Here is a 56,237-nt window from a genome sequence, read left to right as displayed (position 1 = left end):
CGGCGGATTGGCGGGAGCCATGCCACCGCTCTTGGGCTGGACCAGCATCACGGGGCAGCTTTCGGCCGAGCCCTGGCTGCTGGTGATGATCATCTTTACCTGGACGCCGCCCCATTTCTGGTCTTTGGCCATCCACCGGCGCGATGACTATGCCGGTGCCGATATTCCCATGCTGCCCGTCACCCACGGCACCGATTTCACCAAGACCGCCATCCTGCTCTATCTGCTGATCCTGACGCTCGTCTGTCTGCTGCCCTATCTGATCGGTATGTCGGGGCTTGTCTACCTGGTCGGCAGCCTTGGGTTGAACCTCGGATTCTGCTGGCATGGTTGGCTGTTGAAGTACGGGGATCGGCCCGGCCAGGCGATGCGCACCTTCCGTTTCTCCATCTATCACCTGATGTTGCTGTTTGGTCTGCTGATTCTGGATCACCACTGGCTGTGGCGGTTGTCATGACGTTGATGCGGGTCGAGGTCGGGTGAATGGTGACGCTGCGTCGGTGCACAGCAGGGATGCACAGACCTGATGCAAAACAAGATGGCCCCTTGGGGCCATCTTGTTTTCAGGGGGACGGAGTGGAGCCTAGAGCTTGACCATGATATGGCGCGGTACCGTGTAGTCCTCCAGCGCACAGAGGGAGAGATCCTTGCCGTAGCCGGACATCTTCATGCCGCCGTGGGGCATCTCGGAGGTGAGCATGAAGTGGGTGTTGATCCAGGTGCAGCCGTACTGCAGGTGGCTGGCTACCTTGCTGGCAAGGCCGAGATCCCGGGTCCAGACCGAGCTGGCGAGGCCGTAGTCCGAGTCGTTGGCCCACTGCACCACCTGCTCGGCGTCGCTGAAGCGGGTCACCGACACCACCGGGCCAAATACCTCCCGGCGCACAATTTCATCCTCCTGACGGGCATGGGCGATCAGGGCCAGGGTGAGGGGGGTCAGTTTCATCTTGCTCTCCTTGCTGGGGCGGGCACGGTTGTGATGCCACGCTGACAATTAACATCCTGTTAACCAGTCATGAGCGTAGGAGAAGCCGTGAGCAATGAGAATTTCAATTTTTAACGCCAGAGGTATCTTAAAAATTGATATCGAGTGCAGATGAATCTGAATTTCTGCAAGAGACCCCGTGACGGAGCAGGAGGCTCCACTCAGCGGGGAAGGTGCTGGCGGGCCCGCAGCCGGCTCTGATCCCGCACTATGTCGATGAACTCGCGGGCGGTCCACTCCAGCCGGGAGCCACGCCGCCACACCAGGCCAATGTCGATGGCGGGAATGGGCTCCTTGATGGCGCGGGCCTCGACCCGCTCCTGCTCCAGCGACCAGGGGCGGTAGGCAAAGTCCGGCAGCAGGGCGAGTCCGAGCTGGCTCGCCACCAGGCTGCGTACCGCCTCCACCGAGGCGGTACGCAGCACGATGCGCGGCGAGATGCCGTAGCGGCGCAGGCCGCCGCCGATGATCTGGTCCAGCTGGTCGGCGGTCAGCGAGATCATGGGCTCCTCGCCGAGCGCCTTGAGGGAGAGGGTCGACTCGGCGCAGAGGGGGTGGTTGGCGGCGAGCCAGACCCGCAGCGGCGAGCGGGTCAGCAACTCGGTATCGAACGCCTCCTGGCGGATGGTGCGGTTGGTCATCAGGATCCCCACGTCCACCTCGCCGTTGACGATCTGGTGTTCGAGATAGGGCTGCTCATCCTCCTTCACCTCGATCTGTACCGCCGGGAAGGCGCGGCGAAAACGGCCGAGAGCCTCCGACAGATAGTAGCCTGCCACCAGCGTGGTTACGCCTATGGTAAGCCGCCCCTGATCCTGCTGGGCCACCGCCTTGAGGGACTGGCCGGCTTCGGTCATGGCGCTTAGGATGCGACGGGCGTGCAGCAGAAACTGGTGGCCCTGGGTGGTGAGGCTGACGCCGCGCGGGTTGCGCTCGAACAGGGCGCGCCGAGCTCGGTCTCCAGCTCGCGGATGGCGCTGGTGACCGCCGACTGGGAGATGTGCAGCTCGGCGGCTGCCCGGCTCACCGAGAAGCTGTCGGCCACCGCCACGAAATAGCGGATCTGGCGAAAGGTGAAGTTCATCTGGGCGTCCTGCCACGTGGGATCAAGGTGGGTGCCAGCTTAACCTCGAATCGCACCCAGACAAAAGGCGCTGTGATGGCGCCTTTGTCGTTGTTTTTACGGAAATTAGCGGGTTGTCACCGCCTCTGTGACCGGTACACGGTTCACTCCCTTGCCCAGATAGGCGAGGGTGATGGTCACTATGATGCAGGTGAAGCTGAGCCACATGTAGGGCAGGTAGTCGAGGGTCGCTACCCCGAGGACCCCTGCCATGAAGATGCCGTTGTCGCTCCAGGGCACCATGCCGCAGGTGAGGGTGCCGCCAAACTCGGCGTTGCGGGAGAGGTTCTTGCGCGCAAGCCCCAGTCTGTCGTAGTTCTTGGCCATGATCTTGGGGGTCAGGATCAGCGATACATACATAGCGGAACCGAACACGTTGGCCAGGAAGGCGGTGCCGATGGTGTGGCTGGTCAGGCTGCCGGCGCTGTTGATGCGCTTCTCGAAGGCACTGGCGATGACGGAGAGGATGCCGACCTTCTCCAGCAGACCGCCGAAGCCCAAGCCGAAGATGATGACGGCCACGGAACCCAGCATGGACTCCATGCCGCCACGGCCCAGGATGTTGTCGATGAAATCGACGCCTGAGGTGATGGCAAACGGGCTGTAGGCGGAGTGCATCGCCTTCACCGGATCCATGTCCTGGAAGACGATGGCCCAGACAAGACCCAGCAAGGCGCCGAAGCTGATCACCGGGAAGGCGGGCTTGCGGTTGGCCAACAGGCCCAGCACCAGCACCACGGGCACTATGGCCATGGGGGTGATGTTGAACTGCTTGTCGAGGGCGTCCATCACCAGATTGACCTGCTCCAGGCTGACGTTGCCGGAGTACTGCATGCCGACCACGGTGAACAGGGCGGCGGTGATGACGTAGGAGAACAGGCTGATGGGCAGCATCCCCTTGATGTGTTCCATCACGTCGACGTTGGACATGGTCGAGGCCAGCACCACGGAGTCGGAGAGCGGGGAGAGCTTGTCACCGAAGTAGACGCCGGAGAGCACGGCACCGGCTACCAGCGGCGCGGGTACCCCCAGGCTGTGGCCTATACCCATCATGGCGATGCCGGCGGTGGCCGCCGAGCCCCAGGAGGTGCCGGTGGCCAGCGAGGTGAGAGAGCAGATGATCAGGGTCGCCAGCAGGAAGATGGAGGGGTGTATCACCTTGAGGCCGAAGTAGATGATGCTGGGGACGATGCCGCCGGCAATCCAGGTGCCCACCAGGGCACCGACGGAGATCAGTATCAGGATGGCCCCCATCCCCTTGGCGACGCCGTCGACTGCCGCCTGTTCCAGGGATTTGTAATCATGGCCGAGCTTGATGCCGAGCCCCATGATGACGAACCAGGCGATGAACAGTGCCAGCTGGATTGGCAGATCCAGCACGCTGGTGAAGGAGAAGGCCAGGGCCAGGAAAATGGCCAGGCAGGCAAATACTTGCGACATGCCCGGCAATCGGATGTGGTGTTGTTGGTTTTGCATAGACGCTCCCTAAACTCTTGCTCGCCAAGGTCAGCCCCTCTCGTCCTGCGGATGTGTCGATCCCGAGAGGCTTACCAAAAGAGGGCGCAATCTACCATAAAGCGGAGGTGTAAAATCCCTGCTCATTCGGAAAAACAGCTTTAAAATTTTAAAATCCCACAAAATAGTTGATCTAATCGGCATTTTTCACTGTTCAATCGACACCGTTTGATAGCCGGAGATCCATAGGCAAGTTCGATTGCAGATGGCAACACCAAATATGATAATGGTTATCATTAATCTTTTTTCGGACCAATGCCAATGAACTGGATAGCACGCGCTCTGCTCTTGGCCGCCCTTCTGGTGGTGCTGGTCTGGGGTCAGGAGAAGGAATACGGGTTCTGGAGCCTGGGGTTCTTGCTGGCTGCCTGGGTCATGCTGGAACCCAGGCTGAGACCGGTGTTGATCCTGCTGCCGGTTGCGGGAATGACAGGGGTCGTCACTCTGCTCTGGCAGCAGGGCTGGCATTAAGCCTGGCGAGTGGGGACGGCCTGGATCTTGTCGTAGGCCTGGCGCAGGGAGGCGATGACCTTCTTCTCCATCTCGCTGCGTTCGGCGTCTGTCGTGAAGTAGATCATGTCGACATCGTGACGGATGTAGTGGGAAGGAAGCTGGTTGAGTGTCAGGCAGCAGAGGTCTGCCAGCTGATAGGGGGTCAATGTTCGAGCCAACCCCTGCTTTTCTATCTCCTTGAGCACCAGATGCTCATAGAAGTTGTGAATATCGGTATCCAGGATCATGGGAAAACCCCCGTGGTGGCGCAGCATCTTCAACAGCATAGCCATGGGGCATGAAAACACAAAAGGCCCGTTACTCTCGTAACGGGCCTTTGCAGAATGATGGTGCGAAGAGAGGGACTCGAACCCTCACATCCGTGGGACACTAACACCTGAAGCTAGCGCGTCTACCAATTCCGCCACCTTCGCACACTGATTTTCTCCAGCTGGTTTTTAAATGCGGTTGGAGCGCATTTTCTGCGTTTTACATGCCAGAAGCATGGTGCGAAGAGAGGGACTCGAACCCTCACACCCGGGGGGCACTAACACCTGAAGCTAGCGCGTCTACCAATTCCGCCACCTTCGCACATCGGGTTATCAGTCTGGATTTACATGCTGTCTGATAAAAGCATGGTGCGAAGAGAGGGACTCGAACCCTCACACCCGGGGGGCACTAACACCTGAAGCTAGCGCGTCTACCAATTCCGCCACCTTCGCACATCGGGTTATCAGTCTGGATTTACATGCTGTCTGACAAAAGCATGGTGCGAAGAGAGGGACTCGAACCCTCACACCCGGGGGCACTAACACCTGAAGCTAGCGCGTCTACCAATTCCGCCACCTTCGCACATCGGTTATCAGTCTGAATTTACATGCCGTCTGATAAGAGCATGTTGCAGTATGGTGCGAAGAGAGGGACTCGAACCCTCACATCCGTGGGACACTAACACCTGAAGCTAGCGCGTCTACCAATTCCGCCACCTTCGCATCACTGCGGTGGGGGATTCTATAGAGTTTTGGGGGGGCGTCAACAGCCAAAGGGGACTTTTTTCGCTGTTGACGGATAAAGGCGTGCCAAGGGCACAAAACTTCAGCAATCGGCGTCAGACGGTGGCCAGCGCATCCTGATACATCTGTTCGTACAAGATGACGGAGTCTGCCCAGTCGAAGCGGGTGTTCATGGCGTGGTGCTGCACACGGGCAAAGCGTGCCGGTTCCTGCAGATAATGGAGCAAGCTGCGGCGCATGGCATCGAGCAAGGTGCTGGCAGTGGGATCGTTGAAGCAGAAACCGGTCGCGTGCGTCGGGTCGGCATCCCAGTCCACGACGGTATCTTTCAATCCGCCGACGGCCCGCACCAGGGGCAGGGTGCCATAGGCCAGACTGTACATCTGGTTGAGCCCGCATGGCTCGAACAGAGAAGGCATCAGGAAGAAGTCGGCGCCGGCCTCCACCAGGTGGGCCAGACGGTCGTCATAGGCATTGATGAAGGCAAACTTGTCGGGATGCTGCTGGGCAATGCTTTGCAACTGGGCGGCGAGAGAGGGATCACCGGAGCCCACGATCACTACCTGGACCTGATGTTGCAAGAACTTGTCTAGCGCCGGGATGAGCAGGTGTACTCCTTTCTGCTCGGTCAGTCGACACACCATGCCATAGATGGGGAGGTTGCCGACGGGGAGCCCCGTCTCCTGCTGCAGGATGCGCTTGCAGGTGTGTTTGCCATCCAGGTTGTCGGCATCATAGGTGGCGGGCAACAGAGGATCGAAGGCGGGATCCCAGTCCTGATAGTCACAGCCGTTGAGGATGCCACGCAGGTCAGCAGCCCGCTGCTGGAATACGCTGGCCATGCCGTGAGCGCCCGGGTGCGTCAGCAGCTCGCTGGCGTAGTTGGGGCTGACCGCATTGATCTTGTCTGCGTAGAGCACACCGCACTTGAGCAGATTGATGTGACCATAGTCGTAGTTGATGCGCTGCTCGTAGTCGTGGATTTCCGGCACGGCCCAGAACTGCTGGCGATCGAATACCCCCTGAAAGGCCGCGTTGTGAATGCTGATGACCGACCGGGTGCGCTGGAAGAAGGGGTTGTGGGCATGACGGGTTTTCAGCAGCAGCGGCAGCAGACCGGTGTGCCAGTCGTTGCAGTGGGCGATGTCGGGAGCGAAACCCAGCTGTTCGCACGCATGCAGAGCCGCCGCGGCTAGAAAGGCAAAGCGTTCACCGTTGTCGGGATAGGCCTGGTTGTTCTCGGCATAGAGCTGGGGGCGGTCGAAATAGTGCGGGCAATCGAGCAGATAGACGCAGATCCCGTCCAGTTCCAGCTGATGGATGCGATAGCTGATATCACTGCGATCCTGGGGGGTGGGGAGCCAGCGCGAGGCGAGGAGGGTGGCCTCGTCCCGGCGCTTGATGGTCTTGTAGAAGGGCATAATGATGCGCACATCGTGCCCCTGACGGGCGAGATGCTGCGGCAGGGCCTTGGCCACATCCGCCAGGCCCCCGGTCTTCACCAGCCCCTCAACCTCCGAGGCTACAAACAGGATTTTCAGTGGGTTAATAGCCAACTCTTGCTCCCTTAGGTACCACGACGATACCGCCTTCGGATACGGTAAACCGCTCTCTGTCATGGTCCAGATTCTCACCGATCACGGTGCCGGGTGCAATTTCAACGTTTTTGTCGATGATGGCGCGGCGAATGGAGCAACCTTCGCCGATTTTCACATCCCCCAGCAGCACGGATTCACTGATGTGGCTGCAGGGGCCTATGTTGCAGCGAAATCCCAGTATGGATCGCTGGATCTGGCTGCCCTGAATGAAGCAGCCACCGGAGATCAGGGAGTTGGCGATCTTGACCTTGCAGTCGTCGGTATCGATGAAGGTGGCGGGGGGCAGGGGCGGGTAATGGGTGTGCAGCGGCCACTTGCGATTGTAGAGAGAGAAGGGGGCATCATCGGCCACCAGGTCCATGTGCGCCTGCCAGTAAGAGTCGAGCGTCCCCACATCGCGCCAGTAGACGTTGGGCTTCTCGCCCGGGATCACGTTGGTGCTGTAGTCATAGACATAGACGGGGGCACGGGGGAACAGGCTGGGAATGATGTCCTTGCCGAAATCGTGACTGGAGTTCTCCTCGGCGGCATCCCGCTTGAGCTCCCGATAGAGGGCCTCGGTCTCGAAGATGTAGTTGCCCATGGAGACCAGGGCCTGGGTGGGGTCGCCGGGGATGTGTTTCGGGTGACGGGGCTTTTCTTCAAAGCCAATCATGCGCCCTTCCTGATCCACCTCGATCACCCCGAAGGCGCTTGCTTCCTCGATGGGCATGCGCAGTGCCGCGACGGTCAGGGCGGCCGCTTTCTGCTTGTGGAAGCTCACCATCTGGCTCACGTCCATCTTGTAGATGTGATCGGAGCCGAAGATGCAGACGTGCTCGGGGTCGGAGATCTCGATGAAGCGCAGGTTCTGGTAAATGGCGTCTGCGGTGCCGTCATACCAGCGTTTGCCCATTCGCATCTGGGCCGGAATGGGATCGATGAAGCGATCCGTGATGCCGACGATGTTCCAGCCCTTCTTCATGTGCAGATAAAGGGACTGGGACTTGAACTGGGTGAGTACATAGATGCGCAGGAAGTCGGCGTTGACGAAGTTGTTGAGCACGAAGTCGATCAACCGGTAACTGCCGCCAAAGGGCACGGAGGGTTTGCTGCGGGTGGTGGTCAGCGGTTGCAGTCGGGTACCTTCACCGCCTGCCAGTATCATGGTGAGTATGCCTGCCATCGTCGTTCTCTCCCTGAGATCATGATGTTGAAAAGGTTTTCATGTTGCTGCGAAAAAAACACCCCTAAAGGGGTGGTAAACGTTTTCTTGGTACCTTAACAGATCCCGTCTGGCACTCTCTACTTGTTTTATTACAACCGTTGCACTTCTTTAAGCTTTGCTCAGATACACCTTGAATTTGGCGTCGCCCGCGATCACCTCGGTCTGTTTGAAGTGCGCATCCAGTATAGGCTGGTATCGCAGGAAGGCATTGGCGACTATGGTCAGGGCGCCATTTGCGGTCAGGTACTCAGGAGCCTTTGCCAGGAAGGTTTCGGTGGCGGCGTAGAAGGTCTTGAGCCCGGCATGGAAGGGGGGATTCGAGACAATCTGTTGGAATGTTTCGGCAATGTCGGAATAGACATCGGAGGCATGAACACGCCCGCTCAGACCGTTGACCGCCAGGGTTCGGCGGCTGGACTCCAGTGCCAGGGCATTGATATCCACCATGGTGACGGCCAGGGCCGGGTTGCGCTTGGCCAGCACGGAACCGATGACGCCGGCGCCGCAGCCAAAGTCGAGCAGCTTGCCCGTCACGGGGGGGAGGCTCGCCAGCAGCATCTGGGTGCCGAGATCCAGGCCGTCTGCACTGAAGACCCCGGGCAGGGCCATGACGGTCAGGGTGGTGTCGCCCGCCTGGCACTCATAGCGACTGAACCAGGCGTCCAGCTCGAAGGGGACGACCGGTTTGTCGAGCGTGCCGTGGTAGAGAGAGCAGCGGCGCGCAGAGTCGCGCTTGATCGGTTTCTCGCCATAAGGTGCCAGCAGCTTGTCTGCCCCGTTGATGCCGCCCCGGTTCTCGCCGGCCAGGAACAGCTCGGCTCCGCTTTCGAGCAGCGGCGTCATCATGGCCAGCAGGTATTGCGCCTCGGCCTTGGCCTTGGGCATCAGCAGCAGCAGGGCATTGAAGCGGGGGGCGCCGCCGAGCTGGTGGTCGAACAGAATGGCATCCCCCAGCGCGGCCTGCTGGCTGCGGTAATAGCAGTAATCCGTGGTAAAGACAGTGAGCGAGTGGGCCAGTTCGGCCAGTTGGCGGGGGTAATCGTCCTCCAGGGCGCCGCACACCAGGAGCCGCTTGCCGACAAAGAGGGCTTGGTTACGTTCCAGCATCTGGCTGACGGCACTGTTTTTCTGGCTGATGGCTCCGGCAGGGCGGCTCATTGGGTCTCTCCACGCATTTTTGGGCGGCCATTATACATGGCCGCTTTCGCCTTGACATTTATGTCGTGTTCCCGAAATATGCCCAGACGCCTTATTTACCCGGGGACGATGCAATGCGGTCATGCGTATCGAAACGAAAGCACAAACACAGCCTGACATTCGGGCCTGCTGGCGTGCGCGCGTAACCTCTCATCCCTGAGACGATTCAAGCCCCGGTAGCGACCCCCGTACCGGGGCTTTTTATTGACCATTTCATCTGTGTAGGAGAAGGAAATCCCATGTTTCAAGGTTCGATAGTCGCCCTGATCACCCCATTCCGACAGGGCCAGCTGGACGAGGCCGCACTGGCTCGCCTGGTGGAGTGGCACATAGAGCAAGGAACCCATGGCATAGTGCCGGTCGGCACGACCGGGGAGAGCCCGACCCTGACCCACGACGAGCACTGCCGGGTGGTGGAGCTGGTGGTCAAGCAGGTGGCGGGGCGCATTCCCGTCATCGCAGGGGCCGGGTCCAACAACCCGGTCGAGGCCATCGAGTACACCCGCTACGCCGAGCAGGCCGGGGCGGATGCCACCCTGCACGTGGCGGGTTACTACAACCGCCCCAATCAGGAAGGGCTCTACCACCACTTCAAGGCGGTGCATGACGCCACCACCAAACCCATCATCGTCTACAACATCCCGCCGCGGGCCATCGTTGACGTGCAGCCGGCGACCCTGGCCCGTCTGGCCGAGTTGCCGCGCATTGCCGGCGTGAAGGATGCCACCGGTGATCTGGCCCGCCCCTGGGTTGAACGCCAGCTCATCAAGAAGCCGTTTGCCTGGCTCTCCGGTGAAGACGCCACCGCCGTGGCCTACAACATCGGTGGTGGCCAGGGTTGCATCTCGGTGACGGCCAACGTGGCCCCCAAGCTGGTGGCCGAGGTGCAGAACCTGGCGCTGGCCGGTGAGTGGCAAGCTGCCCGCGAATTGCAGGACAAGCTCATTCCGCTGCACCAGGCCATGTTCGCCGAGCCGAGCCCCGCAGGGGCCAAGTATGCGGTCTCCCTGCTGGGTCTGTGCAGCGAAGAGTGCCGTCTGCCGGTGATACCGCTCTCCGAGGCCACCCGCGAGCGCATTCGCAGTGCCATGCAGGCATTGAATCTGTTGTAAAAACTGGGCTCTGGATCTCGCTTTTGATTGCCCGGTCAATTAATGGCCGGGCTTTGCCGATATACTCGCTTGGATACAACCAAGGATGATTTGGCATGGAAGAATGGGATCCGGAGCACTTCACCAGTTTTGAACATCTCTGTGAAGTGACCTTGTCTGCGGTCAGGGAAAAAACAGAGGCTGAACAGATCTATCTGTGGCTGCGTGCTCCGACGCCCCAGCTCTATCACTATCGCCCGGAACAGGGTCTGCTCTGCCTGAGCGCTGACATCCTCTCTTCCCTCGAGTTGCCCATCCTCTTCATCGAACGTTCCCTTGCGCTCGGCCAGTTGCTGGTGGAGCCCATCGCGCCGACCCGTGCCATCTGGGAGCGGGAGAGCGTCGAACCCGAGATCCCGCGCCTGCGCGCGAGCTTCCCCCTCAAACGCCACAAGGGATTGGAGGCCGTGGTCTATCTGGAGACCCGGCGCCGTCTCGATCGCCTGCCCCGGCGCCAGCAGCAGAGCATCCAGTTGCTGATGCACTATCTCGCCGCCGAGCTGGAGAGCCGGCGACTCGCGGGGCAGGTGGATCTGGAGCGGGATCAGCGGCTCCACACCCAGGCAGACCTCGTGCGCAGCCAGGCCCTGCAGGACTCTTTCCTCAGCATGCTGCAGGCGCTGCATCAGGTGGGGGTCAAGCTCTCCCGCTGCGAGAGCGAGGATCGTTTGCTGCACGACGCGGTGGCACTGGCCCGCCAGGAGTTGCAGTTCGATCGCATCGCCATCTTCCTGACTGACAGTGAATTCAAGACCATGCACGGTACCTGGGGTACCAACGAGGCGGGTGAGCTCATCGACGAGCGCCATTTCATCAGCCCCATTCCGGATCATCCCACGGTGCAGGAGGCGCTGCGTCGCAAGGACTATGTGCTGGTGCTGGAGGACACGCCTCTCTATTACGAGAAGCAGGAGGTGGGTCGCGGCTGGAACGCCATGGTGTCGCTCTGGGACGGGAGTACCCCCATCGGCTGGATCGCCGCCGACAACCTGCTCTGGCGGCGCCCCCTCAAGGCGTATCAGAGCGAGATCTTCAAGCAGTATGCCGCCGTGCTCTCCCAGTTGCTGATCCGCCAGCGCACCCAGGAGAAGCTTGAGCGCTTCAATCGGGAGCTGGAGCTGAGGGTGCAGGAGCGGACCCGGCAACTGGCCGATACCAACCGGGCGCTGGAGGAGGCCAACCGGCGCCTCTCTCTGCTGTCTCTGGAAGATCCCCTGACTGGCATCGCCAACCGCCGCCAATGGGACATCACCATGGAACGGGAGTGGGAGCGGGCTCGCCGCCATCAGGGCGTGCTGGCGGTGCTGATGATCGATGTGGACGAGTTCAAGTCCTACAACGATCACTTCGGTCACGGCAAGGGGGATCAGTGCCTGCAGCGGGTGGCGGCACTGCTGCAGGACACCGAGCGGCGGCGTACCAACCTGGTGGCCCGCTATGGGGGGGAGGAGTTTGTCATCCTGCTGTGTTCACCGCAGCCGGGAGAGGCGGAGCGGCTGGCGGAGCAGATCCACCAGGGGCTGGAAGCGTTGCAGATCCCCCATCCGGCCTCCCGGGTGGCACAGCGGCTCACGGTCAGCATCGGCTTCAGCTACCTCGTCCCTTCGGCGGACAAGGGGTGGCAAACCCTGACCGAGCAGGCGGATCAGGCGCTTTATCACGCCAAGTCCCAGGGGCGGGCCTGCACCCTGGCCTATCGCTGACATCTGCGTGGGAGCTGTCCGCTCGGCATCAGGCCCACGCCGCCCTGTATAAATGAGGTGGCAAGCGTTTCTCGCCATCTGGCACATGGCGATGCGCCCGCGCTCTGGCTAGAATGGGGGCCCATTTTTCACAGACAGATCCTGCACCATGACCCTATCCGGATTTCAAGGCCTGGTTTTCGACCTCGACGGCACACTGGTGGACTCCATGCCTTTGCACCTGGCCGCCTGGGAGCACACCGCCCGCGAGTTTGGCTTTCGGTTCGACGCCGACTGGTTTTATGAGCTGGGAGGCATGCCCAGCCGCAAGATAGCCCTGCTGGTGGCCGAAGTGCAGCAGATCGCGCTGGATCCCCTGGTGGTGACACGCTGCAAGACCGAACACTATGTCGCCAACCTGCACAAGGCCACCCCCTTCCCGGCCATGCTGGATCTGGTGGAACGCTATCACGGCCGGATCCCCATGGGCATCGGGACAGGCTCCCCCCGTATCAATGCCGAAGCGGTGCTGCGCAACACTGGGCTGGATCGGTATTTCCCCGTGGTGGTCACCGCCGACGACGTGGAGCTGCACAAACCCCATCCAGACACCTTCCTGCTGGTGGCGCGACGCCTGGGGGTCGAGCCCGGTCAATGTCTGGTGTTCGAGGACACGGGCATAGGCGCACAGGCCGGTGAAGCGGCCGGTATGCAGGTCTGCATGGTCAGAGAGGGAAAACCGGTCGGGTTGACCTACTGAGTAACGAAGACGAGCGGGTCAACAACCTGCTCGGGAGAGAAGCCCCACTCTCATACGGGACAGGCGAAACATGAGAGTGGGGAGCAGATGTCACTGGCTGACGCAGCGACACCGTCAGGATGGGCAGTGGCGAGATTTACTGCTCGCTGCTGCCACCCTGATTGTCGTCATAGCGGCTCGGTGCACCGTGGGGGCGCGGCGCCATGGAGACGCGTGGTTTGCGGGCGCGCTGGATGCTGACCGCAGGGCGGCCGGAGTGCATGGCGATGGTGGAAATCTTGGCCTTGTAGACCAGTTGCTGGTTGCCGTGTGCATCTGTCAGCAGCACGCTGTACTGATCGAAGCCGCTGATGGTCCCCTCCAGCTTGATGCCGCTTACCAGGAAGATGGCGACCTGGCTGCGGTTCTTGCGCAACCAGTTGAGGGCGGAATCTTGCCCGTTCCCGAGGGAGAAGGCCTGCTCGATAGTGGAGTAGCTTGGGGATTCGGTTGTCATAAATTATTGTCCCGCGGAAAAAAAGTGGCGTTTGATTGTGCTAAATGGTCACTGCCTTGTCAAAGTCATTCTCATCCCCGCCGCGGATGGTGCAACGACAGGGCTGGTGGGCGTGGGCAACAGCTGCAATAATTGGCGGTTCTGGCCCCGTGGCGGGCCTCACGCTGGGGTCTCAATTTGCATCCGGTTTCACACCAACATCCAACCACCTATACCCATGACGCAACGGCGTGCGAAGAGTGTGATCTGCTGGTGCCGGCCACGACGTTGGTCGTGGGAGAGGCGAGCGGCTGTCCACGCTGCGGCCATACCCTGAGCCGCCATCTGCCGGAGCAGGAGCGCAGGCCGCTGGCCTACGGCTTTGCCGCCCTTATCATGTTCGTGCTCTCCAACGCCTTTACCTTCATGTCGTTCTCGGCCAAGGGGGTGGGGCAGGAGATGACCTTCCTGCAGTGCATCACCACCCTGGTGGATCAGGGTTACCTGTTTCTGGGAGTGGTGCTGAGCCTGACCCTGATCGGCCTGCCGCTGGTCTACATCGGTTCCATCATGCTGGTGCTGTGGCGCCTCGACAATGATCTGCACAGCCATGCCCTGAGATCCCTCGGCCGCCTGCTGTGCCGGATCAAGCCCTGGCTGATGGTCGATGTCTTCCTCATCGGGGTGCTCATCTCTTTGGTCAAGCTGATGGGCATGGCCGACATCAAGATGGGGCTGTCGTTCTGGGCCTTCGTCGGCTATACCCTGTTGCTCATCAAGATGATCTCGTCCCTGGACAGGATGTGGCTGTGGCAGCGACTGTTCGGGCCGACCGCCGCCCGAGAGGTGGATCCCGAGGCCAGCGCCCTGGCGTCCGGGCTGGTGGGGTGCCACATTTGCGGCGCCCTGAATGAGGGGGATGCCCATACCTGCGTGCGTTGCGGCGATCACCTGCACCAGCGCAAACCGGGTGGCCTGAACCGCACCTGGGCTCTGCTCGTCACCTCGATCATCCTCTATATTCCCGCCAACCTTTACCCCATCATGGATACCGTCTTTCTGGGGGATGACAGTCCCTCGACCATCATGGGGGGGGTGGTACTGCTGTGGGCCATGGGGTCCTACCCCATCGCCGCCGTCATCTTCTTCGCCAGCGTGGTGGTACCCCTGGTGAAGATCCTGGCGCTGCTGTGGCTCTGCTTTGCGGTGCAAAGTGGCCAGTCGGCCTCGCCGCTGCGCAAGCTCAAGCTCTATCGCATGACCGAATTTGTGGGGCGCTGGTCGATGATCGACGTCTTCGTGGTGGCCATCCTGGCCGGCCTCATCCGCCTGGACAATCTGATGACCATCTACCCTGGCCCTGCGGCCGTCGCCTTTGCCGGGGTCGTACTGGTCACCATGGTGGCTGCCATGAGTTTCGATTCCCGCCTGATCTGGGATTTACAACAAGGAGAACGCGAACGTGAGTGAGCGTAAGACAAGGTGGAAACCGGGCTCTGATTTCATGAGTTCGGCTGCCGCTATCTGGATGGTGCCCTTGCTGGCCCTCTTCATCGGCGCCTGGATGCTGTTCCAGCACTGGTATTCACAAGGGCCGAGCTTCACCCTGACGGTGGCGACCGCCGAGGGCATAGTGGCGGGCAAGACGGTGATCCGTTCTCGTGAAGTGGAGGTGGGCCGTATCGAGACGGTGGAGCTCAGCGAGGACTATAGCCATGCCGTGCTCAAGGCTCGCCTGACCAATGCCGCCGCCGGCATGCTCAAGAAAGACAGCCAGTTCTGGGTGGTCAAGCCCAGGGTCGGGCGTGAGGGCGTTTCCGGTCTTGGCACCTTGCTCTCCGGTGCCTATATCGAGCTTTCTCCCGGCAAGAAGGGCACGGCGCGAAGCGAATACGCCATGCTGGACAGGCCGCCCTTGGCATCCCTGGATGCCAGGGGATTGCGGCTATCCCTGTCCAGCCGGGATGCCAACGCGCTGGGCGCGGGTTCCCCCATCAGCTATCAGGGATTCACCATCGGTCAGGTCGAAGAGGCCAAGTTCCTGCCCGAGAAGAGCGAGATGCAGTACCAGCTCTTCATCAACGCGCCTTATGACGTCCTGGTGAGCAGCAACTCCCGGTTCTGGTTGACGCCCGGCTTCGAGGTCTCCATGAGCAGCGAGGGGATGAAGGTGAAGATGGACTCGCTGGAGAGCCTGATCAACGGCGGCATCACCATGGGGCTGCCTCCCGGCTGGTTGCCGGGGGAACCGGTGAAACAGAACGACGAGTTCGTGCTGTTCAAGGACGAGGAGAGCGTGCTGGCCGGTAGCCTGGATCAGTTCATCGACTATGTCTTCCTGTTCGACAATGATGTGGGCGGGCTGCATCCCGGCGCGGCGGTACAATATCGCGGCATCCGGGTCGGTACCGTCATCTCGGCTCCCTATCTCATCGACGACAAGGGCGTCCAGCTGTTCAAGAGCCGGCAGATCCCGGTGTTGGCGCGCATCGAGGTGCAGCGTCTCTCCCACCGTTATGCCAATGCGGAGAAGGAGCAGTGGCGGGCCCTGTTCAACAAGCAGTTCAAGGAAGGGCTGAGGGCCAGCCTCAAGACCGCCAGCCTGCTGACGGGGGGCAAGGTGATCGATCTGAACTTCTATCCGGATGCGCCAGTCTATCAGCCGCTCAAGATGGCGGGCTATCAGGTCTTCCCGACCGCCCAGGCCGGGCTGGATCAGATCGAGCGCAAGGTGAATCTCATCCTCGACAAGTTCGTCGACATGGACATGGCCACCACCCTCACTCAGGTCAACAGCACCCTGATGACGCTGGACAAGACGCTCAAGCATGTCAGTGCCGTGAGTGCGAATTTGGAGCAGTTTACTGGTCAGCAGTCGACCCAGCAGTTGCCGGCCTCCCTCAACCAGAGCCTCAAGCAGTTGCAGGAGACGTTGCAGACCTATGATGCCGGTTCCCAGACCAATCAGGAACTGCGCCAGTCGGTGCAATCCCTCAACCAGCTGATGAGCGAGTTGCAACCTCTGGTCCATTCACTGAACGAGCAGCCGAGTTCACTGATCTTTGACCGCGCTCGTCCGCGGGATCCCGAGCCCAAGCGAGGAAAATGATGAAAAAACGGATGATGACGCTGGCCTTGCTGGGCCTGCTGGCGGGATGTGGCAGTGCGCCGACGACGCTGCATTACTATTCGCTGGATGCCGACACGGCGCCGTCGAGTGTCACCACGGCGCAGCCGCAGCACCAGTTGGTGCTGCGCCCCGTCGCCCTGTCCGGTCAGCTTGACCGGATGAGCCTGGTCTATCAGCTGGAGGGCAAGGAGCTGCACTTTGCCGAGTACCATCGCTGGGCAGGTTCCCTCGATGCCCAGTTGAACCAGTTGACCCTCAATGGCCTCTCCAGCCGCTTGCCTGGCTGGGTGGTGCGTCAGGACGGGGCCCGCAAGGGGCCTGTGCTGAGCATCTCGGTCGAGCGTTTCCAGGGGCGGCACGACGGCCGCGCCCTGCTGAGCGGTCGCTGGCGCCTGCTGACGGAGGAGGGGGTCGTGTTGAGAGATGTTCCCTTCCAGCAGGAGCGGGTGCTGCCTGCCGATGGGTATGGCGCCCTGGTGAACGAGCTGGGACAGGGCTGGCAACTGTTGCTCGATCAGATTGCGGCGGATGTACGCACGCGCATCTGAGGAAGCATAAAAAAAGACGGGAGGCCATGGCCTCCCGTTTTGTTTGGGGTCGTCGTTATTGCTGTACTTCCGAGACGCCCTGTACCTTGACCTCTACCCGGCGATCCGGGGCCAGGCAGACGATCAGCTCGCGCTTGGATTTGCTGGTGCAGCTGTCGCCGGTGACGGGAGACTGCTTGCCACGCCCTTCCACATTGACCTTGCCGGCGGGCAGCCCCTTGCCAATCAGGTAATCGGCCACGGTCCGGGCACGCTGCTCGGACAACTTCTGGTTGTAGGCCTCGGAACCGATGCGGTCGGTATAGCCGATGACGGTGGCCGACCCGTCTTTAGGCCTTTCCTCTTCAATCTGGCTGTAGAGGGTATCCAGCGCCTGCCCGGCCTGGGGCTTGAGGGTGGCCTTGTTGAAGTCAAACAGCACGTCCGAGCTCAAGGTGAACTGCTTGTCGACCATCACGGGCTCGGGCGCGGGGGCGGGGGCGGGAGCTGCGACCGGCAGAGCCGGTGCAACCTGACCGAAGCGGTAGACGGCGGCCAGGGAGAGCAGGCCGTTGTCCATGCGCAGGCCGGTATCGTCACGGCTGCCATACGGGGTGCTGTACTGGTATTCGAGGCGGGCTGCCCAATCCAGGCTCAGGGCATACTCCGCACCGAGCGCGCCGACGAAGGTGAAGCGGCTGTCGTTTTCCAGCTGATCGCTGTCGGTCCAGCCATAGCCGCCCCCGACACGGCCGTAAAGGTCCAGATTGTCCGCAACCGGGAACCCCAGTTTCAGCGTGAGCTGGGCCAGCTGGGCTTGCACGGAGTCATTGAAGGCCGCGCCATTGCGGGTGCCGCTGTACTTGAGCTTGCCAAGGTAGTCATAACCCAGTTCGACACCCAGATTCTGGTTGATCTGGTAACCGGCGAAGGCACCGGCGCCGACTTCATCGTCGTCTTTGTCGGTGATGGCGATGGAATTGCTCTCATCGACACCGTAGAAGTTGGACCAACCCAGTTTGGCACCGCCATACCAGGTGTTGTCTTGTCCGGCTGCCTGGGCGTTGGCCGCAAGCAAGCCTGAAACCAGCAAGGTAATCAGTGTTTTGTTCATAGATGCCTCTGCAATCTTGTGTGTGGGGAGCGCGAATTCATGTCGCCTCGCCTCGTGGGTTGGGCCTGTGTTCGACCACAACACGTTTAAACGTAGCTCGCTTTTCTCGATCTACAAGCAACTGATATAAAACATATTGTGATATCCATCTGCATCATAGTGGAGACAGAAGACCGCCGGGGAACCGTGACTCGAATCTGTGATGGGTGTCATATGGAGTTGCTTGCCCCTGTCGGCAAGAGGGCCGGCGAAGCGCCGGCCCTGGCAGGATGGCCTCCGTTATCGAGGGAGGAACTCGTACTCCTGTTCGATGAAGGCGGCAGCCCGCTCGCTCAGGGCGGCGTGTACCACTGTGGTGGGGTGGACCTGGTCCCAAAACATCTTGCCTTCACAGTTCAGCTCGCCCGCACTGCGGCGCGCCATGGGCGTTGCGACGGCCTGAGCCAGCAGAGGGTTGCCGGCGATGGCAAGACGCTCCTCGGGATTGAAGGGGGCCAGTCGACTGTCGGTGGCGGCGCTGCGGGAGGCAAAGGGCTTCCACACATAGCCGCCGCCGTAGCAGGCGTTCTCGGTGTCGCTCAGGCCGAAGTTCTGCGGCTCGCGCAGCATCTCGGCAAACTGCTTGTCGATCTCGAACAATTTCACCATGCCGGTGGGGGCTAGCTGGCGTGCCAGGTTCAGCAGTAGCTGGTTGTGGTAGGCGGAGACATGGCTGGCTGCCTCGACCACCTTCTGGCTGCGGGCCGAGGGGTTCTGGCCCAGATCAGGCAGGTTGAACAGCAGAATCTGCCTCGCACCGTTCAATACCATGCGGTTGGCCGCATCGCTGATGGCATCGCGCACCCGCTTGGCATCCTGCTCGGTGTTCCAGCCATAGGCAAGGTAGTCGTTGGCACCGACCCAGAGGATCACCAGATCGTCGGGCTTGAAGCCATCCTTTTGCAGGAACTGGGTCACCTCGTAGTCCAGGTTGTTGATGACCTGATACTTGGGATTCCAGGAGATCTTGTTGTAGGCCACGGCAGTGGCGCCCCCTTCCGCCTCGTTGGCGATGGCGAGGCCCGGGAAGTGCTGGTTGAGCTGCTCCAGCCAGACCGGGCCGTTGGAGAAACGGCCCTGATGGTAGGGAGGGCTGGAGGGGAGGTAACCACGCATCTTGTCGTACATCTTGCCGGTGTCGGAGAGGCTGTCGCCAAACATCACGATGCGGGAGAAGGGGGGGCGCGTCTCGGCGGCATGGGCCGTGAGGGCGAAGAGTCCCAATAAACACAAAAGCCATTTTTTCATGTAGCTGTTCTCATGGATGGGGCAGGACGGGCCTGCGGACTGTTCCTCGATGGCGGCGGGCTGGGAACCCGCATGGCCAGACGAAAAGGTATCCATTCGAATACATTTTTGCAGCATGCCGTGGCCAGTTAATCGCTTGCGATCACATCACTCCTCCCTGAATGGGGAGGCTTCACGTTTGTTTCACGCGCCCCCGGGCAAGATGCCCTCATACCGCAAAGACAGGAGCATGAAATGAACAACGCAAAAGCAATCGCCCTGGTGGCCCTGATGTCCGTCTCTTCTTTCGCCATGGCGGCCTACACCGGCCCCAAGGAGCAGAACAAGGTATCGGTCGCCCAGTTGAAAGACGTGGCCGATGATCAGTGGGTGACCCTGGAAGGCAAGCTGGTCAAACACCTGGGTGGCGAAAACTACCTGTTCCGTGACGACAGCGGCGAGGTGGAAGTGGAGGTGGACGGTGACGTGTGGCGCGGTACCGAGGTGGGTCCTGACGATCTGATCCGCGTGCGCGGCGAGGTGGACCACAGCTGGAACAAGACCGAAGTCGAGGTGGAACACCTGGAGAAGGTGGGGGCAGCGCCCCTGAGCAAGGGCGGCTTCATCGCCAAGTAAGCTTTCAGGCGACAGTAAATGAGAAGGGCGCTCCGGGAGCGCCCTTCTTGCATGCCATCAGCCAGCCCGGCTTGCGACGGTTCGCTTGAACCCCTTCTCGGCCTGATTGACCTTGTAGAGATAGCGGCGAGCCTCTGCCTTGGGATGCTGTTCGGTCAGCACCTGATAGACGGCCTCGGGGGAGAGGCGGTTGATCATGCCGGGGGCCGCCTTGCGATCGTTGGAGAAGGTGTTGAGCACCCCTCCCGCACCACCGTTGTAGGCGGAGATCACCGCATAGCGGCGGGACTGGGGATCCTGGATATCCGCCAGATAGACGGTCTGCAGCAGGTGCAGGTAGGCGGTCCCCACATCGATGTTGTAGGCCGGATTGAACAGATCTTCCCTGGTCGGCTGGCCATCCTTGCCCTTGACCCTCACATAGACATCCCGCCCAGCGGTAGCCGGGATCACCTGCATCAGGCCATAGGCGTTGGCGTGGCTGACCGCATAGGGGTTGAAGCTGCTCTCGGTCTTGATCACCGCGTAGATGAGACTCTCGGCGACCCCGTACTTGCGGGAGGCATCGCGGATGATGCTGGCGTATTTGTAGCCGCGCCTGTCTTCGTGGTTGGCCACCATGGGAATGTCGATGAAGAAGATGTTGCGGATCCCGAGGGTGCGCTTCTTCATCGCGTTGGCGATCAGATAGTCGGCATAACGCTCTGCACGCCAGCTGGAGCGGATCGCTTGTCCCTGGTTGTCCAGCACCTGGCCATAGAGGAAGGGCTCGCCACCTGGCATGATCTCACGGTCGGAATAAAGGTCGACTTCTGCCGGATCGTCCGGGGTCAGCAGGGTTTCGATGATGGCGCGACGCAGGTGGGCACGGGGATCCAGACCCGAGACGGTCTCCACCATGATGTGACCGCTGGAGAAATCGATGTGGGCGCGGCTCTTGTACTGATCCGTGTATTTGACGTAGTCAAACTTGCCCGCGAACAGCGCCTCGCGCCCCCATATCTCGTTCACGTTATGGGAGAGCGCACTGATCATGTGTTCAAAACCGCGCACGTCCTTGCCATTGACCAGATCATCATCGCCACCCCCGCTGGTCTGGGGTGTGGATGAACAGGCAGAGAGAAACAGCAGGGCGCACAGCAGCCCAAAAAAACGACCCATAAGATCCTCAAACCGGGCGGTGGGGCCGCCCGTCACTGACTGGCCTGAGCCAGGATTGGTGTCACCCTGCGGCATATTGACGACTCAGGGGGACGCTGGCCCTTTGACTCGATTCCCGCTCACTGGCTGGGAGGGGTGTAACCGTCGATCTGGACTTCACCCGCGTCGAACAGATAGCTGACCATCTCTTTTTCCAGCAACTGGCGGTGCTCGAGATTCATCATGTTCAGCTTCTTCTCGTTGATCAGCATGACCTGCTTCTTCTGCCACTCGGTCCAGGCTTCCTTGCTGATGTTGTCGAAGATCCGCTTGCCGAGTTCACCGGGGTAGAGTTGGAAATCGAGACCCGGCGCTTCTTTCTTCAGGCGCAGGCAAAATACGGTACGGCTCATGTTGACCTCTGTGGTTGCAAGTCTGGTTGTAAGTCCGGGTAGGCGAGCAGACGGGCCGTGGCCGCCGCCAATCCCACCTCGGCAGGATGGCGTAAGTTATACCAGAGTCGGGTATCCGCTTCCATGAGCAGGGGGGCGGGCGGAACAGCCATTTCGATCAGCAAAGGGCGGATATCGAGGTGGAAGTGGCTGAAAGTGTGACGAAATCCAGCGAGCTCCTGATAGGCGGCATCCTCCAGCCCCAACTCCCGCAGTCGTCCGGTCACCTCGGTGAGGGATTCCACCTGCGGGAAGCAGTAAAGCCCGCCCCAGATCCCTTGCGGCGGACGCTTCTCCAGCAGCAGCTGATCGCCGTGGCGGATGATCAGCATAATGCCGTTGCGTGCCGGAATGCTCTTCTTCGGCTTGCAGTGAGGGTAGGCGGTGGGGTTGCCCTGCGACAGCCCCTGGCAATCGGCCTGCACCGGGCAGCGCTCGCAGGCGGGCTTGCTGCGGGTGCAGACGGTGGCCCCCATGTCCATCATGGCCTGATTGTACTGGGCCACCCCGACGCGCGGGGTGAGGCGGGTCGCCAGCTCCCAGAGATCGTGCTCGACCTGCTTCTGGCCCGGCCAGCCCGCCAGCGCCAGCCAGCGGGTGAGTACCCGCTTCACATTGCCATCCAGGATGGCGTGGGGCTGGCCCAGAGAGAGGGAGAGCACGGCCCCGGCGGTGGAGCGACCGATGCCGGGCAGGGCCATCACCTCTTCCAGTTGTTCCGGAAAGAGGCCGCCGTGCAGATCGCGGATCTGCTGGGCAGCCTTGTGCAGGTTGCGCGCGCGCGCGTAGTAGCCAAGCCCGGTCCAGTGATGCAGCACCTCGTCGATGGGGGCGTTGGCCAGGGCCAGCACGTCGGGGAAGCGGGCCATGAACCGCTCGTAATAGGGGATGACAGTGGCAACCTGGGTCTGTTGCAGCATGATCTCGGAGACCCAGACCCGGTAGGGGGTCTTGTCCTGCTGCCAGGGCAGGGTCTTGCGGCCGTGGATCTGGTACCAGTCCAGAATGCGGGTGGCGAAGGTGGTGTTGTCTGAGTGGCTCACAGTGTGCTCATGTTCTGATGATAAGTCCGCCCGCCATCAGGAGGGCGATCCCCGACCCGGCGCATGGCAATGGTCGAGTGTAGGTTATTGATGAAAAAGGGGAGCTCTCGGGCTCCCTCAGAATGGGCGCTGACCCTCCCGGGGGAGGGCCACCGGATGCCGGCAGATCAGCCGCGCCAGTCTTGCAGCGCCTTGAGGCTGGCATACTGGCCGTCGACCTGCAGGACGATGTAGTCCTGGGCGATGGCTGCCAGGATGACACCGGGGGCGATCTCATTCCCCTCGCGCCACTCCCGTCCATTGAGCACGACGGCCCGCTTGGCCGGGTCGGAGGAGTAGTTGTGGGCACCATAGGTCAGGGACGGTACCTGCTGTTTCAGGGCCGGGGCCAGGGCGCCGAGGGGGATGGCACTGGTCTGGACCTGAGCCTGGGGCGCACTCTCTTCCACCAGCGGCGTGTTGTTGAGGGCGGCCATCAGCCGTTCTGCCAGACTCTGTCCCCCCTGGTTTGCGGTAGTCGCAGCCGGGGTTGCGGCAGGTCTTGGAGCGACCACGGGCTCCGGCAGGGGGGGCGGCAGCGGCCGGGTGATCATGGGCCTGGGTTCGACCCGCACGAAGGGGGGAGTCACCACTTCCTTCACTTCGACCTGCTGTTCCACGGGTTTGAGGTGATAGAGGTGCCAGCCATAGTTGGCGGCGGCGCCCATCACCAGGGCCAGGGGCACCAGGGCCCACCAGATCCAGCGGCGGTTGGGCTCCTCTTCCTGGCTCACGGGCAGACCCATGAGCGGCATATGGGGGGTGAACTGGGGCTGGTCGGCCCGGCGCAGGGCCTTGAGCAGGGTGGACATCAGGAGGCCTCCTCGACCATGGGATCCGTCTCATCATCCGCCACGCTGTCGAGATCGACCGGCGTGCTGGCTCGCAGGGATTCATCCTCCAGCCTGGGCATGGGTTCGCCGGAGGCCACATTCAGCCGCAGCAGGGTGTTGCTGCCGGCGATGCCGTCCGGGGTCAGTCCCTGCTCGCGCTGGAACTGTTGCAGCTTGTTCTTGAGGGTGGCATCAAAGCGGCTCACCTTGCGATCGGGTTGCTGCATGGCGCGGCTAAGGGCGTTGTCCAGCCACTGCACCTGGGCAGCCCCGGCATTGCTCGCTATCAGGGGCACGTTGCCCCTGGGCATGCGCCAGAGCAGGGTGTAGCTGCCGCCCCAGGCGTCGGAGAGCCACTGCCTGTCCACCTGCCAGCTCTGGTTGCCGATGAGCAGGGAAGCCTTGTCCGCCCCCAGGCTGACCAGGGTGGCGTAATAGAGGCCGCCGGTCTCGTCGGTGAGACTGATGAGGGCCGGGTATTGCAGCGCCTGCAATTGCGCCAGGGAGGCTTCTCCCTCCTGGCAGCGCAGGCCCGCACGGGGGGCATTGTCGCAGGTTGCCTCCTCCAGCTCGGCCTGGTAGCCCCATACCTTGTAGAGATTCTGCATGGCGACGTCCGGCTCCAGCGCCTGATTGATGGCGCGGGTCAGCTGGGCCTGCTGCTCCGGCGTGTCATCCACCTTGACCGGTACCTCGACCTTGACCAGGGGGCGGGCTGGGAAGAATCCAAAGAATTGCCAGCCCCACCAGCCGGTGGCGACCAGCAGGGCGCCCACCAGGGCGACCGTGAGGCCGGATTGCCAGCTTCCCTCGTCGCGAATGCCGCTCACCTCATACGCGGACTGGCTGATGTCCCCGTGCACTATCTTGTGGCTGCCACGGGCGAAGGCGGCGATGAGGGCGCGGTCGCAGATGAGGTTGATGAGACGGGGAATGCCCCCGGAGAGGCGATGCAGGGTCTGGATGGCCCTGGGGGTGAAGATGGGCTGGACGCAGCCTGCCACCTGCAACCGGAAGCGGACATAGGCATCCACATCCTGGCGCGACAGCGGCAGCAGGTGATAGCGGGCGGTGATCCGCTGCGCCAGCTGGCGCAACAGGGGCTGGCGCAGCATCTGTTGCAGCTCGGGCTGGCCGATGAGCACCACCTGCAGCAGTTTCTTCTCGTCTGTCTCCAGATTGGTGAGCAGTCGTAACTGCTCCAGCACGCCGGGCAGCAGGTGCTGGGCTTCATCCACCAGCACCACGCTGCGCTTGCCTGCCGCCAGATTCGCCAGCAGATGATCCCGGATAAGGTCGAACAATTGCTTGAGGCTGGCCTCTTCGCCGTAGGGCAACTGGAATTCGTCGCAGATGGCGGCCAGCAGATCCCGCTCGGTCAGAGAGGGATTGAGGATGTAAGCGATCTCGGTGTCGGCGGGCAATTGCTGCAGCAGACAGCGGGAGACGGTGGTCTTTCCCGTACCCACTTCCCCGGTCAGCAGCACGAAGCCGCCACCGTCCTGCAACCCGTAGTTGAGGTGGGCGAGGGCCTCCCCGTGACGCTCGCTCATATAGAGGTATTTGGGGTTGGGCGAGATGGAGAACGGGGGCTCCGACAGACCGAAGAACTGTGTGTACATAAGGATCCATTCCATTGTTATGGGCGGCAGGTTAAAGCCTCCCAAAAGGGATGTCAAAGACCCGGATACCATAAGGGGAGCTGGCTCGAACCACGGGCTGACTCACCCAGGACGATAGCGGGAAGTGGCCGCCCGGCCGAGTGATGGCGAGCCCGGTGCAGCGGGGGCACATCGTCTCTCTTGGCCAAAAGCGGTATCATCGGGGCAAGTTTATCGAGGGAGAGTGCGCGTGCAGATTTATCTGGTCGGAGGGGCGGTGCGGGATCGCCTGTTGGGATTGCCCCAGGGGGATCGGGATCACCTGGTGGTTGGCGCCACGGTGGAGCAGATGCTGGGTCTCGGATTCACCCAGGTGGGCCGAGACTTTCCGGTCTTTCTTCACCCCCAAACCCAGCAGGAGTACGCCCTGGCGCGCACCGAGCGCAAGCAGGGGCAGGGTTACACCGGCTTCGTCTGCCATGCCGCCCCCGAGGTGACGCTGGAGCAGGATCTGCTGCGCCGGGATCTCACCATCAACGCCATCGCCGAAGATAAGGATGGGCAACTGCACGATCCCTACGGCGGCGTACAAGATCTGGAGGCGCGGTTGCTGCGCCATGTCTCGCCGGCCTTTGCCGAGGATCCCCTGCGCATCCTGCGGGTGGCGCGCTTCGCCGCCCGTTTTCATGCCCAGGGGTTCGTGGTGGCCCCCGAGACGCTGGGGCTGATGCGCGAGATGACGGAGGCTGGGGAGCTGGCCCACCTGACCCCGGAGCGGGTCTGGAAGGAGCTGGAAAAAGTGCTGCTGGGGCCGACACCCCAGATCTTCTTCGAGGTGCTGCGCGAATGCGGCGCACTCAAGGCGCTCTTCCCCGAGCTCGATGCCCTGTTCGGTGTGCCGGCACCTGCCAGATGGCACCCGGAGATCGACACCGGCATCCACACCATGATGGTGCTGGCGCAGGCATGTCGTCTCTCCACCGAACTGACCGTGCGCTTCGCGTCCCTCTGCCACGACTTTGGCAAGGGGCTGACCCCGCCCGCCTTCTGGCCGAGCCATCACGGCCATGGCCAGAAGGGATTGCCTCTCATTCGGGATTTTTGCGAGCGCTTCCGGGTGCCGAACGAGTGTCGCGATCTGGCGCTGCTGGTGAGCGACCTGCACACCCATATCCACATAGCCTTCGAGCTCAAGCCCGCGACCCTGCTCAAGGTATTCGACAAGGCCGATGCCTGGCGCAGACCGGAGCGCTTTGCCCAGCTGCTCGATGCCTGTCGCGCCGACTTCCACGGTCGTACCGGCTTCGAAGAGAAGGTCTACAGTCAGCCGGACTATGTCGCCGAGGCCCTGGAGGCGGCGCAGTCTGTGCCGGTCAAGGAGATAGTGGCGGCCGGCTTCAAAGGGGAGGCAATCCGCGAGCAGCTTGCCAAGCGGCGGCTCGATGCCATCAGCCGGGTGCGCGACGAGTGGACCTTTATCGAGGAGTAAACGCCGCAGCCGATCGACGCTCAATCGACGGCGTGATATGGGCGAAGCATAAAAAAGCCCGGGTCAATGACCCGGGCTTTTTGTCGTGCGGCGTGGGCTGCTCAGGAGAAGCAGGCCTGCAACACGTAGAAGATGGCGATGGCCAGGATGGCGCCCGCGGGCAGGGTGATGACCCAGGAGACCACGATGTTGCGCAGCACGCCCAGGTTCAGGGCCGCGATGCCCCGTGCCAGACCGACGCCCATGACGGCACCGACCAGGGTCTGGGTGGTGGAGATGGGCAGACCGGTGCCGGAGGCTATCACCACGGTGGCTGCGGTGGCCAGCTGGGCTGCGAAGCCACGGCTCGGGGTCAGGTGGGTGATGCCGGTGCCGACGGTCGCCATCACCTTCTCGCCCATGGTGGCCAGACCGATGACGATGCCGATGCCGCCAAGGGGCAGGATCCACCAGGCGATGTGGGAGCTGCCGCCGATCTCGCCGCCGGCCGCCACGATGGAGGCGACTGCAGAGAGCGGACCGATGGCGTTGGCCACGTCGTTGGAGCCATGGGCGAAGGCCATGGCGCAGGCGGTGATGATCATCAGGATGCCGAACACCTTCTCCACGTTGGCGAAGTGCATCTTGCTGTCATCTTTCGGGTTGTACTGCTGGCCGCGGATATAGATCCAGCCGGCAAACGCCACCGCGATAGAGATGGCGACGGAGAGCAGCGCGCCTTCGCCATTGCTCAGGTGCAGACCGACGTGTGTCAGCCCTTTTTTGATGGTGACCAGGCAGATGACCAGGGACGTCAGGAACATGTAGAAGGGGACATAGCGCTTGGCGTTGTCCAGGGGATTGTCCGTGTTGAAGATGAGCTTCTGCACGCTGATGAACATGAAGTAGGCGATGATGCCCGAGATGGCCGGCGTGATGATCCAGGAGCCGACGATGCCGCCAAACTTGTTCCACTGTACCGCTTCCGGACCGATGCTCACCACGGCGAAGCCCACGATGGCGCCGATGATGGAGTGAGTGGTGGAGACGGGCCAGCCGAAATAGGAGGCCAGGATCAGCCACAGACCCGCAGCCAGCAGGGAGGCGATCATGCCGAGCACCAGCAGATCCGGCGTGTCGGCAAAGGCGTTGCTGTCGATGATGCCGCTGCGGATGGTGGCCGTCACTTCGCCACCGGCCAGATAGGCACCGGCAAATTCAAAGATCATGGCGATGATGATCGCCTGACGGATGGTCAGGGACTTGGTGCCGACCGATGTGCCCATGGCGTTGGCGACGTCGTTCGCACCAATGCCCCAGGCCATCAAAAAGCCGAACAAGGCCGCCACGAGCACCAGGGTGGTGCCGTAATTCGCGATAATGTCCATTAGTAGTGTTTACCCAGTCAGTCGATTACGAACGAGCCAGCATCAATTCCAGACGGGCGCCAACGCGCTCTGCCTGATCAGCCAGGTCACCTACCCATTCGAGGATCTTGTAGAGGAACATAACGTCGATCGGATTGTATTTGTGCTCAACGGCTTGCAGCTGTTGGCGCAGTCCGATCTGCATGGTGTCAGTATCGTCCTCGATGAGATCCAGCTGGTGGATCATCTCGGCAACCATTTCAACTTCACGTCCTTTAAAGCCGGTTTCGAGCAGCTCATCGAGTTCTCCGATGGCTTTTTCGGCTTGGGCGGTCGCATCGATACAGCGTTTGAGATAGGCCATGAAATCGGCGCGCATCTCGGTGGGGAATTCCATCTTGCGGCCAAGCATGCGACCGGAAATATCCTTGGCACGGTTGGCAATCTTGTCCTGCTGGGTCAAGAGCTCCAGCAGATCGGTACGGGCGACCGGCAGGAACAGGCCGCGGGGGAGTTTCAAGCGGATTTCGCGCTTGAGGATGTCCGCTTCTTTTTCCAGCTGGGCGATCTGTTGCCGGATCTTCTCGGCATCTTCCCAGCGGTCTTCGGCAACGGCATCAAAGAAGGGAATGAGCTGTTCGCAGCACACGTGAACCTTGACGATATGCTTCTGCAGCGGCTTGATGGGGGACTTGGCAAAAAGACCCAAAATAGTATTTACTGGCATGGCCAAACCTGTGTCGGTGAAAAAACACTCGATACGATTTTATGAGGGGCGCATGGTAACCGAACTGTGCCATCAATAAAACCGTGAATTAATCGTGAACTGTCGCTGGCATTATATCCTCGCGACCCTGAACATGCCCCCCAAAGTTGCCCGCCAGCCCGGAATGACTATGCAAACTGAGATCGAGATAAAGTTTTTCGTCACCAGCAATATTCAAGAATCCCTCTCCAACATTCTGAATTCACTAGAGATTATCTCTTCCAATCAAGCCACTCTTGGCAACGTCTATTTCGACACGCCCGATCTGGGTTTGCGTGGGCTCGAGATGGGGTTGCGCATTCGTCGCAGCGATGATTTTTCCGAGCAGACCATCAAGTGCCGGGGGCAGGTCGTGGGCGGATTGCACGCCAGACCCGAGTACAACACCCCGGTAGAGGGAACCATTCCGACCCTGTCTGCCTTTCCTGCCGATATCTGGCCGAGTCTGGTGGTGCGCGATGAACTCCAGAGCCGTCTGGTGGCCCAGTTCAGCACCGATTTCCTGCGCCGCCACTGGCTGATCGCATTCGGAGATGCCGAGATCGAGCTGGCCTGGGATCAGGGGGAGATTGCCGGTGCCCTGGGGCGTACCGGGATCGACGAGCTGGAGCTGGAGCTGAAATCCGGCGATGCCCGCGCCCTGTTCACCCTGGCGAGCAAGCTGGCGGCGCTGGGAGGATTGCGGCTGGGTGCCCAGTCCAAGGCGCAGCGCGGATACAGGCTGGCTGGGCTTGGCAAGCCACTGGCCGTGCAGCCCCTGCAAGGGATTGAGGGCAAAGATCAGAAGACCAGCATTACCCTGGGTATGCAGCACTGGCAGTATCATGAGCAGCTCTGGCTCGAGAGTGGCGATGCTGGCGAACAACAACGGGCGCTGCATGCTCTGCTCGAGGGGGTATCCCTGGTTGCCGAGGCGGCAGGCACGCTGACGGTGCCCCCCTCCTGGCTGGCCGACCTGCAGGCACAACAGCATCTGATGATGCAGGTGGCCGGGGATCGTGCATCACTGCATGCCCTGTTCCACCATGCCGACCTGGTGGGCCTGCAGCTGTCCATCGCGGCCTGGCTGCATCTGGGCGGGTGAATCCTCAGTGGTGCAGAGCGCAAAAAGGTGAGCCCGGGCTCACCTTTTTTTATGGCATTGTGCACCTTGAGCGGCGCTATCAGTTCACCACGGCCACGTTGATGGTGCCGTTGCCCTGGGTCATGCGGACCCGGGCGCCAGGCACAAAGGTGGGGCTGGCCTTTTGTACCACCACGATGGATTCGCCGTTCTCTTTCTTGATCTCGAGCTCGACCCCGTCAACCTGGTTGAGTTTGTCCCCTGCCGCCTTGCCGGCCGCCGCACCCGCGATGGCGCCACCGGCCGCCGCGATGTCACTGCCACGACCGCCGCCTATGGTGCTGCCGAGCAGGCCGCCGACCACGGCACCGCCAATGGTGCCGATCAGGGAGTTCTCATCGGCCTGGATCTTGACGGGGCGGGTGGAGAGGATGGTGCCATAGCTGACGGTCTGTACCTGCTTGGCGCGATCCTTGGTGTAGACATCGCCGGAGTAGACGTCGCTGTTGGCACAGCCGGTGATGGCGGTGGTGGCCGCCAGCAGGGTGACGAGAGCAATACGTTTGAACATGATGGGCCTCCTGGGCGGGCATCGGATTAATCTGGTGATGAATTGCACTTTACGCCAACCAGATTGCGCATTAAACCCGCAAAGTGTAACCAATTATGTGGCCGGAAGGCTCCCGTGCCGGTGGTGGATGGTCAGATCAGGGCTTTTTCCAGCAGCAGGCGATCCTCGCCCGGCCCGAAGTAGCCTCTCTCTTCTGCCAACTGCTGATAACCCAGCCTTAAGTAGAGGCGCTGGGCCGGATTGGCGGGATCCACGGTCAGCCTCACCCGGGCAACCTGCAAATGCGCCAGAGCCTGCTCCACCTGCAACATCATTTGCTCGGCCAGGCCGAAGCCGCGTGCTTCGGGACGCACCGCGAGGGAGAGCAGCCAGCCCTGCGACCGATCCTGACCAAGCCCCCCGAGGGCATAGCCCAGCAGCCGGCCTTCCCGTTCCGCGACGACCAGCAGTTCGGGCCACAGATCCATGGCCTGGCGAAAGAAGAAACCGGGGTAGACATCCTCGCCGAAGACATCGGCATCTATCTGCCAGATGGCGTGCATGTCGGTGTGGGTGGCAAGGCGCAATACGGGGGACGAGTGCATCGGGGCTCCTCTCATCGGGTCTCTGCTGCGGGGCAGCCAAAAAGGAGGCACAGGGTAGAAGGGGCGGGGAGTCGATGCAAGGGGGGCATTTGTGGCATGCCGCGGATAAAGAAACAGGGCCCGCAGGCCCTGTGTCATCAGAGGAGGCTGGTCGCCTGCTCCAGCCAGGCGAGATCCTCGCCCTCCAGCAGCGGGCTCAGACGGCGGTAGACCTCCGCATGGTATTCGTTGATCCAGCGGAACTCCGCCGGGCTCAGCAGGCTGCGATCGATGAGGCGGATATCGAACGGCACATAGGTCAGTCGCTCGAAGCCCAGCATCGGCTGCTCGCCACGGGCCTCCTGTTCGGTCACCACCACCAGGTTTTCACAGCGGATGCCGAAGGCATCTTCCCGGTAGTAGCCCGGCTCGTTGGAGAGCACCATGCCCGGCTGCAGGGCCACCAGGCTGCCCTTGGGGGCGATGCGCTGCGGGCCTTCGTGCACGCTGAGGAAGTGGCCGACCCCGTGACCGGTGCCATGGTCGTAGTTGTAGCCGGCTTGCCACAGGGGCATGCGGGCCAGCACGTCGAGCTGGATGCCGGCTGTACCGCGGGGGAAGCGGGCCTGATCCAGGGCAATATGACCCTGCAGCACCCGGGTAAACATGGCCCTGTGCTCGTCGGTCACCTCACCCACCTTGACGGTGCGGGTGATGTCGGTGGTGCCGTCCAGGTACTGGGCGCCGGAGTCCACCAGATAGATGCTGTCCTGGCCGAAGGCCCGCGGGGTACCGTTGGTGTGGCGGTAGTGGCACATGGCGGCATTGGGGCCGAGTGCCGAGATGGTGTCGAAGCTCGGCTCCACATAGTGCTCCTGCTCGTGGCGGAAGGCTTCCAGCTGGTCTGCCAGGGTGCCTTCGTCCACACCGTCGAACTCGCCGCTGGCGATCAGGCGATCCAGCCAGGCCAGGAAGCGGGTGACGGCAACGCCGTCGCGCAGGTGGGCGGCACGCATGCCGGCCAGCTCCACGGGGTTCTTGCACGCCTTGGGCAGCATGGTGGGATCCTGGCCGGCCACCAGAATGGCGCCTGCCTCTTCCATCACGAGCTGGGTCCAGGCGTTGGCGGTGTTGGGGTCGGCCAGCACCTTCTGCTGATCCTCGCCGATGCGCTGCAACACGTCACCCAGCTTGTCGATGGGGTAGACGGAGACATCCTGCCCCACGTGCTGGCTGAAGGCGAAGCAGTCGATCTTGTCGGTATCGACGAAGAAATCCATGGTGGTGTTGGCGTAGAGCACCGCAAAGCCCAGCACCACCGGCAGGCGTTCCACGTCGCGACCACGCAGGTTGAGCAGCCAGTTGATGGGCTCGGCCTGGGTCAGCAGCACCGCATCCAGCCCGCGCTTGCGCAGATCGCTGGCCAGCATTTCGCGCTTGGCCTGGCTGGACTGGCCCGCCAGCTCCTCGCTGTAGAGGATGACAGGGCTCTTGGTCGGAGCGGGACGATCGCTCCAGTGCAGATCGATGGGGTTCTCGTCGATGCGCACCAGCTCGATGCCGCGCTCGGTCAGCACGGCGTTGGCGTTCTGATACCAGGCCAGGCTGTGCAGGCGAGCATCGAAACCGACCCGGGAGCCTGAGGGCAACTGCTCCGCCAGCCACTGTACGTGGGGGTCTTCATTGAGGTGGAGAAACTCGAACAGCTCGGCCGGCGCCTGCATGCGCGCCTGCACCGTATAACGACCGTCGATGAACAGGGCCGCCCGATGCGCCATGATGATGGCGAGCCCGGCGGAGCCGTTGAAACCCGTGATCCAGTCCAGCCGCTCGGCATAGGCGGGAATGTACTCCCCCAGATGCTCGTCGTCGTGGGGAACGATGAAAGCGTCCAGCTCCAGCGTGGCCAGTGTGGCCCTGACCTGGGCGACGCGGGTTTCAATAATCTCGAAATGGTTCATGTCGTTATTGCCAGCTTGTGGTGATGTGAGTGTTCATTGATGATGGCCGCTTGCCAGGATCTGTCTGATCGATTGGCCTGCCGCCTCGATGTGTTGCTTGAGCAGTACCACTGCCTCGTGCTTGCGCCGGGCGCGGCACAGCTCCAGCAGGTGGGCGTGCTCGCGCTCTGCCTTGTCCACGCCGCCCTGGGCGAACAGCAGTTCGAAACGCACATAGCGGTCGCAGCTCAGATTGATCTGGGCGATGAGGTCCAGTGCCTGGGGGCGATTGGCTGCCTGGTAGAGGGTGGCGTGAAAGCGGTGATTCAACTCGGCCCAGTGTTCGATCTGGGTGCCGGACTCCAGCGCCAGATCAAACTGGGCGAGGATGGCTTGCGCCTGGGCGAAGGTCTCCTCCGTCATCAGGTCGACGGCGTGGAACAGGGTATCGGCTTCGAGCAGTGCCCGCAAATAAAAGAGCTCCTCGATGGCCGAGGCATCCAGCATGGTCACCACGGCGCCGCGATGGGCCTCGAACTTCACCAGCCCCTGGGCTTCCAGTTGCATCAGGGCTTCCCGTACCGGGATACGGCTCACCGCCAGCTCCTTGGCGATGGCGTCCTGGCGCAGGGGGGCGCCCGCTGCAAACTCGCCACGCAATATCCGGCCGCGGAGGTTCTCCATCACCATCTGGGTTCGGGTCTTGTAAGGTGGGGTCATGCTGGGGTCACGGGCAGGTTGCAAAATTGTATATTGTATAAAGTTTGGCTGAATCTAACGCGCAAGGGCCGTCAAGGCAAGGCTTGGCGGGAGTCATATGCCGCGCATCGGCCAAAAAAATACCGGCCAGCAGGGCTGACCGGTACGGGATTGCGAGATGCGATGCGCGTTTCTTACAACTGCGGGCCCGCCGCGACCAGGCGTTTGCCTTCGTCGTTGTCGGTGAAGCGCTCGAAGTTCTTGATGAAGCGCCCGGCCAGATCGGCCGCCTTGGCATCCCACTCTGCCTGGTCGGCGTAAGTGTCTCGCGGATCCAGGATGGCGGGGTTGACGCCCGGCAGCTCGGTCGGCACTTCCAGATTGAACACCGGCAGTACCTTGGTCGGCGCCTTCTCGATGGAACCATCCAGGATGGCGTCGATGATGCCACGGGTATCCTTGATGGAGATCCGCTTGCCTGTGCCGTTCCAGCCGGTGTTGACCAGATAGGCTTCAGCCCCTGCCGCTTCCATCCGTTTCACCAGCTCCTGGCCGTACTTGGTCGGGTGCAGGCTGAGGAAAGCCGCGCCGAAGCAGGAGGAGAAGGTCGGGGTCGGCTCTGTGATGCCGCGCTCGGTACCGGCCAGCTTGGCGGTAAAGCCGGACAGGAAGTGGTACTTGGTCTGCTCCTTGGTCAGCTTGGCGACCGGGGGCAGCACACCGAAGGCGTCTGCGGTCAGGAAGATCACCTTGGTGGCGTGACCCGCCTTGGAGACCGGCTTGACGATGTTGTCGATGTGATAGATGGGGTAGGAGACCCGGGTATTCTCGGTGCGGGAACCGTCGTCGAAGTCGATGGTGCCATCGGCGGCCACGGTCACGTTCTCCAGCAGCGCATCGCGGCGGATGGCGTGGTAGATGTCCGGCTCGGCCTCTTCGGAGAGCTTGATGGTCTTGGCGTAGCAGCCCCCTTCGAAGTTGAACACGCCGTGATCATCCCAGCCGTGCTCGTCATCGCCGATCAGCTGACGCTTGGGATCGGTGGAGAGGGTGGTCTTGCCGGTGCCGGAGAGGCCGAAGAAGATGGCCACGTCCCCATCCTTGCCCACGTTGGCGGAGCAGTGCATGGAGGCGATGCCGCGCAGGGGCAGGAAGTAGTTCATCATGGAGAACATGCCCTTCTTCATCTCGCCACCGTACCAGGTGCCGCCGATGAGTTGCATCTTCTCGGTCATGTTGAAGGCGACGAAGTTCTCGGAGTTGAGACCCTGCTCCTTCCAGTTCGGGTTGGTGCACTTGGCACCGTTCATCACCACGAAGTCCGGTTTGAAGGCCTTCAGCTCCTCTTCGCTCGGGCGGATGAACATGTTCTTCACGAAGTGCGCCTGCCAGGCCACCTCGGTGATGATGCGCACCGCCAGGCGGGTGTCCGGGTTGGCGCCGCAGAAGCCGTCCACCACGAACAGACGCTTGCCGGAGAGCTGTTTGGTGACCAGCCCTTTCAGATGTGACCACACTTCCGGGGTAATCGCCTTGTTATCGTTTTTACCCTGGTCAGACCACCACACAGTATCCTGGGTAGTGGCATCTTTGACGATATATTTATCTTTAGGGGAGCGGCCGGTGAAGATGCCGGTGTTGACGTTGACGGCGCCAAGCTCGGTGACGACGCCACGTTCGAAGCCCTCAAGGTCTGAGCGGGTCTCTTCAGCGAAAAGCTGCTCATAGGAGGGGTTGCGAACGATTTCCTGGCTGTTTTTGATACCGTATTGGTCCAGCTTCAGTTGTTGGGCCAGGGTGGGTTCTACCACGATTGTCATTGTATTCTCCTGGGTTCAGAGGTGTGTAGGGTTCTATCTGACGTTCATGCTACCACCTAGGTGGTAGTTTTTAGCGATCGCCATCAAACTTTATAAAATAGGGTATTTTTTTGTTATTTAAGTTAAAGGCGGGTTTTGCCCGCCTTTGATTAGTGTAACTGGTTTGCATCATTACCGGGAGCCCTGCTGAACAGGGTTTCGATGTCTATCCCGTCGAATTCGTAGTGGGCGCCGCAGTAATCGCAGTGCATGTCGATCTTGCCGAGCTCCTGCACCATGGATACCGCTTCCTCCTTGTCTATCTGCAGCAAGGCCCCTTCGCAACGGGCGCGGGAGCAGGTGCAGCGGAACTCGATGGCCTGGGGATCGAACACCCGTACCTTGTCCTGGTGGTAGAGGCGGTAGAGGATCTCTTCCGCGTCCAGACCGAACAGCTCTTCGTCCTTGATGGTGGTGGTGAGCTGGACCAGGTGGTCGAAATCTTCGCTGTGATCCTCGCTCTGGGCCGGCAGCTCCTGCAGCAGGATGCCCGCCGCACGGGGCTCGCCCTCGTGGTGGCCGGTGCGGATCCAGAGGCGGGTGGCCAGTTGTTCGGACTGGGCGAAGTAGTGCTCCAGGCAGGCCGCCAGGGTGTCGGCCTCCAGGGCGATGATGCCCTGATAGCGCTCTCCCTGATCCGGGGTGATGGTGATGACCAGATGGCCGTTGCCGATCAGGCTTTGCAGCTTGCCGTCCGTCGGCAATTCCCCTTCATAGCGTGCCACGCCGCGCAATTGCTGGTTGTTGTCGCCGTTGATGACGGCCAGACGTACCGGACCGTCCCCCTGCAGCTGCACCGTGATGGAGCCTTCAAACTTGAGGGTGGCGGTCAGCAGGCTGGTGGCAACCAGCAGCTCGCCCAGCAGGTGTTGCACCTGTACCGGGTAGTTCTGGGCGTCGATGATGTGGCGGTAGGTACGATCCAGCTGGACCAGCTCCCCACGCACTTCGTACTCTTCGAACAGATAGCGATACAGGAGGTCTTGGTTACTCATCATGGTTTCCTAGGATGTTCTTGGGGAAAAATAAACACATTGTTAAACAGGTGGTTAGGAACTAATTCCTCCACCTGTCGTCATAAAGGGGCCACAGACGCGGATTAGGATTGCTTGACCCGGATAAGCTGGCGTCGCTCCTGCTTGTCAGGTCGGCGCTCCGGGCTTGGGGCAAACTGGCTGTTGAAGCGGCGGGCTTCGCTGTTTTCGGCCCGTTTCTTCAGGCTGGCCTCTGTCTCTTCATAGAGTTGCTGGGCCAGCGGGGCGGATTTGCGCTGCTCGCTCACCTCGAGCACCCGCACCTCCCGCTCGTCCTGGCCTTGCCAGAATCGCACCAGGGCGCCGACCTCGACCGCCTTGCCCGGCTTGGTGCGCTGGCCGTTGTAGTGCACCTTGCCGCCGTCGATCTGATCCCGCGCCAGACTGCGGGTCTTGTAAAAGCGGGCGGCCCACAGCCACTTGTCGAGACGGACCTGAGTGCTGCTTTGTGCTGGATTCGACATGGATCGGCTCCGGGATGGCTGAAAAGGTGCCTGATTATACCAGAGGCGGGCCCCGGGATAGAAACAGGGGGCATCCGGGTGTGACGGAAACTGAATTTTCACCCCTTGGTCCCATCCGGTCGGTTGTCTCTGGGTCCATTGCCGTACACAATAGCCAACCGACTTGGATGCCAGACAATTTTGAGAAAGATGACGCTACCGTTCAGGGATGATTTGTTGATTTCCCTTCTGGCTCGCTGCAAGGCCATGCCACTCTCCCGTTTCAGCCAGCCCCTGTTCTGGCTTCTGCTGCTGTTGCTGGCCCAGCAGTGTGCCGTGCTCACCTGGCGCCTGTACGAACTGGCCCAGCCCGCACCCCTGACCCTCTGGCAACCCTCGGTCACCTCGGCGCAGGGGAGTGGCGGCGATCGCCTCGATCTTGGCAACCTCAGCCGCCTCTCTCTCTTTGGCAAGGCGCTGCAACCCCAGGCGGACAAGGCGGCAGAGACGGTGGCGGCGGATGCCCCGAAAACCCAGCTCAACGCCCAGCTCAACGGGGTGCTGGCAAGCTCGGATCCCGCCAAGTCCATCGCCATCATCGCCCACAACGGGACACAGAACTCTTACGGCATCGGGGACTACATCGACGGTACCCAGGCCAGGATACGCCAGGTGTTTGCCGATCGGGTCATCATCGCCCGGGACGGCCGTGACGAGACCCTGATGCTGGACGGGGAGGAGTATGGCAAGCCCCTGCCCAAACCGGCCCGCCAGGAGGGGCTCTCCTCCGTGCGCAGCGAACTGCTGGGCAACCCGGGCAAGATCACCGATTACCTCAATATTTCTCCGGTCCGGGTGGACGGTCGCATGACCGGCTATCGCCTCAACCCGGGTCGCAATCCGGAACTGTTCAATCAACTCGGACTGGTCGCCAACGATCTGGCGGTCAGCATCAACGGCCTGGATCTGCGTGACAACGCCCAGGCCATGCAGGCGATGCAGCAGGTGGCGGGCGCCACGGAAATGACCGTCACCGTCGAGCGGCAAGGACAGCTCTATGACGTCTATGTCGGCTTGTCAGAATAATGAATTGGAGTAGCACCAAGAATGACAAATAAAGGGAAGGGCTGGCGTCTGGCCACCATGGCGGCAGCCTTGATGATGGCCGGTTCTGCCTGGGCCACCGAGTATTCCGCCAGTTTCAAGAACGCCGACATCGAGGAGTTCATCAACACGGTCGGCAAGAACCTGAACAAAACCATCATCATAGAGCCATCGGTACGCGGCAAGATCAACGTGCGCAGCTATGACCTGCTCAACGAGGATCAGTACTACCAGTTCTTCCTGAGCGTGCTCGACGTTTACGGCTTTGCCGTGGTGCCCATGAACAACGGCGTGCTCAAGGTGGTGCGCTCCAAGGATGCCAAGACCTCGGCCATCCCCGTGGTGGATGACACCAACCCCGGCGTGGGTGACGAGATGGTGACCCGGGTCGTGCCGGTGCGCAATGTCTCGGTCCGTGAACTGGCCCCCCTGCTGCGTCAGCTCAACGACAACGCCGGCGGCGGCAACGTGGTCCACTACGAGCCCTCCAACGTGCTGCTCATCACTGGCCGCGCCGCCGTCGTCAACCGCCTGGTGGAGGTGGTTCGCCGGGTGGACAAGGCGGGGGATCAGGACATGGACGTCATCAAGCTCAAGTTCGCCTCCGCCGGCGAGATGGTGCGGCTGGTGACCAACCTCAACAAGGATGGCAGCAATCAGGGGGCCAACGCCTCGCTGCTGCTTTCCCCCAAGGTGGTGGCCGACGAGCGCACCAACTCCGTGGTCATCAGCGGCGAGCCCAAGGCCCGTGCCCGCATCATCCAGATGGTGCGCCAGCTCGACCGGGATCTGCAGAGCCAGGGCAACACCCGGGTCTTCTACCTGAAATATGGCAAGGCCAAGGATCTGGTGGACGTCCTCAAGGGGGTCAGCTCCAGCATCGCCGCCGACAAGAAGGGCGGGGCGGCTGCCACGGCCACGGGCGGCGCCAGCATCGGCGGCGGCCAGCTCGCCATCTCCGCCGACGAGACCACCAATGCCCTGGTGATCACCGCCCAGCCGGACGTGATGGCCGAGCTGGAGCAGGTCATCGCCAAGCTCGACATTCGTCGTGCCCAGGTGCTGGTGGAGGCCATCATCGTCGAGATATCGGATGGTGACGGCATGAACCTCGGGGTGCAGTGGGCCAACACCAATGGCGGCGGCACCCAGTTCACCGACACCGGTCTGCCCATCGGCTCCCTGGCCATCGCCGCCAAGGATTACAAAGACAACGGCAACACCGACGGCCTGTCATCCCTGGCGGGCAGCTTCAGCGGCATGGCGGCAGGCTTCTATCACGGGGACTGGGCGGCGCTGGTGACGGCGCTCTCCACCAACAGCAAGAACGACATCCTCTCCACCCCGAGCATCGTCACCATGGACAACAAGGAGGCCTCTTTCAACGTCGGTCAGGAAGTGCCGGTGCAGAGCGGCTCCCAGAGCTCCACCACCAGCGATCAGGTGTTCAACACCATAGAGCGCAAGACGGTGGGGACCAAGCTGGTGGTGACGCCCCAGATCAACGAAGGAGATTCCGTGCTGCTCAACATCGAGCAGGAAGTCTCCAGCGTGGCACAGAAGCAGGCGACCGGGACCGCCAACCTGGGCCCCACCTTCGATACCCGTACCGTGAAGAACGCCGTGCTGGTCAAGAGCGGCGAGACAGTGGTGCTGGGCGGCCTGATGGACGAACAGACCCAGGAGCAGATCTCCAAGGTGCCCCTGCTCGGGGACATTCCGGTGCTGGGCTACTTGTTCCGTTCCTCCAAGACCTCCACCGCCAAGCGCAACCTGATGGTCTTCATCCGCCCGACCATATTGCGTGACGCCAATGTCTACTCCGGGGTCTCCAGCAACAAGTACACCTTGTTCAGGGCCGAACAGCTGAGCCGGGCTGCGGAAGAGGGCTATGCCACCTCGCCGGCTCGCCAGGTGCTGCCCGCCTATGGCCAGGACGTGATGATGTCCCCCGAGGTGCAGCAGCAGATCCAGAGAATGCAGGCCCAGCAGCAGGCGACCGCCACCGGCGTGCGCGCCCAGGTGCAGGAGCAGCCCTTCGTGCAGAGCAAGCCCTGATGGCCGCCTACCAGCTCGATGGCAGCGAGCTGCCGGCTCCCCTGCCGGAACTGCCGTTCGCGTTTGCCCGCAACTTCGGGGCCATCCTGACCGAGCGCCAGGGTGCCCCGGTACTGCTCTGTCGTCAGGGGATCTCCCCCCAGACCCTGCTGGAGGTGCGACGGGTGGCGGGCTGTGCCTTCGCGGTGGAGCAGCTTGGCAACGACGAGTTCGAGACGCTCCTGATGGCCCACTATCAGCGTGACTCCTCCGAGGCGCGTCAGCTGATGGAGGATCTCGGCAACGAGATGGACTTCTTTGCCCTGGCCGAAGAGCTGCCCCAGAGCGAGGATCTGCTGGATGCTGACGACGACGCCCCCATCATTCGCCTCATCAATGCCATGTTGAGCGAGGCGATAAAAGAGGAGGCGTCCGACATCCACATCGAGACCTTCGAGCGGGCCCTGGTGATCCGTTTTCGCATCGATGGGGTGCTGCGGGAGATCCTGCGCCCCCATCGCAAACTCGCCTCCTTGCTGGTGTCGCGCATCAAGGTCATGTCGCGCATGGACATCGCCGAGAAGCGGGTGCCCCAGGATGGCCGCATCTCACTGCGCATCGGCGGCCGGGCGGTGGACGTGCGGGTCTCCACCATGCCCTCCAGCTACGGCGAACGGGTGGTATTGCGACTGCTCGACAAGAACAACGTGCGCCTCGAGCTCAAGCAGCTCGGCATGACGCTGGCCAACCGCAACATCATCAGCGAACTCATTCGCAAGCCCCACGGCATCATCCTGGTGACGGGCCCGACCGGTTCGGGCAAGTCCACCACCCTCTATGCGGCCCTCTCGGAGATCAACTCCCGGGATCGCAACATCCTGACCGTCGAAGACCCCATCGAATATGACCTCGAAGGGGTGGGCCAGACCCAGGTCAACAGCAAGGTGGACATGACCTTCGCCCGGGGCCTGCGCGCCATTCTGCGCCAAGACCCGGACGTGGTGATGGTGGGGGAAATCCGTGACCTCGAGACCGCCCAGATCGCGGTGCAGGCATCCCTCACCGGTCACCTGGTGATGTCGACCCTGCACACCAACACCGCCATCGGCGCCATCACCCGGATGCGGGACATGGGGATCGAGCCCTTCCTGCTCTCCTCGTCGCTCCTGGCGGTACTGGCCCAGCGGCTGGTGCGTACTCTCTGCCCGGATTGCCGCGCACCGCACCCTGTCACCGAGCAGGAGCGTCTGGCCATGGGCATCGAGCTTGCGCCGGATCAGCAGATCTGGCGTCCGGTGGGCTGCGAGCAGTGCAACCACACCGGCTATCGCGGCCGGACCGGCATCCACGAGCTGGTGGTGGTGGACGAGGCGGTGCGCGAGGCGATCCACAGCGCCAGCGGCGAGCTCGCCATCGAGCGGCTGATCCGGGGTCACACCCCCAGCATCCGCCGCGACGGCATCGACAAGGTGCTCAAGGGGCAGACCAGCCTCGAAGAGGTGCTGCGCGTGACCCGGGAAGACTGAGATGGCGGCATTTGAATACAAGGCTCTCGACGGCAAGGGGCGCAACAAGAGCGGCGTGCTGGAAGGGGATTCCGCCCGCCAGGTGCGCCAGCTGCTGCGCGAGCAGGGGCTGACCCCCCTCGAGGTGAACGAGACCACCGAGAAGGCCAAGCGGGAGGCGAACCGCTTCGTGCTGTTTCGCCGTGGCGCCTCCACCTCGGAGCTTGCCCTCATCACCCGCCAGCTGGCGACCCTGGTGGGGGCCGGTCTCACCATCGAGGAGGCCCTCAAGGCGGTCGCCGAACAGTGCGAGAAGGCCCACCTGCGCAGCCTGGTGGCGACGGTGCGCAGCAAGGTGGTGGAGGGGTATTCCCTGGCCGATTCGCTGGGGGCCTTCCCCCATGTGTTCGACCAGCTGTTCCGCTCCATGGTGGCGGCCGGCGAGAAGTCCGGTCATCTGGAGAAGGTGCTCAACCGTCTCGCCGATTACACCGAGCAGCGCCAGCACATGCGCACCAAGCTGCTGCAGGCGATGATCTATCCCATCGTCCTCACCCTGGTGGCGGTGGGGGTCATCTCCATCCTGCTCACCGCCGTGGTGCCCAAGGTGGTGGCCCAGTTCGAGCACATGGGCCAGCAATTGCCGGGCACCACCCGTTTCCTCATCGGTACCAGCGAGCTGTTGCAGCACTACGGCCTCTGGTTCCTGCTGCTCCTTGGCATTGGCGGCCTGATCTGGCGCTGGTGGCTGACCGACGACAAGCGCCGCCGTCGCTGGCACCAGGTGATACTGCGCCTGCCGGTGATCGGTCGGGTCAGCCGCGGTCTCAACACCGCCCGCTTTGCCCGCACCCTGAGCATCCTCAACGCCAGCGCAGTGCCCCTGCTGGAGGGAATGAAGATCGCCGGCGAAGTGCTCTCCAACGACTATGCCCGCATGCGTATCGGCGAGGCCACCGAGCGGGTGCGGGAGGGGACCAGCCTGCGCAAGTCGCTGGATGAAACCAGAATTTTTCCGCCCATGATGCTGCACATGATCGCCTCGGGCGAGCAGAGCGGCGAGCTCGACAGCATGCTGGAGCGGGCGGCGGACAACCAGGACAGGGAGTTCGAAACCCAGGTGAACATCGCCCTCGGGGTGTTCGAGCCCATGCTGGTGGTCTCCATGGCCGGGGTGGTGCTGTTTATCGTGATGTCGATCCTGCAGCCGATCCTGGAGCTCAACAACATGGTGAATCTGTGAGGGTCGGGTGCCCGAATAGGCTTCGCCATTCGAACCTGCAAATTCAATCGAACGATCGTGGTTTAACAGTTAATCGTTGATGGCTCATGCCATCTCATTTCGTTAGGGAGTCAGTCATGCAAAAGCGTCGTCAATCGGGTTTTACCCTGCTGGAAGTGATGGTGGTCATCGTGATCCTGGGGATCCTGGCCAGCCTGGTGGTGCCCAACCTGATGGGCAACAAGGAGAAGGCGGATCAGCAAAAAGCGGTCTCCGACATAGTGGCGCTGGAAAACGCCCTCGACATGTACAAGCTGGACAACAACCGCTACCCCACCACCGAGCAGGGGCTGGACGCCCTGGTCAACAAGCCGACCGCATCCCCTGAGCCGCGCAGCTACCGTGAAGGGGGCTACATCAAGCGCCTGCCGCAGGATCCCTGGGGCAACCAGTACCAGCTGCTGAGCCCGGGCCAGTTCGGCAAGATCGACATCTTCTCCATGGGGATGGACGGCGAAGCCGGGACCGATGACGACATCGGCAACTGGAACCTGAAGGACTTCCAATAAGTGATTCCGCCGCGTCGTGCTCACTGCGCCACCCCGGGGCTGCCTGAATGAAGGTGGCCTCTTGGGCCCGTCACCAGGCCGGTTTTACCCTGCTGGAAGTGTTGCTGGTCGCCATGTTGATGGGACTGGTGGCGACCGCCGTCACCCTCAGCATGGGGGGCGCCAGGGGGGATCGGGAGCTCGACAAGCAGGCGCGCCGCTTCATGGCGACCCTGCAGCAGGCCCAGGAGTATTCGGTCATGGATGGCAGGCTGCTGGGGCTGCGGGTCGAGGAGAACGGCTGGCAGTTTATGTCCCGGGATCCCAAGGATCGCAAGTGGCGCGCCCTGACCGGTGACAAGTTGCTGGGGCCGGTGACGTTACCGGAGGGGATGACCCTGGCGGTGGAGCTGGAAGGTTTCAACTGGCGCACTGCGTCGGACGAACGCCAGGAGCAGGGTCGGGACGAGCGTGAGCGGACACCCCAGATCCTGGTCTTTCCGGGGGGAGAGCTCTCTCCCTTCGTGCTGACCCTGAGCCAGCAGGACGAGGATCTGCATTACCTGCGCACCGTCAGGGGGGACGAGTTCGGTCGTCTCTCCCTGTTGCAGGATGAAGAGGAAGAAGAGTGAGGAGCGCCAGGCCCGCAGGGGGCGTTCTAGCGCGTCGCACCGCTCTGTCGGGCGGACCCGCCCGGGTGCGCGGCATGACGCTGCTGGAGGTCATGGTGGCCCTGGCGGTGTTTGCCATCGCCGGGCTGGCGGTGATGAAGACCGCGAGCGAACACCTGGCCGGCCTCAATTATCTGGAGCAGAAGACCCTGGCGACCTGGGTGGTGGAGAATCAGCTGGTGCAGCAGAAGCTCGAAGGCAAGTGGCCGGGAGACAGCTGGGTGGAAGGGGACGAGGAGATGGCCGGGCAGACCTGGTACTGGCGCTATCGCGGCGTCGCCACGGCGGACAACAACTTCAGGGCGCTGGACATGGAAGTGCGCACCGCGCCCAAGGCCGACAGCCCGGTGGCCATGATCCGGACCTATCTCAGCCGATGAACATTCATCAACGTGCGTCCATGATCCGGAGCCGGTGTCAGCCGATGATCCAGAGCAACCCCCGCCCATCGCGCCACCGCGGCTTTACCCTGCTTGAGATGTTGGTGGCCATCGCCATCTTCGCCACCCTGAGCCTGGGTGCCTATCAGGTGCTGCAAGGGGTGCTGACCAGCGACGAGGTGGCCAAGCGCAAGGAGGCCCGCCTCTCGGAACTGCAGCTCGCCTTCAGCCTGCTGGAGCGGGACGTCACCCAGATGGTGCCGCGCAGCGGTCGCATCGACGGCGAGAACAACAAGGTGCTGCTGGCGGCGTCCCGCTTCGGCCAGCAGAGCGACGACTGGGGCATGGCCTTCATTCGCGGCGGCTGGCTCAATCCGGACAGCATACTGCCGCGCTCCGGCCTGCAACGGGTGGGTTGGCGTCTCAAGGGGCAGACCCTGGAGCGGTTGAGCTACCTCTATCCGGATCCGGCCATTGGCACCGAGCCGCGTATTCAGCCCGTGCTGACCGGCGTGACGGCGCTGCGCCTCTATTTCTACGACAAGGGACAGTGGAAGGAGGAGTGGACCCAGCGCGACCTGCTGCCCTACGGGCTGGCGGTGGAGCTGGAGCTTGAAGACTACGGCACCATCCGCCGCCAGTTCCTGATCGGAGCCGGTGGTCAGAGGGCTGAGAATGGTAACTGATCGTCGTTTTCCCCTGTCCGTCACGAAGGATGACGGCACTATTCGACGTCGCCAGTTCCTGATCGGAGCCGGTGGCCAGAGGGCAGAGAATGGTAACTGATCGTCGTTTTCCCCTGTCCGTCACGGAGGATGACGGCACTATTCGACGTCGCCAGTTCCTGATCGGTGCTGGTGGCCAGAGGGCAGAGAATGGTAACTGATCGTCGTTTTCCCCTGTCCGTCACGGAGGATGACGGCACTATTCGACGTCGCCAGTTCCTGATCGGAGCCGGTGGCCAGAGGGCGGACAATGGCAATTAAGCGCCCCCGCCCTCCTTTGGCCCCCGGCAGACAGCGGGGCATGGCCCTGCTGGTGGTGTTGCTCATCCTCGCGGTGATGGTGATCGTCGCCAGCAACATGAGCGGCCGCCTGCAACTGGAGCTGCGTCGCACCGCCAACCTCACCCTGGGCAAGCAGGCCTGGTGGTATGCCATGTCGGCGGAGGCCCTGGTGATCAAGGTGCTGAACCAGGACTTCAAGGACGATCCGGATCGGGTGAGTCTGGGACAGAACTGGGCGCGGGAGGACGGGGTCTTCCCGGTGGAGGATGGCACTCTCTCGGGCCGGGTGCGGGATCTGCAATCCTGCTTCAACCTCAACAGCCTGAGCGTGCCCCTCAAGGAGGGGGAGAACGGCGACGATCTCGAGGCCCAGCCTTACCAGTTCAAGGTGTTCCGGGCCCTGCTCGCCCAGCTCGAGGTGGATGATTACGAAGCGGTACAGCTGACGGACGCCATCCGCGACTGGACCGACAAGGATACCCAGCTGGTCTCGAGCAACGGGGCCGAGGATGCCTACTACGAGGGACTCAATCCCCCCTACCTGGTGGCTAACCAGCGGATGCTGGGCACCGACGAATTGCGGGCGGTGCGCGGGGTGAGCGCCAGCCTGTACGCCCGGTTGGCCCCCTATGTGTGCTCCCTGCCCAATGACAAGCTGGTGGTGAACATCAACACCATCCGGCCGGAGCAGGCGGCCCTGCTGGTGGGGCTCTACCAGGGGAAGATCGGGCTGGACGATGCCAAGCGGGTGCTGACCAGCCGCCCCAAGAAGGGGTGGAAGAACAAGCAGGAGATGACGGAGCAGTTGCAGGTTCAGCCGGGTGCCATCACCGGGCTGGATGGCGCCCTGGACATCAAGAGCAGCTTCTTCGAGGCCCGCCTGCTGGCGGAGGTGGGGGAGACCCGCGCCAGGCTTGAGACCGTCTTCCAGCGTGGCAAGGACAACAAGCTGGTGATGCTGCGTCGCCTGAGCGGCGGCGCCGAATAACAAGGGGGCGTGGGGCGGTTTCAGCTGCCCTGCGCATCCCCCGATTGGACTGCAACCCATGGCTGTGCGCCCGCCCCCCTGAGGGAGGCGCGGGCATGGCAGGAGAGACATTAGTGAGCGAGAGTCTGGTCATCCGTCTGGGGACCAATGCGCAGCAGCCAGTGCACTGGCTGGTCTGGTCGGCGCAGGAGCAGGAGATCATCGCCTCCGGCATCCTGGCCTCGGCGCACGCCCTCGGCGAGCTGCAGGAGCGTGCCGGTGGTCGCCCCGTGGTGACCCTGGTGCCCGGCAGCGATCTTATCTTCCGGCGGGTCAATCTGCCGGGCAAATACAGCCGCCAGAGTGCGGCGGCCCTGCCCTATCTGCTGGAGGAGCAGATCGCCTCAGACGTGGACGATCTGCACCTGGTGGTGCTCGGCCATCAGGGCCGAGAGGTGGATCTGATGGCGGTGGACAAGGGGAAGATGCACTCCTGGCTCGGCTGGCTGGAGCAGGCAGGGCTCAAGACCCTGCACCTGCTGCCCGACGTGCTGGCGCTGCCGCTCGCCGCCGATGGCTGGTCAGCCCTGCAGCTGGGGGAGGAGTGGCTGGTCCGCCAGGGCCCCCGTCAGGGCATAGTGGCGGAGGAATCCCTGCTGGCCATGCTGCTGGCAGCGCAGACCGATCCAGTCACCCTTCACTGCCATACTCCCATCCCCGCCATGGCGGCGGGCAACTGGCAGGGGGCTGACCCGGAACTGCCCATGCTGTTGCTGGCGAAAGGGGCGCTGACCTGCCAGGCCAACCTGTTGCAGGGGCCCTATCGTCCCCAGACCGAATACGCCCGCTACTGGTTGCAGTGGCGCAAGGTGGCGGTGCTGGCAGGCGTATTGTTGCTGGTGGCCCTGGTGCAGCGCGGTGTGCATCTGCACCAGCTGGCGGAACAGGACAAGGCCCTCAAGGCGGAGATCCGGCAGGTCTACACCCGGATCTTCCCGGGGGAGACGCGCATCGTCAACGTGCGCAGCCAGATGACCCAGCACCTCCAGCAGTTGGGGCAGGCTCCCCAGGATGGCGTCCTGTTGCTCCTGACCGAGCTGGCCCCGGTGTTTGCCGAGGTGCCCGGCCTCAAGCCCGAGGTGCTGCGCTTCGATGCAGCCCGGGGCGAGCTGAGGTTGCAGGTGACGGCCCCCGGCTTCACCGAGATCGAACGTTTCCGCGAGCTGGCGGGCAAGCGCTTCGAGGTGCAGCAGGGTGAGGTGCGAAGCACCGAAGGCAAGGTCGAAGGGGCGCTGGTGCTCAAGGGGAGGTCGTCATGATGGACAAACTGCAGAGCTGGTGGCGCGGCATCAGTGCCCGCGAGCAGCGGCTGGTGGCGGTGGGGGGCAGCGTGCTGCTCATCGGACTCTTCTACTGGGCGATCTGGCAGCCGGTGGCAAATCGCATTGCCGAGCGCGAGCGGCAGGTGGTGAACCAGCAGCAGACCCTGGCCTGGCTCAAGGAGAAGGGACAGGAGGTGCTGGCGATGCAGGGGGGACAGGGGCGCCAGATCGATACCGGCGGTACCCTGGACGGTGTGGTGAACCGCACCGCCTTCAACCAGAAGATCAAGATTGCCCGCTTGCAGCCCCAGGGTCAGGAGCTGCAGGTATGGATAGACACAGTGCCGTTCGATGATCTGCTGATCTGGCTTGCGACCCTCTCGGATCAATACGGCGTCCAGGTGCAGATCATCGAGCTGGCCCGCGAGGGGCTGGCCCCCGGGCTGGTCAAGGTCAGACGTTTGCAGTTGAGTCGTTCCCAATGAAGCGAAAAATAGTGATCGCCAGTCTCTTCCTGCTGGCCTATCTCGGTTTCCTGCTGGCCCAGTTGCCTGCATCCCTGGTGGTGCGCCATCTGCCGCTGCCCCCCAATCTGGTGCGGCTGGAGGGGGTGAGCGGCACCCTCTGGAGCGGTCAGGCCGCCCGGGTGCAATATGCCAGCGAGTCCCTCACCCAGTTGCGCTGGGATCTCGATGGCTGGTCCCTGCTGCGGCTGGCGCCCGAGGTGTCGGTGCGCTTTGGCGAGCGCAGCGGACTCAACGGGCAGGGGATCCTGGGTTGGAACGGTGCCGCTTTCGGGCGCGACATCACCCTGAATGCGCCGGCCCTCTGGGTGCTGGAGCGGGTGCCGATGAGACCCCCTTTCCCGTTGACGGCGGCGGGTCAGTTGCAGCTCAAGATCGACCAGTTTGCCCAGGGCAATCCCTGGTGTGACAACCTTTACGGGGATCTTCACTGGTATGACGCACAGGCGGACACCCCGGCGGGCAAGCTGGCCCTGGGGGATCCCGAGATCACGCTCACCTGTCTCGACTCCCGGCTGGTGGCCGAGATCAAGCAGGGCTCGAAGGCGGTGCAGGTGCTGGGCAAGCTGGAGTTGCAGGCCAATCGCCAGTACCTGTTCCAGGGCACCCTGAAACCGGGTCCCGAGCTGCCGGACCAGATGAAACAGGGGCTCCCCTTCCTCGGCCAGCCCGATGGGCAGGGGCGCTTCCCGCTGCGTTATCAGGGCCGCATCTGACGGCGTTGCCCATGGTTTGAACCACCCCGCCCCGGCGGGGTGGTGTCGTTATGGGGGCGCGCCGGCTGGCGCCGTGATGAGGTGATTGAGGAAGAAGCTGAACAACTCGGCCCGGGAGTGCAGGTTCAACTTGGCGTAGAGGTGCTTGCGGTGATTCTTCACCGTGCCGCTGCCGATGCCGAGCGCACCGGCAATGGCCTCGGTATCCAGCCCCTGCAACAGCAAACCCGCCACCTGGCGCTCCCGCCGGGTTAGCTGGTCTCCCCCCACACTGGCGATAGCCTGCTCCACCGCCCCCTTGAGGTCAGTGCCATCTGACCTGACCGGGCTGCGGGCCAGGCGGGGTGTCTCTTCCCGCCAGTGCTGGCGACACAGCGAATGCACCAGCGGGAACAGTGCCTCCAGCCTGGCCAGCTCGTCACGGCTGAGGGAGCTGCGCTTGTCGAGGCGGCCCAGAAACAGCATCAGGGTGAGGCCGCCGCGCACCGGCAGGATCAGCCCCACCTCTTCCTGCCAGCCGGTGGCCTGATAGAAGTGGTGGCGATACTCGGGGTCGAGCCGCCCCCGCGACACCTGCGCCAGGGTCCAGACCCCGGCACCCAGCCCCTGCTCCAGCGCCTGCATGAAGGGATCCTGGCTAAAGTGGCGGGTGAGGTAGCGGTCGAACAATAGGGCCCGCTGATGATGCAGGTTGTCGTAGAGGTAGACGGGGCGCAGCCCCACCCCGAGCAGCAGGGCACAGTCGAATGCCACCTGTTGCTGGATGAGGCGCACCAGGGCTGCCGGGAAGCCGCTGCCGTGCAGGGCATCGACGGCGGCGGTCAGGCTCAGGGTATCCGTGGCAGGAGACGGGGGCATGGCGATGGGCTCCGGGTCAGGGAATGGCTTCCCCACGATGGCAGGATGCTAGCACGGGAGTGGCAAAACTGTCCCCTGGGGGACATATCTGCCAGCACCGCAAACGGCGAGGATGGCCCTCTTTCTCTTGCTGTTGGAGCCCCCCATGACAAATCCTCACCTGCTCGATGAGCTGACCCAGCGCGGCCTGGTGGCCCAGAATTCCGACCCGGTGGCGCTGGCCGACCATCTTGCCACCCCGCGCACCGTCTATTGCGGTTTCGATCCCACTGCCGGCAGCCTGCATATCGGCCACCTGGTGCCACTGCTGATGCTGCGCCGCTTCCAGCTGGCGGGCCACACCCCGGTGGCCCTGGTGGGCGGGGCCACCGGCCTTATCGGCGATCCCAGCTTCAAGGCAAGCGAGCGCACCCTCAACAGCGCCGAGACGGTGCAGGGCTGGGTCGCCAGCCTGTCGGCCCAGATAAGCGCCCTGCTGCCGGCGAGCGACGGGCTGGCGGCGCCGCTGCTGGTCAACAACGCCGACTGGATGGGGCAGATGTCCGCCCTCGATTTTCTGCGGGACATCGGCAAGCACTTCTCGGTCAACGCCATGCTGGCCCGCGAATCGGTGCGCCAGCGCCTGGCCCGCCCGGATCAGGGCATCTCGTTCACCGAGTTCTCCTACGCCCTGCTGCAATCCCAGGACTTCGCCGTGCTCAACCAGCGCCTCGGCTGCACCCTGCAGATCGGTGGCAACGACCAGTGGGGCAACATCACCAGCGGCATGGACCTCACCCGCCGCCTCCATCAGGCTCAGGTCTATGGCATGACGCTGCCGCTCATCACCAAGGCCGATGGCACCAAGTTCGGCAAGACCGAGGGGGGCGCTATCTGGCTCGACCCGGCGCTCACCTCCCCTTACGCCTTCTACCAGTTCTGGCTCGGCACCGCGGACGAGGATGTCTACCGCTTCCTGCGCTACTACAGCTTTATGCCGCTGGCCGAGATTGAGACGCTGGAGGCGGAGGATGCGAAGCGGCAGGGGCGCAAGCTGGCCCAACAGGTGCTGGCGGACGAGCTGACCGAACTGGTACACGGCAAGGGGGCGCTGGCGGCGGCGCAGCGCATCAGCGAATCGTTGTTCAGTGGCGAGGTAGCGCGCCTTGGGGAGAGCGATCTGGCCCAGCTGGCCCAGGATGGCATGCCAAGCAGCCCGATCAAGGGGGAAACGGATCTGGTGACCCTGCTGGTGGAGTGCGGCCTGGCCAACTCGAAGCGGATCGCCCGCGAGCTGCTGGCGGCGGGGGCCGTCAGCGTCAACGGTGCGATCCGCCGGGATGAGCCGCTCACCGCCGACGATCGGTTGTTCGGCCACTACCTGCTGCTGCGCCGGGGCAAGAAGCAGTACCACCTGGTGATCCGCTCATGAAGGGGTGAGCGCCTCGATGACGTAGTCGAGGAAGTGGCCGACCAGGGCCGACTCGGCCCGGCGCTGGGTATAGAGGGCGTAGAAATGGGCCCCCTTGGGGCGATAGTCCGGCAGCACTTCGCGCACCACCCCCTCGGCCAGCTCGGCCGCCACCAGGTAGCGCGGCAGGCGGGCTATCCCCAGTCCCTGGCGCATCCCCTGGTGAATCGCCTTCTTGCTGCTGAAGGCCAGTTCGCCCGCTACCTCGAGAGGGATCTCGCGCCCCTGGGCAAGCAGGGGCCAGCACTCGTGGCGGCCGTACTCCTGGCTGCGGGTGATGAGACTGTGCTGGTGCAGATCCTGCGGTGTGGTGAGGGGCGGGTGACGGTCGAGGTAGTCAGCGCTGGCGCAGAGCACCAGATCGTCCACCGCGATGGGGCGCGCCAGGTAGGGCTGGGTGCCGAGCTCGGTGCTGCGAAACGCCACGTGCAGGTTGTCGCGCAGCAGGTCGGCCGGGGTATTGCTGAAGTCGGCGATGATCCGCACCTCCGGGTGGTCGGCGCGAAAGCGCAGCAGCACCGGAGTCAGCACCACTTCTCCCCAGAGATCCGGCGCCGTGATGCGCAGCTCCCCGCACAGTGCCGAGCGGCGGCGCTGCAGGCCGTCCAGCAACTGCTCGTGCAGGGCGATCATCTGGTCAGCCTGGCGGTAGGCGAGCTCTCCTGCGTCGGTCAGTTGCACCCGGCGGGTGGTGCGGCTCAGGAGCACGCAGCCGAGGCTCTGCTCCAGGTGGCGCAGATCTTTTGACGCCTTGCTCGGGGTGATGCCCAGGCGGGCCGCCGCCGCGGCGAAGGATCCACAGCGGACGATGGCGACCAGCAGGCGCATCAGGTAGAGGGTGTCGAGCTTGTGGTGACTCATGAGGGGTGGCCTATTGTGTCTTGCTGGGAATGAATGTCTTGCTTGTGCGCCTGATTATATCCTGTTGGCCCGGGTTTATAGTGGCCGCCATGCCATTGCGATCCCGGGAGAGGACGATGAACAAGACACTGGGCGACAGCTTCCACTTCGAGCGAGCTGGATTGCGGCTCAAGAACCGGGCCGTGCTGGCCCCTTTGACCCACAACATGAGCGGCGCAGGCGGTGATCCCGGCCAGGCCGAGCTCGACTGGCTGGCGCGCTGCGCCCGTGGCGGCTTCGGCCTGCTCATCGCCGCCGCCACCCAGGTGCAGCCCGGCGGACGCTGCTGGGCGGGGCAGCCTGCCCTGATGACGGACGCCCAGCAGCAGGCCTTCACGGCCCTGGCCGACAGTGCGCGGCAGGCCGGGGCGCTGGCGGTGGTGCAACTGCATCACGGCGGGATGCGGGCTCTGCCCGAGCTGAACGACGGGGCGCCGGTCGGCCCGTGCGCGCTGGCGCCGGGCGGGCGTTACCCCCTCGGGGTCAAGGGGCTGAGCGAGGAGGAGATTCTGACGCTCATTGACGCCTTTGTGAGCGCTGCGGAGCGGGCCCATGGCGCCGGCCTGCACGGGGTCGAGCTGCACGCAGCCCACCACTTCCTGCTCTGCAACTTCCTCAACCCCCTGCACAACCGGCGCACCGACCGCTGGGGGGGCAGCCTCGCGAACCGGGCGCGGATCCTGGTGGAGATAGTGCGCGGCATTCGCGCCCGTCTACCCCGGGGTTTCCTGGTCGGGGTGCGCCTCTCCCCCGAGAGCTATGCCCATATCCAGGGCATCGAACTGGCCCATCAGCTGGCGGTGGCGCGCCTGCTGGCGGACGAGGGGATCGACTACCTGCACTTCTCCATGGGGGACAGCTTCAAGGCGGTGGCGGGGGATCCCGACGGCGGCGCCCTGCTGGAGGCGGTAAGAGTCGGGTTGGCCGGGCGGGTGCCGCTCATGGTGGCGGGCAAGATTAGCGACGCAGATTCGGCGGAGCGGGCTCTGGCCGGTGGCGCCGATCTGGTGGCGGTGGGTACGGCGGCCCTTGGCAATCCGGACTGGATGGAACGGGTGAGCCGCGGCCTGCCTCTGCATGCAGCCCCTTTCACGGCGGCGCACCTCACGGAGGTCGGCTTCACCCCAAGCGCCCTCGACTACCTGGCCGGCATGGGGGTGCTGGCCCCGCGCGATGCGGCCTGAGGGCTTTCATGAACGGTATGCGCTCGGCAGGCTGTTGAGCTTATGTGACAAGGCCCTCGTGAAGAGGGCCTTGTGCGTGTCAGGTGCCGAGAGGGAGCAGGTCGGCGTAGTCGTCGAGCGCCGGGAAGTGCTGGAAGGTGAGCGGCGGCATCTGGCTGTCGGGGTGACGGATGCCGAGCTGGTGGGCGATGCCGAACTCGGCCGAGGCGGCCAGGATCCGCTCGCTGTCATCCACGAAGAGGGTGCGGGCCGGGTCGAAGGCCAGCCGCTCGGCCAGTGCCTGCCAGCAGTGCTGGCTCTCCTTCGACCACCCGAGCTCATGGGTGCTCACCATCAGATCGAGGTGCTGGGCGAGGCCGAGGCGTGCATCCTTCACCGACAGGCTGGCGGGATGGGCATTGGTGAAGAGCACCACCTGCTTGCCGGCGGCCTTGAGTGCGGCCAGGAAGGGAATGACGTTGGGGCGCCACTGGATCTTCTCCAGGATCTCCTGTTTGAGGGCGCGGATGTCGAGCCCGAGCGTCCGGGTCCAGTAATCCACGCAGTACCAGTCGAGCGTGCCGTTGACCGCATGATAGTGGGTGTCTATCTGCGCCTTCGCCTCGGCCAGCGGCAGGCCGAGTCGCTCGGCGTAGCGCGCCGGCACCAGGGTTTGCCACAGATGGCTGTCAAAATGGAGATCGATCAGGGTGCCATCCATGTCGAGCAACACGGTATCAATCTGGTGCCAGGGCAGGGGAGTCGACATGGGGCCTCGCGATGTCTGTGGTGATGGGAAAAACGGGGCGCATTATAACGGATTTTTCAGACATCTTTCCCCTCTTTGCCCCGTGGTGTTCGGCAGGGGAGTCGTTTACTCTTGAAACATGTTTTTTTAACGAGCAGTCAGCCCCCGATGAGCGATCCCCACAAGCGCAATCCCGTCCACCTCAGTGTCGAGACCATGGCCCATGACAAGAGCAAGCCGGAGATCCTCAAGGCCGAGATCGTGGCCGAGAGCCGGCTGTTCAAGGTGGAGTCCCTTCACCTGAAATTCTCCAACGGCGAGGAGCGGGTCTACGAGCGGATGCGCGGCGGCAACCGGGGTGCCGTCATGGTGGTGCCCCTGTTCGATGCCCACACCCTGCTGCTGGTGCGCGAGTACGCGGCGGGCACCCACTCCTACGAGCTGGGTTTCCCCAAGGGATTGATAGACCCCGGTGAAAATGCCTTCGAGGCGGGCAACCGGGAGTTGATGGAGGAGGCGGGCTTCGGGGCGAGCAGCCTGACCCTGCTCAAGCAGGTGTCGCTGGCGCCGGGGTATTTCTCCAGCCGGATGGACATCTTGCTGGCGCGGGATCTCTACCCCGAGCAGCGGGTCGGTGACGAGCCCGAGCCTCTCGAGGTGATCCCCTGGCCCCTCAACCGGATCGACGAGTTGCTGGCACGACCGGACTTCACCGAGTCGCGCAGCATCAGTGCCCTGCTGCTGGCCAGCAAATGGCTGGCGGAGCAGGGAAATTAGCCCGCAGAGGGTCTGTTTGGCAATCAGAGGCAGAGGTAAGCACCATGCAGGAGTTGTTGGCCTGGATACCCGAGGTCAAGGAGATCGCCCGTGAGGCGGGCAGGATCCTTCACGAGATCTATCGCGGCGGTCAGTTCGAACGCCAGTTGAAGGAGGATGCGACCCCGGTCACCAGTGCCGATCTTGCTGCCGATGCCTACCTCAAACAGGCGCTGGCGGCGCTCACTCCCCATGTCCCCGTGCTGACCGAAGAGGCGGCCGACATCCCCTTCAGCCAGCGTGCCAACTGGCGCCAGTACTGGCTGGTGGACCCGCTGGACGGCACTGGCGAGTTCATCGCAGGCAGCGGCGATTTCGCCACCCTGATCGCCCTGGTGCGGGACAATGTCCCTGTGCTCGGGGTCATCTATGCCCCCGAGTCCGATCTGCTCTACTGGGCGGTGCGTGGTCACGGCGCCTTCAAGGAGGCGAACGGCGAGAGCCGTCCCATCAGCGCCATCCATCATGAACACGATCAGCCTGACTCCCTGGTGGTGGCCATCAGCCGCCGCCAGAAACTGGAGAACCTGACCCGTCGCCTCAACCCGGCCATCCACTACGAGCTGATTCCGCTCGGCTCCAGCTCCCTCAAGTCCTGCCTGGTGGCGGAAGGCGTGGCGGATTGCTACGTGCGCCTGGGCCCCACCGGGGAGTGGGATACCGCTGCCGCCCAGTGCATCGTGGAGGCGGCAGGGGGGCGCATCCTCAGCCTGGCGCTGCAACCGCTGAGCTACAACGAGACGGAGTCGCTGGAGAACCCGGACTTCATCGTGATGGGGGACCCGGATCTCGCCTGGGGTCGCATTCTGGCCCACTGACGGGTCGACAATCTCGCAGGGAATGCAATCAGGCGACCACAGGGTCGCCTGATTGCATTGGTGTGATCCACTGGCTGGTTACGGGGATTTCAGGGAGATTCGCTAGTGATGGCAATAACGGCAGTGGATCATCACATCCAATCTGGCTGCACTGGCATAAATTTCATTTAATTCTGAAAACATGCATTTCATCGAAACAAAGAATCGGTGTGGGTTTTAATTTTGGTTTTATATTCCTAGCTTTCGGTTAATGTCAGGATTAATTGAATAATCCGGGGTGAAATTTCCTCCCAATCTCACTGGTGGAACAGGGCTTTGCCAGTGAGATCTGCCAGCCTCCATTTTTGAGAATTAAATGCTAAAGGAGCACAATGTTTTTAGATTTTAATACTACGTAAAAGTGATTTATCGATGAGTTTATCTGCAGACGTCTCGCGGGAGCTGCCCGGTTCCCCCTCCACCATGGCCAGCACCGGCTGGCGTCGCCACGACACCCACTGGGTCATCAGCCTGTTCGGCACCGCCGTCGGCGCCGGGATTCTGTTCCTGCCCATCAACCTGGGTCTGGGGGGGATCTGGCCCCTCATCATCGTCGCCGTGCTGGCCGGTCCCATGACCTTCCTGGCCCACCGCGGGCTGGCGCGTTTCGTGCTCTCGTCGTCGCGCCCCCAGGCCGACTTCACCGAGGTGGCCGAGGAGCATTTCGGCAAGATGGCCGGGCGCCTCATC

Annotated in this window: 52 protein-coding genes, 5 tRNA genes and 6 pseudogenes (2 of these 63 only partly in view); 31 read left to right on the top strand and 32 right to left on the bottom strand. The window is 62.7% G+C overall.

The window, feature by feature from the left end; genetic code table 11:
• On the top strand, window positions 1–457 hold the 3' portion of the coding sequence (cyoE, locus tag J9892_RS16765; RefSeq protein WP_200164351.1) for a heme o synthase. It extends 449 nt beyond the left edge of the window; the window shows 457 of its 906 coding nt (coding positions 450–906); the start codon falls outside the window, past its left edge; its stop codon occupies window positions 455–457.
• Window positions 458–583: 126 nt separating this feature from the next.
• On the opposite strand, the pseudogene J9892_RS16760 reads toward cyoE, so the two are convergent.
• From J9892_RS16760 to nhaC, 3 genes and pseudogenes are all read right to left on the bottom strand, one after another.
• Window positions 584–919, bottom strand: a pseudogene (locus J9892_RS16760) (aldehyde dehydrogenase family protein); the annotation flags it as partial.
• 227 nt (window positions 920–1,146) lie between these two features.
• Window positions 1,147–2,069, bottom strand: a pseudogene (locus J9892_RS16755) (LysR family transcriptional regulator).
• A gap of 105 nt (window positions 2,070–2,174) precedes the next feature.
• A complete protein-coding gene (gene nhaC, locus J9892_RS16750; RefSeq protein WP_103243757.1) occupies window positions 2,175–3,584 on the bottom strand; it encodes a Na+/H+ antiporter NhaC in 1,410 nt (469 codons plus the stop codon).
• Between the two features lie 300 nt (window positions 3,585–3,884).
• Here nhaC and J9892_RS16745 point away from each other — a divergent pair, with 300 nt between their 5' ends.
• Window positions 3,885–4,094 (top strand): hypothetical protein, encoded by a 210-nt coding sequence (locus tag J9892_RS16745; protein WP_171865440.1) that lies wholly within the window; start codon window positions 3,885–3,887, stop codon window positions 4,092–4,094.
• On the opposite strand, the gene J9892_RS16740 is transcribed toward J9892_RS16745, so the two are convergent.
• From J9892_RS16740 to rsmC, 9 genes and pseudogenes are all read right to left on the bottom strand, one after another.
• On the bottom strand, window positions 4,091–4,363 hold the full coding sequence (locus tag J9892_RS16740) for a late competence development ComFB family protein (protein ID WP_029314828.1): 273 nt from the start codon (window positions 4,361–4,363) through the stop codon (window positions 4,091–4,093). The genes J9892_RS16745 and J9892_RS16740 overlap by 4 nt on opposite strands.
• Before the next feature lie 100 nt (window positions 4,364–4,463).
• Window positions 4,464–4,549: transfer RNA gene (locus J9892_RS16735), tRNA-Leu, on the bottom strand.
• 71 nt (window positions 4,550–4,620) lie between these two features.
• Window positions 4,621–4,706, bottom strand: a tRNA-Leu gene (locus J9892_RS16730).
• 45 nt (window positions 4,707–4,751) lie between these two features.
• Window positions 4,752–4,837: transfer RNA gene (locus J9892_RS16725), tRNA-Leu, on the bottom strand.
• Between the two features lie 45 nt (window positions 4,838–4,882).
• Window positions 4,883–4,967, bottom strand: a tRNA-Leu gene (locus J9892_RS16720).
• Window positions 4,968–5,021: 54 nt separating this feature from the next.
• Window positions 5,022–5,107: transfer RNA gene (locus J9892_RS16715), tRNA-Leu, on the bottom strand.
• 116 nt (window positions 5,108–5,223) lie between these two features.
• Window positions 5,224–6,684, bottom strand: a complete 1,461-nt coding sequence (gene glgA / locus J9892_RS16710) for a glycogen synthase GlgA (RefSeq protein ID WP_029314827.1) — start codon at window positions 6,682–6,684, stop codon at window positions 5,224–5,226.
• Window positions 6,674–7,894: pseudogene (gene glgC, locus J9892_RS16705) on the bottom strand (glucose-1-phosphate adenylyltransferase); the annotation flags it as partial. The gene glgA and the pseudogene glgC, both read right to left, overlap by 11 nt.
• A 147-nt stretch (window positions 7,895–8,041) precedes the next feature.
• A complete protein-coding gene (gene rsmC, locus J9892_RS16700) occupies window positions 8,042–9,070 on the bottom strand; it encodes a 16S rRNA (guanine(1207)-N(2))-methyltransferase RsmC (protein WP_200164901.1) in 1,029 nt (342 codons plus the stop codon).
• A gap of 299 nt (window positions 9,071–9,369) precedes the next feature.
• Between rsmC and dapA the strand changes: the two genes are divergently transcribed.
• The 3 genes from dapA (at window position 9,370) to J9892_RS16685 (ending at window position 12,723) form a co-directional block, all read left to right on the top strand.
• On the top strand, window positions 9,370–10,242 hold the full coding sequence (gene dapA, locus J9892_RS16695) for a 4-hydroxy-tetrahydrodipicolinate synthase (protein WP_180907078.1): 873 nt from the start codon (window positions 9,370–9,372) through the stop codon (window positions 10,240–10,242).
• A gap of 95 nt (window positions 10,243–10,337) precedes the next feature.
• A complete protein-coding gene (locus J9892_RS16690; RefSeq protein WP_200164353.1) occupies window positions 10,338–11,984 on the top strand; it encodes a diguanylate cyclase in 1,647 nt (548 codons plus the stop codon).
• A gap of 148 nt (window positions 11,985–12,132) precedes the next feature.
• Window positions 12,133–12,723, top strand: a complete 591-nt coding sequence (locus J9892_RS16685) for a beta-phosphoglucomutase family hydrolase (protein WP_041211731.1) — start codon at window positions 12,133–12,135, stop codon at window positions 12,721–12,723.
• A gap of 136 nt (window positions 12,724–12,859) precedes the next feature.
• Here J9892_RS16685 and hfq read toward each other — a convergent pair whose 3' ends face one another.
• Complete coding sequence (gene hfq / locus J9892_RS16680; protein ID WP_010675750.1) at window positions 12,860–13,219, bottom strand: RNA chaperone Hfq; 360 nt, start codon at window positions 13,217–13,219, stop codon at window positions 12,860–12,862.
• A gap of 177 nt (window positions 13,220–13,396) precedes the next feature.
• On the opposite strand from hfq, the gene J9892_RS16675 reads away from it, so the two are divergent.
• The 3 genes from J9892_RS16675 to J9892_RS16665 are packed head-to-tail and all read left to right on the top strand — an operon-like array spanning window position 13,397 to window position 16,876.
• Window positions 13,397–14,668, top strand: coding sequence for a paraquat-inducible protein A (locus J9892_RS16675; RefSeq protein WP_103261521.1), 1,272 nt, complete (start codon window positions 13,397–13,399; stop codon window positions 14,666–14,668).
• Window positions 14,661–16,307, top strand: coding sequence for an intermembrane transport protein PqiB (pqiB, locus tag J9892_RS16670; protein ID WP_103261520.1), 1,647 nt, complete (start codon window positions 14,661–14,663; stop codon window positions 16,305–16,307). Before J9892_RS16675 ends, pqiB begins: the two co-directional genes overlap by 8 nt.
• Entirely contained in the window at window positions 16,307–16,876 is a 570-nt protein-coding gene (locus tag J9892_RS16665; protein ID WP_039040600.1) for an ABC-type transport auxiliary lipoprotein family protein, read from the top strand. The genes pqiB and J9892_RS16665 overlap by 1 nt, the downstream gene beginning before the upstream one ends.
• Before the next feature lie 55 nt (window positions 16,877–16,931).
• On the opposite strand, the gene ompA is transcribed toward J9892_RS16665, so the two are convergent.
• Both ompA and J9892_RS16655 read right to left on the bottom strand, forming a co-directional pair.
• Complete coding sequence (ompA, locus tag J9892_RS16660) at window positions 16,932–17,969, bottom strand: porin OmpA (RefSeq protein WP_102948909.1); 1,038 nt, start codon at window positions 17,967–17,969, stop codon at window positions 16,932–16,934.
• Window positions 17,970–18,248: 279 nt separating this feature from the next.
• Window positions 18,249–19,256: an SGNH/GDSL hydrolase family protein gene (locus J9892_RS16655; RefSeq protein ID WP_103261949.1), complete on the bottom strand. Its 1,008-nt coding sequence runs from the start codon at window positions 19,254–19,256 to the stop codon at window positions 18,249–18,251.
• Between the two features lie 234 nt (window positions 19,257–19,490).
• Between J9892_RS16655 and J9892_RS16650 the strand changes: the two genes are divergently transcribed.
• Window positions 19,491–19,871 carry a NirD/YgiW/YdeI family stress tolerance protein gene (locus J9892_RS16650; RefSeq protein WP_039040598.1) on the top strand — a complete coding sequence of 127 codons (381 nt, stop codon included), beginning with the start codon at window positions 19,491–19,493 and terminating at the stop codon, window positions 19,869–19,871.
• Window positions 19,872–19,928: 57 nt separating this feature from the next.
• On the opposite strand, the gene mltC is transcribed toward J9892_RS16650, so the two are convergent.
• The 5 genes from mltC to J9892_RS16625 all read right to left on the bottom strand — a co-directional run bounded on the left by mltC (window position 19,929) and on the right by J9892_RS16625 (window position 25,000).
• Complete coding sequence (gene mltC / locus J9892_RS16645) at window positions 19,929–21,032, bottom strand: membrane-bound lytic murein transglycosylase MltC (protein WP_041211728.1); 1,104 nt, start codon at window positions 21,030–21,032, stop codon at window positions 19,929–19,931.
• 119 nt (window positions 21,033–21,151) lie between these two features.
• Window positions 21,152–21,424 (bottom strand): oxidative damage protection protein, encoded by a 273-nt coding sequence (locus J9892_RS16640; protein ID WP_010675742.1) that lies wholly within the window; start codon window positions 21,422–21,424, stop codon window positions 21,152–21,154.
• A complete protein-coding gene (mutY, locus tag J9892_RS16635) occupies window positions 21,421–22,506 on the bottom strand; it encodes an A/G-specific adenine glycosylase (RefSeq protein WP_049636117.1) in 1,086 nt (361 codons plus the stop codon). The genes J9892_RS16640 and mutY overlap by 4 nt, the downstream gene beginning before the upstream one ends.
• A 167-nt stretch (window positions 22,507–22,673) precedes the next feature.
• On the bottom strand, window positions 22,674–23,357 hold the full coding sequence (gene exeB, locus J9892_RS16630; protein ID WP_042882413.1) for a GspB family T2SS assembly factor variant ExeB: 684 nt from the start codon (window positions 23,355–23,357) through the stop codon (window positions 22,674–22,676).
• A complete protein-coding gene (locus J9892_RS16625; protein WP_010675739.1) occupies window positions 23,357–25,000 on the bottom strand; it encodes an ExeA family protein in 1,644 nt (547 codons plus the stop codon). Before J9892_RS16625 ends, exeB begins: the two co-directional genes overlap by 1 nt.
• A 229-nt stretch (window positions 25,001–25,229) precedes the next feature.
• Here J9892_RS16625 and J9892_RS16620 point away from each other — a divergent pair, with 229 nt between their 5' ends.
• Entirely contained in the window at window positions 25,230–26,468 is a 1,239-nt protein-coding gene (locus J9892_RS16620) for a multifunctional CCA addition/repair protein (RefSeq protein ID WP_210538602.1), read from the top strand.
• A 101-nt stretch (window positions 26,469–26,569) separates the two neighbouring features.
• On the opposite strand, the gene J9892_RS16615 is transcribed toward J9892_RS16620, so the two are convergent.
• Window positions 26,570–27,835: an inorganic phosphate transporter gene (locus tag J9892_RS16615; protein ID WP_069784272.1), complete on the bottom strand. Its 1,266-nt coding sequence runs from the start codon at window positions 27,833–27,835 to the stop codon at window positions 26,570–26,572.
• Window positions 27,836–27,860: 25 nt separating this feature from the next.
• Window positions 27,861–28,541 (bottom strand): TIGR00153 family protein, encoded by a 681-nt coding sequence (locus tag J9892_RS16610; RefSeq protein WP_010675736.1) that lies wholly within the window; start codon window positions 28,539–28,541, stop codon window positions 27,861–27,863.
• Window positions 28,542–28,710: 169 nt separating this feature from the next.
• On the opposite strand from J9892_RS16610, the gene J9892_RS16605 reads away from it, so the two are divergent.
• Window positions 28,711–29,664 (top strand): CYTH domain-containing protein, encoded by a 954-nt coding sequence (locus tag J9892_RS16605; RefSeq protein WP_161470350.1) that lies wholly within the window; start codon window positions 28,711–28,713, stop codon window positions 29,662–29,664.
• Between the two features lie 79 nt (window positions 29,665–29,743).
• On the opposite strand, the gene J9892_RS16600 is transcribed toward J9892_RS16605, so the two are convergent.
• The 7 genes from J9892_RS16600 to hslR form a co-directional block, all read right to left on the bottom strand.
• Entirely contained in the window at window positions 29,744–30,214 is a 471-nt protein-coding gene (locus tag J9892_RS16600; RefSeq protein WP_010675734.1) for a glycine zipper 2TM domain-containing protein, read from the bottom strand.
• Between the two features lie 131 nt (window positions 30,215–30,345).
• On the bottom strand, window positions 30,346–30,798 hold the full coding sequence (locus J9892_RS16595) for an N-acetyltransferase (protein ID WP_128296204.1): 453 nt from the start codon (window positions 30,796–30,798) through the stop codon (window positions 30,346–30,348).
• A 137-nt stretch (window positions 30,799–30,935) separates the two neighbouring features.
• Window positions 30,936–32,738 carry an aminopeptidase P family protein gene (locus J9892_RS16590; RefSeq protein ID WP_161470349.1) on the bottom strand — a complete coding sequence of 601 codons (1,803 nt, stop codon included), beginning with the start codon at window positions 32,736–32,738 and terminating at the stop codon, window positions 30,936–30,938.
• A 33-nt stretch (window positions 32,739–32,771) separates the two neighbouring features.
• Window positions 32,772–33,437, bottom strand: a complete 666-nt coding sequence (locus J9892_RS16585) for a GntR family transcriptional regulator (protein ID WP_201955498.1) — start codon at window positions 33,435–33,437, stop codon at window positions 32,772–32,774.
• 173 nt (window positions 33,438–33,610) lie between these two features.
• Complete coding sequence (pckA, locus tag J9892_RS16580; RefSeq protein ID WP_069784268.1) at window positions 33,611–35,236, bottom strand: phosphoenolpyruvate carboxykinase (ATP); 1,626 nt, start codon at window positions 35,234–35,236, stop codon at window positions 33,611–33,613.
• A gap of 149 nt (window positions 35,237–35,385) precedes the next feature.
• Window positions 35,386–36,270 carry an Hsp33 family molecular chaperone HslO gene (gene hslO / locus J9892_RS16575; RefSeq protein ID WP_010675729.1) on the bottom strand — a complete coding sequence of 295 codons (885 nt, stop codon included), beginning with the start codon at window positions 36,268–36,270 and terminating at the stop codon, window positions 35,386–35,388.
• Between the two features lie 104 nt (window positions 36,271–36,374).
• Window positions 36,375–36,773, bottom strand: a complete 399-nt coding sequence (gene hslR, locus J9892_RS16570) for a ribosome-associated heat shock protein Hsp15 (RefSeq protein WP_010675728.1) — start codon at window positions 36,771–36,773, stop codon at window positions 36,375–36,377.
• Between the two features lie 213 nt (window positions 36,774–36,986).
• Between hslR and exeC the strand changes: the two genes are divergently transcribed.
• From exeC to exeN, 15 genes and pseudogenes are all read left to right on the top strand, one after another.
• Window positions 36,987–37,838, top strand: a complete 852-nt coding sequence (gene exeC, locus J9892_RS16565; protein WP_282598083.1) for a GspC family type II secretion system variant ExeC — start codon at window positions 36,987–36,989, stop codon at window positions 37,836–37,838.
• Window positions 37,839–37,859: 21 nt separating this feature from the next.
• The gene (gene exeD / locus J9892_RS16560) at window positions 37,860–39,914 is read left to right on the top strand and encodes a GspD family T2SS secretin variant ExeD (RefSeq protein ID WP_010675726.1); all 2,055 of its coding nucleotides are present in this window, start codon (window positions 37,860–37,862) and stop codon (window positions 39,912–39,914) included.
• Window positions 39,914–41,419, top strand: coding sequence for a GspE family T2SS ATPase variant ExeE (gene exeE / locus J9892_RS16555; protein WP_041211720.1), 1,506 nt, complete (start codon window positions 39,914–39,916; stop codon window positions 41,417–41,419). Before exeD ends, exeE begins: the two co-directional genes overlap by 1 nt.
• A 1-nt stretch (window position 41,420) precedes the next feature.
• Complete coding sequence (gene exeF / locus J9892_RS16550; protein WP_045522076.1) at window positions 41,421–42,641, top strand: GspF family T2SS innner membrane protein variant ExeF; 1,221 nt, start codon at window positions 41,421–41,423, stop codon at window positions 42,639–42,641.
• A gap of 116 nt (window positions 42,642–42,757) precedes the next feature.
• On the top strand, window positions 42,758–43,189 hold the full coding sequence (exeG, locus tag J9892_RS16545; protein WP_010675723.1) for a GspG family T2SS major pseudopilin variant ExeG: 432 nt from the start codon (window positions 42,758–42,760) through the stop codon (window positions 43,187–43,189).
• A gap of 47 nt (window positions 43,190–43,236) precedes the next feature.
• The gene (gene exeH, locus J9892_RS16540) at window positions 43,237–43,800 is read left to right on the top strand and encodes a GspH family T2SS minor pseudopilin variant ExeH (RefSeq protein WP_039040587.1); all 564 of its coding nucleotides are present in this window, start codon (window positions 43,237–43,239) and stop codon (window positions 43,798–43,800) included.
• Window positions 43,801–43,865: 65 nt separating this feature from the next.
• A complete protein-coding gene (exeI, locus tag J9892_RS16535; protein WP_268915874.1) occupies window positions 43,866–44,219 on the top strand; it encodes a GspI family T2SS minor pseudopilin variant ExeI in 354 nt (117 codons plus the stop codon).
• A gap of 44 nt (window positions 44,220–44,263) precedes the next feature.
• A complete protein-coding gene (exeJ, locus tag J9892_RS16530) occupies window positions 44,264–44,905 on the top strand; it encodes a GspJ family T2SS minor pseudopilin variant ExeJ (protein ID WP_201922349.1) in 642 nt (213 codons plus the stop codon).
• 25 nt (window positions 44,906–44,930) lie between these two features.
• Window positions 44,931–45,005: pseudogene (locus J9892_RS16525) on the top strand (type II secretion system protein GspJ); the annotation flags it as partial.
• Between the two features lie 25 nt (window positions 45,006–45,030).
• Window positions 45,031–45,105: pseudogene (locus J9892_RS16520) on the top strand (type II secretion system protein GspJ); the annotation flags it as partial.
• 25 nt (window positions 45,106–45,130) lie between these two features.
• A pseudogene (locus J9892_RS24705) lies at window positions 45,131–45,205 on the top strand (type II secretion system protein GspJ); the annotation flags it as partial.
• Window positions 45,195–46,214 (top strand): GspK family T2SS minor pseudopilin variant ExeK, encoded by a 1,020-nt coding sequence (gene exeK / locus J9892_RS16515; protein ID WP_201890335.1) that lies wholly within the window; start codon window positions 45,195–45,197, stop codon window positions 46,212–46,214. The pseudogene J9892_RS24705 and the gene exeK, both read left to right, overlap by 11 nt.
• A gap of 113 nt (window positions 46,215–46,327) precedes the next feature.
• Window positions 46,328–47,512: a GspL family type II secretion system protein ExeL gene (exeL, locus tag J9892_RS16510; RefSeq protein WP_103255184.1), complete on the top strand. Its 1,185-nt coding sequence runs from the start codon at window positions 46,328–46,330 to the stop codon at window positions 47,510–47,512.
• Window positions 47,509–48,000 carry a GspM family type II secretion system protein ExeM gene (gene exeM, locus J9892_RS16505; RefSeq protein ID WP_010675717.1) on the top strand — a complete coding sequence of 164 codons (492 nt, stop codon included), beginning with the start codon at window positions 47,509–47,511 and terminating at the stop codon, window positions 47,998–48,000. Before exeL ends, exeM begins: the two co-directional genes overlap by 4 nt.
• Window positions 47,997–48,755, top strand: coding sequence for a GspN family type II secretion system protein ExeN (gene exeN / locus J9892_RS16500; RefSeq protein WP_201922346.1), 759 nt, complete (start codon window positions 47,997–47,999; stop codon window positions 48,753–48,755). The genes exeM and exeN overlap by 4 nt, the downstream gene beginning before the upstream one ends.
• Before the next feature lie 48 nt (window positions 48,756–48,803).
• Here the strand turns inward: exeN and J9892_RS16495 are convergent, their stop codons facing one another.
• Window positions 48,804–49,613, bottom strand: coding sequence for a helix-turn-helix transcriptional regulator (locus J9892_RS16495; RefSeq protein WP_201894623.1), 810 nt, complete (start codon window positions 49,611–49,613; stop codon window positions 48,804–48,806).
• A gap of 145 nt (window positions 49,614–49,758) precedes the next feature.
• Between J9892_RS16495 and tyrS the strand changes: the two genes are divergently transcribed.
• Entirely contained in the window at window positions 49,759–51,024 is a 1,266-nt protein-coding gene (tyrS, locus tag J9892_RS16490) for a tyrosine--tRNA ligase (RefSeq protein WP_210538601.1), read from the top strand.
• Here tyrS and J9892_RS16485 read toward each other — a convergent pair.
• Window positions 51,019–51,924 (bottom strand): LysR family transcriptional regulator, encoded by a 906-nt coding sequence (locus J9892_RS16485; RefSeq protein ID WP_210538600.1) that lies wholly within the window; start codon window positions 51,922–51,924, stop codon window positions 51,019–51,021. The two genes, tyrS and J9892_RS16485, sit on opposite strands and share 6 nt — an antisense overlap.
• Before the next feature lie 116 nt (window positions 51,925–52,040).
• On the opposite strand from J9892_RS16485, the gene J9892_RS16480 reads away from it, so the two are divergent.
• Window positions 52,041–53,147, top strand: coding sequence for an NADH:flavin oxidoreductase (locus J9892_RS16480; RefSeq protein ID WP_210538599.1), 1,107 nt, complete (start codon window positions 52,041–52,043; stop codon window positions 53,145–53,147).
• Between the two features lie 79 nt (window positions 53,148–53,226).
• Here the strand turns inward: J9892_RS16480 and yrfG are convergent, their stop codons facing one another.
• The gene (gene yrfG / locus J9892_RS16475) at window positions 53,227–53,895 is read right to left on the bottom strand and encodes a GMP/IMP nucleotidase (protein WP_069784262.1); all 669 of its coding nucleotides are present in this window, start codon (window positions 53,893–53,895) and stop codon (window positions 53,227–53,229) included.
• A gap of 147 nt (window positions 53,896–54,042) precedes the next feature.
• Between yrfG and nudE the strand changes: the two genes are divergently transcribed.
• The 3 genes from nudE to J9892_RS16460 all read left to right on the top strand — a co-directional run.
• Window positions 54,043–54,651 carry an ADP compounds hydrolase NudE gene (gene nudE / locus J9892_RS16470; protein ID WP_039040577.1) on the top strand — a complete coding sequence of 203 codons (609 nt, stop codon included), beginning with the start codon at window positions 54,043–54,045 and terminating at the stop codon, window positions 54,649–54,651.
• 44 nt (window positions 54,652–54,695) lie between these two features.
• Entirely contained in the window at window positions 54,696–55,508 is an 813-nt protein-coding gene (gene cysQ, locus J9892_RS16465) for a 3'(2'),5'-bisphosphate nucleotidase CysQ (protein WP_010675709.1), read from the top strand.
• Window positions 55,509–55,919: 411 nt separating this feature from the next.
• Window positions 55,920–56,237 carry the start of an aromatic amino acid transport family protein gene (locus tag J9892_RS16460; protein ID WP_210538598.1) on the top strand. 951 nt of this gene lie beyond the right edge of the window, so the window shows 318 of its 1,269 coding nt (coding positions 1–318); it begins with the start codon at window positions 55,920–55,922; the stop codon falls past the right edge of the window.

This window comes from Aeromonas sp. Prich7-2, assembly GCF_017939255.1.
Lineage (GTDB): Bacteria > Pseudomonadota > Gammaproteobacteria > Enterobacterales > Aeromonadaceae > Aeromonas > Aeromonas caviae.
Note: the sequence above shows the minus strand (reverse complement) of the source record. Positions and strands in the feature narration are given on the sequence as shown.

Coding starts and splice junctions, on each gene's coding strand:
- nhaC (WP_103243757.1), bottom strand. CDS start 3,584: ATGCAAAACCAACAACACCACATCCGATTGCCGGGCATGTCGCAAGTA.
- J9892_RS16745 (WP_171865440.1), top strand. CDS start 3,885: ATGAACTGGATAGCACGCGCTCTGCTCTTGGCCGCCCTTCTGGTGGTG.
- J9892_RS16740 (WP_029314828.1), bottom strand. CDS start 4,363: ATGATCCTGGATACCGATATTCACAACTTCTATGAGCATCTGGTGCTC.
- dapA (WP_180907078.1), top strand. CDS start 9,370: ATGTTTCAAGGTTCGATAGTCGCCCTGATCACCCCATTCCGACAGGGC.
- J9892_RS16690 (WP_200164353.1), top strand. CDS start 10,338: ATGGAAGAATGGGATCCGGAGCACTTCACCAGTTTTGAACATCTCTGT.
- J9892_RS16685 (WP_041211731.1), top strand. CDS start 12,133: ATGACCCTATCCGGATTTCAAGGCCTGGTTTTCGACCTCGACGGCACA.
- hfq (WP_010675750.1), bottom strand. CDS start 13,219: ATGACAACCGAATCCCCAAGCTACTCCACTATCGAGCAGGCCTTCTCC.
- J9892_RS16665 (WP_039040600.1), top strand. CDS start 16,307: ATGAAAAAACGGATGATGACGCTGGCCTTGCTGGGCCTGCTGGCGGGA.
- ompA (WP_102948909.1), bottom strand. CDS start 17,969: ATGAACAAAACACTGATTACCTTGCTGGTTTCAGGCTTGCTTGCGGCC.
- J9892_RS16655 (WP_103261949.1), bottom strand. CDS start 19,256: ATGAAAAAATGGCTTTTGTGTTTATTGGGACTCTTCGCCCTCACGGCC.
- J9892_RS16650 (WP_039040598.1), top strand. CDS start 19,491: ATGAACAACGCAAAAGCAATCGCCCTGGTGGCCCTGATGTCCGTCTCT.
- mltC (WP_041211728.1), bottom strand. CDS start 21,032: ATGGGTCGTTTTTTTGGGCTGCTGTGCGCCCTGCTGTTTCTCTCTGCC.
- J9892_RS16640 (WP_010675742.1), bottom strand. CDS start 21,424: ATGAGCCGTACCGTATTTTGCCTGCGCCTGAAGAAAGAAGCGCCGGGT.
- exeB (WP_042882413.1), bottom strand. CDS start 23,357: ATGTCCACCCTGCTCAAGGCCCTGCGCCGGGCCGACCAGCCCCAGTTC.
- J9892_RS16625 (WP_010675739.1), bottom strand. CDS start 25,000: ATGTACACACAGTTCTTCGGTCTGTCGGAGCCCCCGTTCTCCATCTCG.
- J9892_RS16615 (WP_069784272.1), bottom strand. CDS start 27,835: ATGGACATTATCGCGAATTACGGCACCACCCTGGTGCTCGTGGCGGCC.
- J9892_RS16610 (WP_010675736.1), bottom strand. CDS start 28,541: ATGCCAGTAAATACTATTTTGGGTCTTTTTGCCAAGTCCCCCATCAAG.
- J9892_RS16605 (WP_161470350.1), top strand. CDS start 28,711: ATGCAAACTGAGATCGAGATAAAGTTTTTCGTCACCAGCAATATTCAA.
- J9892_RS16600 (WP_010675734.1), bottom strand. CDS start 30,214: ATGTTCAAACGTATTGCTCTCGTCACCCTGCTGGCGGCCACCACCGCC.
- J9892_RS16595 (WP_128296204.1), bottom strand. CDS start 30,798: ATGCACTCGTCCCCCGTATTGCGCCTTGCCACCCACACCGACATGCAC.
- J9892_RS16590 (WP_161470349.1), bottom strand. CDS start 32,738: ATGAACCATTTCGAGATTATTGAAACCCGCGTCGCCCAGGTCAGGGCC.
- J9892_RS16585 (WP_201955498.1), bottom strand. CDS start 33,437: ATGACCCCACCTTACAAGACCCGAACCCAGATGGTGATGGAGAACCTC.
- pckA (WP_069784268.1), bottom strand. CDS start 35,236: ATGACAATCGTGGTAGAACCCACCCTGGCCCAACAACTGAAGCTGGAC.
- hslO (WP_010675729.1), bottom strand. CDS start 36,270: ATGAGTAACCAAGACCTCCTGTATCGCTATCTGTTCGAAGAGTACGAA.
- hslR (WP_010675728.1), bottom strand. CDS start 36,773: ATGTCGAATCCAGCACAAAGCAGCACTCAGGTCCGTCTCGACAAGTGG.
- exeD (WP_010675726.1), top strand. CDS start 37,860: ATGACAAATAAAGGGAAGGGCTGGCGTCTGGCCACCATGGCGGCAGCC.
- exeE (WP_041211720.1), top strand. CDS start 39,914: ATGGCCGCCTACCAGCTCGATGGCAGCGAGCTGCCGGCTCCCCTGCCG.
- exeF (WP_045522076.1), top strand. CDS start 41,421: ATGGCGGCATTTGAATACAAGGCTCTCGACGGCAAGGGGCGCAACAAG.
- exeG (WP_010675723.1), top strand. CDS start 42,758: ATGCAAAAGCGTCGTCAATCGGGTTTTACCCTGCTGGAAGTGATGGTG.
- exeH (WP_039040587.1), top strand. CDS start 43,237: ATGAAGGTGGCCTCTTGGGCCCGTCACCAGGCCGGTTTTACCCTGCTG.
- exeJ (WP_201922349.1), top strand. CDS start 44,264: ATGATCCAGAGCAACCCCCGCCCATCGCGCCACCGCGGCTTTACCCTG.
- exeK (WP_201890335.1), top strand. CDS start 45,195: ATGGCAATTAAGCGCCCCCGCCCTCCTTTGGCCCCCGGCAGACAGCGG.
- exeM (WP_010675717.1), top strand. CDS start 47,509: ATGATGGACAAACTGCAGAGCTGGTGGCGCGGCATCAGTGCCCGCGAG.
- exeN (WP_201922346.1), top strand. CDS start 47,997: ATGAAGCGAAAAATAGTGATCGCCAGTCTCTTCCTGCTGGCCTATCTC.
- J9892_RS16495 (WP_201894623.1), bottom strand. CDS start 49,613: ATGCCCCCGTCTCCTGCCACGGATACCCTGAGCCTGACCGCCGCCGTC.
- tyrS (WP_210538601.1), top strand. CDS start 49,759: ATGACAAATCCTCACCTGCTCGATGAGCTGACCCAGCGCGGCCTGGTG.
- J9892_RS16485 (WP_210538600.1), bottom strand. CDS start 51,924: ATGAGTCACCACAAGCTCGACACCCTCTACCTGATGCGCCTGCTGGTC.
- J9892_RS16480 (WP_210538599.1), top strand. CDS start 52,041: ATGAACAAGACACTGGGCGACAGCTTCCACTTCGAGCGAGCTGGATTG.
- yrfG (WP_069784262.1), bottom strand. CDS start 53,895: ATGTCGACTCCCCTGCCCTGGCACCAGATTGATACCGTGTTGCTCGAC.
- nudE (WP_039040577.1), top strand. CDS start 54,043: ATGAGCGATCCCCACAAGCGCAATCCCGTCCACCTCAGTGTCGAGACC.
- cysQ (WP_010675709.1), top strand. CDS start 54,696: ATGCAGGAGTTGTTGGCCTGGATACCCGAGGTCAAGGAGATCGCCCGT.